This window comes from Guptibacillus spartinae (genome assembly GCF_028610625.1).
Taxonomy (GTDB): domain Bacteria; phylum Bacillota; class Bacilli; order Bacillales; family Guptibacillaceae; genus Guptibacillus; species Guptibacillus spartinae.
On record NZ_JAQQWU010000001.1, the window covers coordinates 342052 to 399722 of the forward strand.

Here is a 57671-nt window from a genome sequence, read left to right on the forward strand (position 1 = left end):
CGGTCTTATATCCTATGCTTCTTCAATTTACGATTGATGACGTTATCCTTAAGCAAGAATACAAATGGGTTCCGTATCTTGCGTTTGGTTTTATAGGAATCATGATTGTCAAAGGGATCGCTACATTTTTTCAACAATATTTAGGCGATCTGTTTGGTGTAACAGCGGTCTATAGACTGAGAGAAGAGCTATATAAAAAACTTCAATATTTACCTTTTCGTTACTATGATAACGCAAAAACGGGAGACTTAATGTCTCGCTTAACCGCTGATGTAGAAGGGTTTCGCTTTTTCTTATCATTTGGATTTGCGCAAGTGATCAATTTTGTTCTAATTGTAAGCTTTAGTTTAATCGTCATGTTTAGCTACTCTGTTCCACTTGCCTTCGTTACGTTAGGGATGCTTCCGTTTCTTGCCATTGTCGTCTATCAGTTTGATAAGCGGGTGCATCCTGCATTCCGTGGAATCCGAAAATCGATGGCTCGTTTAAATACGAAGGTACAAGAAAATATTAGCGGTATTAATACTGTTAAATCGTTATCAAGAGAAGACTTTGAAATAAATAAGTTTGTAGATAGCAACACAGACTACCGGGATAACTATTTAACTACTTCCTATATTTGGGCTAAATTTTTCCCGTTAATGGAGTTTATCGGGAATTTATGTGTGGTGTTCCTTCTCTCTTATGGGGGATACCTTGTGTTTCAAAATCAACTTCAGCCAGGTGAATTAGTCGCTTTCTTTAGCCTCGTTTGGTATATTATCTGGCCAATTATGAACCTTGGATTTGTGATCAACACTTTCTCTCAATCGAAAGCGTCAGGTGAAAGATTACTTGAAATTTTGGATGAACCGGAAGACATTTATAATCGCGAAGGTGCTATTGAAGTAGACCACCTTGAAGGTCATGTCGCTTTTCAAAATGTGACACACCAGTATGCTTCAGAAGACGATGAAGCATTAAAAAACATTACATTTGATGCGCCGAAAGGATCGACAGTTGGGTTATTAGGCGCTACTGGGGCTGGGAAAACGACCATTACTCAACTAATCGCTCGTTTTTATGAACCGAACGAGGGTGAAGTCATCATTGATGGTCGTAATATTAATGAGTATAGTTTGAAATCACTTAGAAAAAATATCGGGGTCGTGCTCCAAGAAACTTTTCTATTCTCATCCACTATTCGGGACAATATTGCTTATGGTGATCCAGATATCTCGTTTGAAGCGATTGAAGATGCAGCAAAGAGAGCCCAGGCCCATGACTTTATTATGGAAATGCCAAACGGATACGATACCGTTTTAGGAGAGCGGGGTATGGGACTTTCTGGTGGTCAAAAACAGAGAATTGCGATTGCGCGGGCAATCTTAACGGATCCGAGTATTTTGATCCTAGATGATGCGACAAGCGCAGTGGATATGCAGACGGAAGTGAAAATTCAGAAAGCATTTGAAGAAGTGATGAAAGGAAGAACCACCTTTATCATTGCCCATCGGATTTCTTCCCTTAAACACGCAGATGAAATCCTTGTGTTAAATGAAGGGGAGATTGTGGAACGCGGGAAACATCACGAACTGATTGAACAGAATGGCTATTACCGAAGTATTTATGATATTCAATACCAAGATCGTAAAGAGATTATGGCCAAACAGACTGGTTGAAATGGGGTGTAGGGTTGAAGCAAAATCGAAGAGAACGGTTCCATTATTCACAGGATACAGCGATCGAAAAGCAGTTTAATTGGAAGCAGATGTCACGTTTGCTTGGATATATGGATCCTTATAAGAAGAAATTATTACCAAAAGCCATTATTTCCATGTTACTCGCAACAGCAGTTCGATTAATTGTCCCAATTTTCATCGGGGTCCTCTTGTTTGATCATGCTATAAAAAACCAAAATCAAACGTTACTTATTCAATTGATTTTTGGGATAGCGGGTTTGTATTTGCTGTCATGGATTGCGAATACGTATCGGATCAAATGGACCAATCAGCTGGGGCAATACATTATTTATGACATAAGACAGGGGTTATTTAAACACATCCAGCGGCTTTCACACGGCTTTTTCGATAAACGATCTGCTGGTTCAATCCTGGTTCGGATTATCAATGATGTGAATTCCATGCAGGAGCTTTTTACAAATGGTGTTATTAACTTACTGATGGATATCATTTTATTACTCGGAATAGTTGTGATTATGTTTGTTTTAAGTCCTCAGCTAACACTGGCGATTATGATCATTTTGCCACTTATGTTTTTAATTTCAACGAGCTTAAGAAAACGAATCCGTCGATCCTGGCAAGATGTTCGGATTAAGCAGGCGAAAATAAATTCTCACTTAAATGAAAGCATCCAGGGAATTCGGGTAACTCAGTCCTATACGCAGGAAAAAGGGAACATGGAATTTTTCCAAGGTGTCAATCAGGAGAATTATGCAAGTTGGAAAGAAGCCACACAAAAAAGTGCCATTTTTAGACCGTTTGTTGAAATGTCTAACGCAATTGGAACGGCCATATTAATTTGGTTCGGTGTATACTTAATTCAAAACGGAATGGATTATGGGGTATTTGTCACATTTGCCTTTTACTTAGGAATGTTTTGGGAACCCATTTCTCGACTAGGTCAAGTCTACAACCAATTGCTCGTGGCGATGGCTTCTTCAGAAAGAATCTTTGAGTTTTTGGATGAACAGCCAAACGTTCCTGAAAAGAAAGATGCCATTAATCTCAACGATATTAAAGGGGAAATTACGTTTGAAAAAGTTGAATTTTCTTATGATGAAAGTCGAAAAGCACTCCATGAGCTAAGTCTTACGATGAAAGCAGGAGATACGGTTGCGCTTGTCGGACATACCGGTTCAGGAAAATCAACGATTGCAAACTTAATTAGTCGTTTCTATGATCCTACCAGCGGCACTGTGCGAATTGACGGGAAGGATTTAAAAGATGTCAAGCTCGATAGTTTACGTGAGCAGGTGAGTGTTGTTCTTCAAGATACGTTCATATTTTCTGGAACTATAATGGAAAACATTCGCTTTGGTCGGCCAGATGCAAGTGATGAAGAAGTGATGGAAGCAGCGAAAGCAGTAGGAGCTGACCACTTTATTCAGCGATTAAGCAACGGTTATGAAACAGAAGTAGAGGAGCGAGGGAATGTGCTATCCGTTGGTGAGCGCCAGCTGCTTTCATTTTCTAGAGCGTTACTCGCCGATCCACGCATTCTCATATTAGACGAAGCGACTGCAAGTATTGATACCGAAACAGAGCTGAAAATTCAAAAAGCGTTGAATGTTGTCCTAGAAGGACGAACGGCTATTATGATTGCGCACAGACTTTCCACTATTCGTGAAGCGGACAATATTATTGTTCTGGACCACGGACGAATCATTGAACAAGGTAATCACAGTGAGCTGATGCATAAAGGCGGTACCTACTATGAACTTGTAAAATCCCAGTTCAATATGATGGATGCCGTTTAGAAAAAGAAGCCCAGGAGGCTTCTTTTTTTGTGCGGAATAATGAAACAAGCTTTTGAAATGTGAACAGAATATTAACAAGGAGGCAATAAGTTTTGATAAAAAAGATTGTGATACTTGTCACAATCTCGGCGATGATTCATAATAAAGATGTAAACGAAAGGTTCACTGTTTTTATGTGCAATGATAAGGGAAGATGGGTAACAGATGATGAGAAATTGGTAAAAAGGGGTTGAACAATGTGGAACTAGATTCAGCGATGCTAAGTCGTCTTTTAACAAGTCTAACGTTAGGCTTTCATATTATTTTTGCGACGTTAGGTGTCGGTGTCCCGCTATTAATTAGTCTTGCTGAGTGGATTGGGATTAAACGAAACGATCCCTATTACACCTTACTTGCTCGAAGATGGGCTAGAGGGTTCGTTGTCACCGTAGCTGTGGGGGTTGTTACAGGGACAGCAATAGGATTACAACTTTCATTGTTATGGCCAAACTTCATGCAGTTGGCGGGTCAAGTGATTAGTTTACCGCTCTTCCTTGAAACATTTGCCTTCTTTTTTGAAGCAATCTTTCTAGGAATCTATCTTTATACGTGGGACCGGTTTAAAAAGCCCATCTATCACTGGTTAATATCAATTCCAGTTGTCATTGGATCAACTTTATCAGCTGTCTTTATCTCTACTGTGAATGCTTTTATGAACTCACCACAGGGATTTGATATGGTGGACGGCGTTTTAACGAATATTCAACCACTAGCAGCGATGTTTAATCCCGCAACCCCAACGAAGGTTGGACACGTGGTCATGTCTGCCTATTTAACTTCTGCTATCGTATTGGCAGCTATTACAGCTTTTCATATGTTAAAAGGTAAACGGAGTACGTATTATCGAAAAGCGCTAAAACTAACAATGACGGCCGGTTTTATTTTTGCAATCGGAACAGCTGTTATTGGCGATTTTTCAGGAAAATATTTAGCTGAATATCAACCGAGTAAGCTTGCTGCTGCAGAGTGGCACTTTGAAACTTCAGAAAATGCAGATCTTGTAGTCGGCGGTTTTCTAGATAACGAGACGAAAGAAGTAAACTATGGTCTGGTATTACCTAATTTCTTAAGTATTCTCGCGCATGGGGATCCGAATGCAGAGGTAATGGGGCTCGATCAAGTGCCGGAAGATGAAGTACCGCCTCTATACATTCACTATTTATTTGATGGAATGGTCGGTATCGGAATGTTTTTAGCTGCTTTAACCTTCTTTTATGTCATAGCTCTTCGATTAAAACGATTTAATCCTGAAAATAAATGGTTTTTACGACTGATTGTCCTCGCTGGTCCACTCTCTGTTCTTGCGATCGAATTTGGTTGGATTTTCTCTGAAGTAGGGAGGCAACCGTGGATTTTGTGGGACATAATGAGAACGGGTCATGCTGCTACGACTGCCAATAGTGTAGGCTGGATGTTTGTTCTCTTCCTTCTATTGTATGTTGTACTTGGAACGCTTTGTGTGACGGTACTTCGAAAAATGTTTAAAACCAATCCTGCTGAAAACGAGTTAGAAGAAATCGCTAGAACGAAATAAGGGGTTTGATTGAGAGGGGTGAAATAATGGATATTCAATTACTAGGAATAACTGTACTGTGGGTTTTCCTTTACGGTTATCTGATTACAGCTTCCATTGATTTTGGAGCCGGATTTTTTGCTTATTACGGAGAATTGACCGGACGAGATCACATTATTAACAAAATCATTAGCCGCTACTTATCACCTGTATGGGAAGTGACAAACGTCTTTTTTGTATTTTTCTTCGTAGGACTTGTTGGTTTCTTTCCTGACACGGCTTATTATTATGGAACGGCTTTACTCGTACCAGGCAGTATCGCGATTATTTTACTGGCGATTCGAGGTTCATTTTATGCTTTTGGTAACTATGGAGCGAAAAAAAGCCGAGTTTATACGTTTTTATATGGGGTTACCGGTTTGTTAATACCGGCCTCTCTTTCTACAGCTTTAACGCTATCAGAAGGTGGGTTTATTGAAGAAGTCAATGGAGAAGTGAAGTTCCTTGCAGGAGAATTATTTTCAAGCTTTTATTCATGGTCCGTTGTCCTACTTGCCATTGTCTCAGTGCTCTTTATTAGTGCAGCATTTCTCACATACTATGCTAGCCGGGCGAATGATGAGCCTGCGCTTGAGCTGCTTAGAAAGTATGCCTTGTTTTGGAGTGCTCCAACAATTCTATCGAGTATCCTAGTTTTCGTAGCACTTCAACAGCACAATCCTATTCATTTCGAACGAACGCTTGATTATGCCTGGTTCTTTATTGCTTCACTGTTTTGCTTTTTAATAGCAACCTATTTGATTTTTTACCGTAAACGATATGGAACGGCTTTTATTTTCGTCATGCTACAGTTCTTTTTCGCATTCTTCGGTTATGGCATTTCTCACTTACCATGGATTTTGTACGATCACATTACCATTTATTCAGGCTATACGAACGAAACAACTGGGGTGTATCTTGTTCTTGCTTTTATCGCAGGTCTTTGCTTACTCGTGCCTTCCCTCGTATTGTTAATGAGACTATTCTTATTTGATGCAGAATATGTAAAGGGAAATAAGTCCTGAAGAAGACATATTGACACTGATGATAAGAGTGGTAGGATAGATATGATAGTGCGTCAGCAATTTTGCTGACGCTCGTTTCTTTCTGAATGAGTAGGAGGAGTGTGCGTTGAAAAAGCAATTTGCCGTTATTGGACTCGGTCGTTTTGGAGGAAGCATATGTAAGTCATTAAGTCAGCAGGGCATGGAAGTCCTTGCAATTGATATGGATGAAGATAAAGTGAATGAGTTTTCATCTGTAGCAACACATGCGGTTATCGCTGATTCAACTGACGAAAGTGTTTTGAAAAACCTCGGTATTCGTAACTTTGACCACGTTATTGTTGCGATTGGTGATAACATTCAATCGAGTATCTTAACGACGCTAATTTTAAAAGAATTGGGTGTAAGTAAAATTACAGTGAAAGCCCAGAATGATTATCATGAAAAAGTATTAAATAAAATTGGTGCAGATAAAATTGTGCATCCAGAACGTGATATGGGCGTTCGAATTGCTCACAGTATGGTTTCGAACAGCGTATTAGACTATTTAGAACTGTCTGATGAGCACAGTATCGTGGAACTAATTGCAAACTCTAGAATGGACAATAAGACAATTATTGAACTTGATATTCGCGCAAAATACGGTGCCAATATTGTAGCCATTAAAAAGGGTGATGAGATCATCGTTTCTCCTCAAGCAGATCAAAAGATTTCTAAAGGCGATATTCTCATTGTGATTGGATCAGATCAGGACATTAATCGTCTGGAGAGACAAATTTTAAATCGTGATTAAAAGTCAATAAAAAAAGTAGCCTGTCGAATTTTCGACAGGCTGCTTTTTATTTTATTAGATTTCCATAATGATCGGAAGGATCATCGGGCGACGCTTCGTTTTTTCGTATAGGAAAGGTGCTAGCGTATCTGTAATTTCATTCTTAATTTCAGACCACTGGCTTGTACGCTTTTCCATCACGCCGTTAAGGTGTTTTGATAAGAGCTCTTGAGCATCATTGATTAAATCACCGGATTCTCTCATGTACACAAACCCACGAGAAATAATGTCCGGACCAGAAAGAATCTTAAACTCTTTCATGTTAATGGAAACAACCACAATAACAAGACCTTCTTCAGAAAGAATTTTACGGTCTCTTAGGACGATGTTTCCGATATCACCAATACCTTTACCATCTACATAAACAGATCCAGAAGGAATTTTGCCGCTAATCGAAGCTTCATTTTCACTTAGTGCCAGAACTTCACCGTTATCCATGATGAAAGAATGGTCTTGTGGAATGCCACAATCCTGTGCAAGTTTCGTATGCATCTTAAGCATGCGATACTCACCGTGAATCGGCATAAAGAATTTAGGCTTAATGAGACGAAGCATTAGCTTCTGCTCGTCTTGACCACCGTGACCAGAAGTATGGATGTCACTTAATTTATGGTGAATGACATCAGCACCTGCACGAGATAGTTGGTTAATGATTCGCGATACACTTACCTGGTTTCCAGGAATAGGTGAAGAAGAGAACACAACCGTATCTCCAGGAATGATTTGAATTTGACGATGAGTGGCATTGGCAATACGTGATAGAGCAGCCATCGGTTCGCCCTGGCTTCCTGTACAAAGAATAGTCACTTTGTTTTCCGGAAGACGATTGATTTGATTTGCATCAATAAACGTATCTTTAGGTGCATTAATGTACCCAAGTTCCTGACCAATTGTAATATTGGATTCCATACTGCGTCCGAAGACGGCCACTTTACGACCGTTTTCAACTGCTGCTTCTACAACTTGTTGAAGACGGTGAATATTCGATGCGAATGTTGCAAAAATAACACGTCCGTCCACTTTTCTAAAGATGTCTTGAATGGTTTCGCCTACGCGACGTTCTGACATGGTAAAGCCAGGAACTTCACTATTTGTACTATCAGAGAGAAGAGCAAGCACGCCTTCTTTCCCGATCTCAGCCATCTTTGTTAAGTTGGCTGGTTCGCCAACAGGAGTGAAATCGAACTTGAAGTCTCCTGTATGAACGATGTTACCAGGAGGTGTTTTCACCACAACACCAAAGGAGTCTGGAATACTGTGAGTCGTTCTAAAGAACATGACCGATGTTTTTCTGAATTTGATAATGTCTTCTTCTGTGATTTCATTTAGTGAAGCGCCACGAAGAAGGCCATGCTCTTCAAGTTTATTACGGATAAAACCTAATGCTAGCTTACCACCATAGATTGGTACATTAATTTCACGAAGTAAATAAGGGATGCCGCCTATATGGTCTTCGTGTCCGTGAGTGATAAATAACCCTTTGATTTTATCCTGGTTTTTAACGAGATAAGAATAATCAGGAATAACGTAGTCAATCCCTAATAATTCTTCTTCTGGAAATTTAATCCCAGCGTCAACAAGAATAATTTCATCCTGAAACTGAATACCGTACATGTTTTTACCGATTTCTCCGAGTCCACCCAAAGCGAACACGGCTGTTTGATGATTTTTAACAAATTTCATAGTCTATACATTCTCCAATTCAAAGTGCTCTGATTTTTGCTCAAACGCTAGGAAGTCATCTTCCACAGTTTGAATAAATTCAATATTAAGGTTGCGGTCCTTTAATTTGTAGCGAACTTCCCGTTCAGAAGTAGCCTCTACGTAAAGGCTCATTGTTCGCTCTCTTACAGGAACCTCCTTTTTTGTCTCTTGATAAAATACTTTATAAATCATTCTAAATCTCTCCTTAACTCAGACAATTTGTGTGCATCTTCGTTTATTATATAGGAAATTGGTTTCTTTTTCATGTTTCTAACCACATTTCCATAAGAAATAGGAGAATTTGCACGAATTTAAGGGTAGAAAAGGTTAATCAATGGAATATTTAGGCTGTGGAAAAAGCATGTTCCTCCACGTTTTTTTTAATTTGCGCTTCATTTTTCGATACATTGAGCTCATCCTTTCTTTTTTTATGCCTATCCCTATTATTGTTCACTGGGTAAAGAAATAGTTTGGAAAAAGATGGAGAGTTTTAAGGACAGGTTTTTCTATTTCATGTAACATAGTGAGGATAAGTTAGCTTGGAAGGAGAATGAGAATTGAAACTATATGGGGCGCTTATTTCATTAAGCTTAATATGGGGCATGTCTTTCATGTTCATTAAATTGATTGTTCCATATGTGGGACCGTGGGGCGTGGTGTTTTTTCGGTGTTTGCTTGGTGCCCTAGCGATTTTGATTTATTTAGTGGTAAAAGGAAGATTAAGAAAGTTAAAGGGAAAGCTAAAGTGGCGAAGTCTTATTTTAGTAGGTATTATGAATGCCCTCATTCCGTGGGGAATGATTGCACTGAGTGAGGAGCGCATTTCAAGTAGCCTCGCCTCAACCTTAAATGCTACGACGCCATTATTTACAAGTATTCTTGGAGCTGTTTTATTTGGCCGAATACTATCTTTTAAGCAATGGTCTGGTATTCTTGTTGGATTTATTGGGGTTCTTTTTTTAATTAATCTTGACTTCCAAGCTTTGTTACAAGGCGAGTGGAGAGGGATTTTACCAATGCTAATCGCCACGTGTTGTTATGGTTTCGCTTCACAATACACAAAAAAGTATTTAATAGGAGTACCCGTCGATGTATTATCATTCATTACTTTAACGAGTGGGGCAATTGGTGGGCTTTTGATAATGCTTGTTAGTGGAGAGGGGGCTATTCAGTTTACGATGCTGCTTCAACGTGATATTCTAATATCGCTAATTGGACTAGGTGTGTTTGGCTCAGGTCTTGCTTATTTGCTTTTCTACTATATGATTCAACATGGTAGTGCAGAGTTTGCGTCGTTAGTGACCTACCTTGTTCCTGTCACTGCCTTAATCTGGGGAGGCCTTTATTTAAATGAGACGATCACGCTACCAATGATTATAGGTTTGCTAGGCGTGTTTACTGGCGTTTATTTATCTGGTAAACAACAAAGAGTAGAAACGAAGAATATAAGCGAATCAGCCTGACGTTATCAGGTTTCTTTCGTTGAATAAAAGTGGAAACAGGTGAATGAAGATGCATAATGAAAAAATTGTTTTCTTTGATATTGATGGCACACTTCTAGATCATGATAAAAAAATTCCGCCTTCAGCGCGCGAATCCTTAAAAAAGCTCACAGACAACGGCGTGCATGTGGCGATAGCAACAGGCAGAGCACCGTTCATGTTTGCCGATTTAAGAGAGGAGCTTGGAATTGACACGTTTATTAGCTTTAACGGTCAATATGTAAAGCACCAGGACAAAGTCGTGGTAACAAACCCGTTAAGTCGGGATGAAATTACGGCTCTTGAAGAAGAAGCAAGAAAAAATGGGCATCCAATGGTTTTCCTTGATCATGAAGCGATGATGAGTAACCATCACGATCACCCACACATTATGAAAAGTATGGATGATCTTAAAATGCATTATCCTGGGTATGATCCTTCCTATTATCATGATAGAGAAATTTATCAGGCCCTTCTTTTTTGCCAAAGTAAAGAAGAGACTGGTTATCGTAATGCGTATGGGAATTTGGACTTTATTCGTTGGCATGACTATTCAATGGATGTCATTCCACCGGGAGGCTCAAAAGCACGAGGGATAGAAGCTATGATTGATCATCTTGGATTTAAACGAGAAAATACGTATGCATTTGGGGATGCATTAAATGACCTTGAAATGTTAAAGTTTGCAGGGACCGGAATAGCAATGGGAAACGGTTATGATGAAGTGAAAGAAGTAGCTGACATCATTACAGATCCAGTAGATGAAGATGGAATTAAAAAAGGATTAGAAAAAGTAGGCTTATTATAAAAAAAGGGGGGCGCCGTATAAAACGGTGCTCCCTTTTTTTCAAATTCAAGAACGTATCTTGTTTATCGGCCTAAAGGCGTTAATTCATTGGCTTCTTCGTTGTTAATACGATCATAAAACATAATACCATCCAAATGATCAATTTCATGTTGCACAACAATGGAAGGAAGGCCCTTCAATCTTAGCTTGAGCGGATTACCTTCAGCATCAACGCCCTTGACTGTAATTCGCGCATATCTTGGTACAGCCCCAGGCACTTCTCGATCAACTGATAAACAGCCTTCGCCGCCATCTAAATAAGTCTTCTCCACGGAATGGCTAATGATTTTGGGATTCATGATTCCATAACTATATTGTGTACCCCTTTGATCCGTGACATGTACTGCAATCATGCGTTTGCTAATACCGATTTGCGGGGCAGCAATCCCAATACCTGAACGCAACTCATACTTTAAAGCTGTTTCAGGATCCTGACTATTGATAAGAAATTGTAGCATTTCCTTTAACGTTTGTTTTTCATCTTCAGTTGCAGGAAGGGAAATCTCAGTTGCAACTTCAGTGAGAATCGGATCTCCTTCTCTACGGATATCTTTCATTGTTAGCACGATGATTCACTCCTATTCAAACGGTCTACCATAAGTATATTCAACTTTTTGTAAGGGTTAAAGCATTTGCTCTTCTCCTTACTAGCTGATTTTGAAATGTAAACAAGTGATTCCTTACTTAGCGTTAAGTGGAACCTTACAATAGTGATAGTTTAGCATAACACCCCTTAACAGGAAATCCTATTCCACGTTTTCATGAAAGAGAGCATGTAGCTGTTTCTTTGACGGTTGGAAAAAGCGATGTTAAAACTTCTTTAACTATCCTCTATAGATTGAAATGGAGTATTCTATTGAGTTCTGTATTATGGTATAGTAATCAGGGATGTAAATATTATGGAATGAATTGGATATGTGGGGGGACTTTTTTTGCTACGTAAATATCGTTTAGGAATACTTTCTCTATTTTTCTGTTTTCTAATGGTTGGATTAGTCGGTTGTCAATTTGGTGGAAGCCCAGGAGAAAAAATGTACGACCACCTTGAAGAAGCTGTAGCTCTTGAAGATCAATTTAGAGAACAGCAAAAACCTTTAGCGAAAGCAGAAAAGAAGGAACAAGACATTTATAATGAAATTGTTGCATTAAGTATGGAAGAATTTGATCAGATTGAAAAGCTTTCGAAAGAAGCAGAAGGCAACGCAGATCAGCGACTTGAGTACTTAAAAAAAGAAAAAGAAAGCATTGATGAAGCTTATGAAGAGTTTGAAGAGGTAAAGGATTTAACAGAAGACCTTGAAGCTGATGCAGCTAAGAAAGACGCCAAAAACTTGATCAACATTATGGATAAGCGTTATGAAGCTTATGGAAAGTTACATAAGGAATACAAAGCAGCTGTCGAACAAGACAAAAAGTTATATAGCTCATTACAAGATAAAGAACTTACTTTAGAGCAGTTGCAGGACCAAATCAAATCGGTTAATGAAAAATATGGTAAAGTTGCTGAGCATAAAGAAAACTTTAACAAATATACGTCAGAGTTCAACGAAGCGAAAAAAGCTTTTTATGAATCAGCTGAATTGAACGTAAATTACGGGGAATAAAAAAACCGCTCAAATGAGCGGTTTTTTTCTATAGATAAATGCCAAAAGCTGAAAAACTGGTATTTCCATTCGTAAAAGAAGTATTCTCCTCCTAATAATTGACACTGATACAGTATCTTCAAACAGAATGTAACAGTTTTTCTTTTCCTGCTTTACATGCGTTTAATAAATCAATTAATTGACTTGAAACTTACTGTATTGTAAACTTAAAAACGAACTTACTCATGAAGAGAAGCACTCCCTTAATCTTACTGATACAGACTATTATTCGCAGTAATACATAGCACTAGGGATTATTTCTCCAGAATTAAGGGTATGACATTGAGTGTTGTCTTAAGTAATGCAAATTAATGAATGGTATTTGTCATTTAATAACGTTGAAATGGACATGCTAGTGATGTCTGTAAACTGAACGACCCACTCACAATTGCAACATTTGCAATTCAATAATCTATCTCTTTATGAATGAAAGGATGAGGTGAAAGGTATGGGAACTAAAACCATCGAAAACATCGAAGGCCAATTCGAAATGTTCCAGATTCTAAATGAAAATGGCGAAATCGTTAATGAAGAAGCAATGCCTGAACTATCAGATGAGCAGCTTCAAGAATTAATGCGCCGCATGGTGTACACACGTATTCTTGATCAACGTTCAATTTCGTTGAACCGTCAAGGACGTCTTGGCTTCTACGCACCAACTGCAGGACAGGAAGCTTCACAGCTAGGAAGTCAATTTGCTCTTGATAAAGAGGACTGGATTCTTCCAGGTTACCGTGATGTACCACAGATTATCTGGCACGGTCTTCCATTATATAAAGCATTCTTATTCTCACGTGGTCACTATGTAGGAAACCAGGCTGACGGCCTGAATGTATTGAGCCCTCAAATCATCATCGGTGCTCAAATTACACAAACTGCTGGTGTTGCACTTGGACTTAAGAAAAAAGGTAAGAAAAACGTAGCAATCACTTACACTGGTGATGGTGGTGCGTCTCAAGGGGATTTCTATGAAGGAATGAACTTTGCAGGTGCTTACAGTGCTCCAGCAATCTTTGTTGTGCAAAACAACCGTTTCGCAATCTCTGTTCCAGTTGAAAAGCAATCTGCAGCGAAAACAATCGCTCAAAAAGCAGTTGCGGCTGGTATTCAGGGTGTTCAAGTAGACGGTATGGACGTTCTTGCAGTTTATAAAGCAGTTACTGACGCTCGTGAGCGCGCAATTAACGGCGAAGGTCCGACACTAATTGAAACAATGACTTACCGCTATGGACCACATACAATGGCTGGTGACGATCCAACTCGCTACCGTTCTGAAGATCAAGATAGCGAATGGGAAAAGAAAGATCCAATTGTTCGTTTCCGCAAGTATCTTGAGAGCAAAAACCTTTGGTCTGAAGAGAAAGAAAACGAAGTAGTCGATAAAGCGAAGGAAGAAATCAAAGCTGCAATCAAGAAAGCTGATAGTACTCCTAAGCAAAAAGTAACGGATCTTATTTCAAACATGTACGAAGAGCTTCCACAGAACCTTCGTGAACAATATGAAGAATATAGTGCAAAGGAGTCGAAGTAAGCTATGGCGCAAATGACAATGATTCAAGCAATCACTGATGCGATGCGTACGGAGTTGAAAAATGACGAGAACGTACTCGTGTTTGGTGAAGACGTAGGTCAAAACGGCGGCGTTTTCCGTGCGACAGAAGGACTTCAAAAGGAATTTGGCGAAGATCGCGTATTCGATACTCCGCTTGCTGAATCTGGTATCGGTGGTATGTCTATCGGACTTGCACTAACTGGATTCCGTCCAGTACCTGAAGTTCAGTTCTTTGGATTTGTATATGAAGTAATGGATGCTATTTCTGGTCAAATGGCACGCCTTCGTTACCGTTCTGGTGGCTCTTTCCATGCGCCAATCACAGTTCGTTCACCATTTGGTGGTGGCGTTAAAACACCTGAACTTCATGCGGATAGCCTTGAAGGTCTAATGGCTCAACAGCCAGGACTAAAAGTTGTAATTCCTTCAAACCCATATGATGCTAAAGGACTTCTTATTTCTGCGATCCGTGATAACGATCCAGTTATTTTCCTTGAGCACATGAAGCTTTATCGTTCTTTCCGTCAGGAAGTTCCTGAAGAAGAATACACAATTGAAATTGGTAAAGCTGAAGTGAAACGTGAAGGTACTGACATCACAATCGTAACTTACGGTGCGATGGTACAAGCTTCTCTTAAAGCTGCTGAAGAGCTTGAAAAAGATGGCATCAGTGCAGAGGTTATTGACCTTCGTACCGTTAGCCCACTTGATATCGATACAATTATTGGATCTGTTGAAAAAACAAATCGTGCAATTGTTGTTCAAGAAGCTCAGAAGCAAGCTGGTATTGCGGCTAACGTTGTTGCAGAAATTAACGACCGCGCAATTCTAAGCCTTGAAGCACCAGTTCTTCGCGTAGCTGCACCTGATACTGTATTTGCATTCTCAGCTGCTGAAGATGTATGGCTTCCTGATCACACTGATATCATCGAAAAAGCTACACAAGTTGTTAATTTCTAATTAACCTTTTATAAAAAAACATGAAGTGAAGCCGCATCCTGCGCTTCGCTTCAGATCTTATATCAGCAAAATTTTTCTACAATTAGGAGGCGAAATCCCGTGGCATTTCAATTTAAGATGCCGGATATCGGTGAAGGTATCCATGAAGGCGAAATCGTAAAATGGTTTGTTAAATCCGGAGATGAAGTAAAAGAAGACGATATTCTTGCAGAAGTGCAAAACGACAAAGCGGTTGTTGAAATTCCTTCTCCAGTAGATGGAACTGTTAAAGAAGTTCACGCTGAAGAAGGCGCAACTGTAATTGTTGGAGACGTAGTGATTACTTTTGATGCTGAAGGATATGAAGATGCTGAAGAAGAACCTGCAGCTGAACAACCTCAAGCAGAAGAAGAAGCTCCAAAAGCAGAAGCTAAATCAGAAGCGAAAGAAGATAGTGCTGGATCAAAACCTCTTCCTGAAGATGACGAAGAAACTGATCCTACAAAACGCGTAATCGCTATGCCTGCTGTACGTAAGTATGCTCGCGAAAATGGCGTAAGCATCTCTAAAGTATCTGGTTCAGGTAAAAATGGTCGTGTTGTAAAAGAAGACATCGACAAGCATATGAACGGTGGAGGCGAAGCAGCTTCTGAAGCGCCAGCAGCGTCAGAAGAAAAAGCTGAAGCGAAGCAAGAAGCGACTGCATCTGCACAACCACAAGCATCTGCTCAACCAGAAACTCGTGAGAAAATGAAAGGTATGCGTAAAGCTATTGCAAAAGCGATGGTTAACTCGAAGCATACTGCACCACACGTTACTCACATGGATGAAGTTGTTGTAACGGATCTTGTTGCTCACCGTAAGAAGTTCAAACAATATGCTGCAGACAAAGATGTGAAGCTAACTTATCTTCCATACGTTGTAAAAGCGCTTGTTTCTGCACTTCGCGAATTCCCAATGTTGAATGCGTCAATTGATGATTCTACTGAGGAAATCGTACACAAGCATTACTACAACATCGGTATCGCTGCTAACACTGACGCTGGACTCGTTGTTCCAGTTGTGAAAGAAGCAGACCGTAAGCCACTTCTTAATGTTTCATCTGAAATTAATGAGTTGGCTAAAAAAGCTCGCGATGGTAAACTATCAGGGGACGATATGAAAGGTAGCACATGTACAATTTCTAACCTGGGATCTGCTGGTGGTCAATGGTTCACACCAATCATCAACAACCCGGATGCTGCTATTCTTGGTATTGGTCGTATTGAAGAGAAGCCGGTTGTTATCGACGGAGAAATCGTTGCTGCACCTGTGCTTGCTCTATCAATCAGCTACGACCACAGACTTATTGATGGCGTAACAGCACAACTTGCTCTTAACCACATCAAACGTCTGTTGAACGATCCACAACTCTTAATGATGGAGGCGTAATAACATGGTAGTAGGAGATTTTCCAATCGAATTAGACACACTTGTAGTAGGAGCTGGACCAGGTGGATATGTTGCTGCAATTCGTGCAGCACAGCTTGGTCAGAAAGTTGCCATTGCTGATAAAGGAACTCTTGGCGGAGTATGCTTAAACGTTGGTTGTATTCCTTCTAAAGCAATGATCAATGCATCTCACAAATATGAGTCTGCAAAGCATTCCGATGATATCGGAATCACTGCTGAGAACGTAAGCGTGGACATGAAAAAAGTTCAGGAGTGGAAATCTTCTGTTGTTGACAAGCTTACTGGTGGCGTAGCAGGACTTATGAAATCAAATAAAGTTGAAGTAATTAGCGGTGAAGTTTATTTCGTCGATAAGAACACAGTTCGTATCATGGATGAAAAGAACTCTCAAACGTATACATTCAACAACTGCATCATCGCAACTGGTTCTCGTCCAATCGAACTTCCAAGCTTTAAATGGAGCAAGCGCGTTATTTCTTCAACAGGGGCACTTGCACTTGATGAAGTTCCTAAGAAAATGGTTGTGATCGGCGGCGGATACATTGGAATTGAACTTGGTACTGTATATGCAAACTTCGGTACTGAAGTAACAATCCTAGAAGGTACGAAGCAAATTCTACCTGGATTCGAAAAACAAATGAGTTCTCTTGTTTCTCGTCGCCTGAAGAAGAAAGGTAATGTAGAAATCATTACTGAAGCTCTTGCACAAGGCGTTGAAGAAACAGAAGAAGGCGTAACCGTAACAGCAGAAATCAAAGGTGAAACGAAATCGTTTGACGCTGATTATGTTCTTGTTACAGTTGGCCGTAAGCCAAACACAAATGAAATTGGTCTTGAAGAGCTTGGCGTTGAAATGACGGATAAAGGTCTTGTGAAGATCGACAAGCAGTGTCGTACAAACTTCGATAACATCTATGCAATTGGTGATATCGTAGAAGGTCCTGCACTTGCTCATAAAGCTTCCTACGAAGGTAAAGTAGCAGCAGAAGCGATTAGCGGTGAAAGCTCTGTGATTGATTATCTTGCAATCCCAGCGGTTGTTTTCTCTGATCCGGAACTCGCTTCAGTTGGCTACACTGAAAAAGAAGCAAAAGATCAAGGATTCGATGTGAAAGCATCTAAATTCCCATTCGGCGCTAATGGCCGTGCATTGTCTCTTAATGACAGTGAAGGATTTATGAAGCTTATCACTCGTAAAGAAGATGGCCTAGTGATCGGTGCTCAAATTGCTGGTCCTAACGCTTCTGATATGATTGCTGAGCTTGGTCTTGCAATTGAAGCTGGTATGACAGCTGAAGATATTGCACTTACAATCCATGCTCACCCAACTCTTGGAGAGATTACTATGGAAGCTGCTGAAGTAGCTCTAGGTACTCCAATCCATATTGGTTAATTAGCAAAAGCTCCGAAGACATGTGTCTTCGGAGCTTTTATATATTATTCAGGGTTACATAGGTAGGGTTCATTAGCAGTTCATCATGAACCTAAAGGTATAAGAGAGATGATTAGCAGTCATGAAAGTGAATTGGGAGAGGATTCGGACATACATATTAGGATAGACGCTTATTGGTGGGAGGGCTGTTCATGTATGGACGAGTTATTTTTACTCAGGTCTTGATTTGGTTCGCTTACTATATGATTATTCATTTTTCACCACATGACCATGTTGGTTATAAGATTGTATTATTTCTTGTTTTTTTATATCTCAATTGGACGGTTTCATTTCAGTTATTAAAAAGAGAAAAAGAACTTTTCATTCTTCTCATGATGACAACCTTTGGATCATTTGTTATAGAAGTTCTTTTCTTCGTAATCGCATAAAGAGTATGTAACTATTGCGAAACGGTCATAAAGCGCCAAAAAAACGCACTACCAATTGTGGTAGTGCGTTTTTTTATTACTTTGATTGATCTTTGTGAGGCGGTCTAGGCGGAATTTTTTCATCTTTAAAGGCCTTTACAAGAGAAATGATCATACCAATAATGATGATTGCAAATGGAAATGCAGCTATGATTGACGCCGTTTGCAGGGCTCCAAGACCACCAGACCAAAGCAATACTGCTGCTGCAGAAGATTGAATGACACCCCAAGTTAATTTCACTTTAGTGGATGGATTCATGCTCCCGTTTGTGGTTTGCATACCAAGTACAAACGTTGCAGAGTCAGCAGATGTAATGAAGAATGTACTGATAAGCAAAATGGCAATGATGGACATGATGGTTCCGAGTGGATATTGCTCAAGGACAGCAAATAGAGCAACTTCCATTCCTTGGTTATTAATAATGTCATAGATACCTGTGCCTGCCATATCGAGAGAAATAGCCGATCCTCCAAATACAGAGAACCATAGAGCACCGAAAATGGTTGGAACGAGAAGGACACCTAAAACAAATTCTCGAATTGTTCTTCCTTTCGATACGCGGGCAATAAACGTACCGACAAAGGGTGCCCAGGCAATCCACCATGCCCAGTAGAAGATCGTCCAACTCTGAATCCAAGACGACCCTTCAAATGGTCTCATACGTAGACTCATGCTAGGAAGGTTTTGAATGTAAGAACCAAGCGTAGATGTAAAGAGATCCATAATAAAGTTTGTTGGTCCTGCAAAGAGCAAAAAGAACATGAGTAAAATGGCAAGTACGATATTTGTATTACTTAAATATTTAATTCCTTTTGAAATGCCTGTTGAAGCAGAAATCATATAAAGTACTGTAACAATTAAAATAATGATCAATTGGGTAGTAAACGAATTTTCAATGCCTGTTAAATAAGAGATTCCTCCACCAATTTGGGAAGCTCCGAATCCAAGTGAAGTTGCTACACCAAATACAGTAGCAATAACAGCAATGACATCAATTAACGTACCAATTGGACCTTTTACTCGTTCACCTAAAATCGGGTAGAAAATCGCACTAATTAGGCCAGGAGCACCTTTTCTAAATTTAAAGAATGCTAATGCAAGGGCTACAACTGTATAGATTCCCCAAGGATGTAGACCCCAGTGGAAGAAACTATACTGAAACGCGAGTCGAGCAGCTTCATCAGACTGACCAGCTGCACCAGCTGGAGGATCATAATAATGGAACATTGGTTCTGCTACGCCCCAGAAGACAAGACCAATTCCCATACCAGCAGAGAAAAGCATGGCAAACCACGTAATCAGGTTATACTCAGGAACATCGGTTTCCTTTCCGAGTCGAAGTCTCCCGTATTTCGAAAAAATAAGGTAGATCGCAAAAATAAGAAAGCCTGACGCTGCTAATAAATAAAACCATCCGAACTTCACCTGAAGAAAGCTTTGAAGCGAGGATGTCGTTGTATCTAATGAATCTGGAGAAATGGTTCCCCAAGAAATAAAAATAAGAGACAATACGACAGAGATTATAAAGACTGCTGTAAGCTTATTCAAATTTCATCATCACCTTTCTAAATATTTTCATTACTATTCACCCGAGAAATTTCTTTATAAATAAGAAATAGAAGCTTGTGTATTCAATGTTACCTTGCGGTGTGAAAACTATGCAGAAAAGTGCTCTATTCCCTATTATTGACAGGCTTCATAACGGATCGCCAAAATTGCCACGTTTTCTAGTATATTTGTTGAAATTAACGTTGTAAAGGAAAATACCATGTCAGAACGTTAGTCAGAATTGTAGGATAATAAATAGGAATTTGTTGGTTAATTGTGACATTCTGCTCTTTCTCCTTCTACGTAATTGGTTTATGATGGAATGAGACTACATAAGGGGAGAGAGAAATGACAAATACTTTAAAATGGATGACGTTGGCACTTCTGCTTTTTGCAGCAGCTTGCTCAACAAATGCAGGATCAGAAACAAATAGCACAGCTAACAGTGCAAGCAATAATGAACAAGCTTCAAACGAAAAAGAGGCGAACGAGGGCACATCTAATGCAGAAACAGATTCAGAAGAAGCAAACGATGGCGAAGAACAAAAGAAACAAGAAGAGGCTACTGCCAAAGAGACAGAGCCTGAATATCGCTTAAATGAAGCATTTTGGGGATTTGAACCGATAAATGATGCTCCAGCTGAAGCCGTTCTCTTAACGATTGATGATGCACCAGACAAAAATGCAGTTGAAATGGCAAAAACATTAAAAGAACTTGATGCGCCCGCCATTTTCTTTGTTAATGGGCACTTCATTGATACTGAGGAAGAAAAGGCTAGATTAAAGGAAATTCACGACATGGGCTTTGAAATTGGAAATCACACGATGACCCATGCTGATTTGAAATCTTTATCTGAAGATGAGCAAAGAGAAGAGATTCTGAAGTTAAATGACATGATTGAAGAAGTAATCGGGGAAAAGCCGAAGTTCTTTAGAGCTCCTTTTGGTTCAAACACTGACTTCTCTAAATCACTTGCTGAAGAAGAAGGCATGCTCGTGATGAACTGGACTTATGGATATGACTGGGTAAAGGAATATCAGAATAAAGCAGCCATTACAGACATCATGGTGAATTCCCCACTTCTTCAAAACGGGGCTAACTTACTGATGCATGACCGCGATTGGACAGCTGCCGCTTTGAGTGACATTGTTAAAGGTCTTCGAGACAAAGATTATGCATTGATTAATCCGAAGGAAATAGAACCACTACAAAAATAAACAGCCTATTGGCTGTTTATTTTTTTGTGTATAACATTTTTCTTCCATTAAAAAGAATAAGATCAGCTTTCAATTTAGTAGCAAGAAATTTAGATAGTTCATTTGCTTTTGCTTTATCTCCGTGAGTCGAATAATCGGGTAAAACAATCTGTAGGGTATTGTTTATAATTCCTATGACAATTGTTCGAAAGTCATCGTTTTTTCCTTTTAAATAGAACCAATTGCCTGACTCCGCTTTTTCAACAAGGGAATAAGGGAAAGCGAAGTTGCCGTACGACCAGGATAGTTGTTCACCAGTTTTGGACGTAATATCCATGTAGTAAGTAAGAAGGCTTTTAACATGATCAAGAGAAAGAGCCTCATCTGTAGTCGGAGTGAGATAAGCGCTTTGTGGCATAAAAATCCTCCTTTCTTCATCTCTATAAGTGTACAATTAAAATAGTTTTCTGACAATTGCTATATAAGAACACATATTAACGCTAAAAGAATACAATGTGATATACAATATAGTGTTGACAAAACAATTGTGACACACTATTATGGAATTAAGCGAAACGGAAGCGTTTTCAAAACTAACTTAAGGGGTGTTGAGAATGGGTATTATCATTTGCCAAACTTGCGAAAAAACGATTGATCACGTTATGGAAGAGAAAGTAAGCACGCTTTACAGCAGATGCCCAGAATGTAATAAGAAAGATAAGAAATAATTCTTAATAAACAAAAGAGGCGGCCACTTGGGCGCCTCTTATTTAATAGCTTTGTATTCTTTAATAACTCGAATAAATTTTAATTCGTCATCTTCCGGTCCTTGAACGGGAAGTCCCGCTTCAATATTTTCCTCAATGTACTGCAAATTTTCTTCCGTGATAATTTCTCCAGGAATAAAGATTGGAATGCCTGGAGGATATACCATAACGAATTCGGCTATGACACGTCCAGCAGACTCACTAAATGGGATGATTTCCGTTTCGGAATAAAAAGCATCCCTTGGTGAAACGGCCAGCGTTGGGATATCAGGCGCATGAACATCAAATTTTTCAGCAACAGTACCATCCGACCCTTTGAACGCTTCTACCATATCCTTTAAAGCGTAGACGAGAGCATCGACAGATTCTCCATCATCACCAGGCGTTACAATACAAAGTAAGTTATACAAATCTGAAAGCTCTACTTCTAGATTCGCTTCCTTTCGCAGCCATACCTCCGCCTCATAGCCTGTAATTCCTAAATCATGGACAGAAATAATGAGTTTTGTTGGGTCATAATCATAGGTGGCATTAGTACCGAGAATTTCATTTCCAACACAGTAGAGTGGGGAGATTTCATTAATTTGTTTTCGTGCTTGCTCGGCTAGTTGGATAGCATTTTCTACTAATTCGTACCCTTCCATAAAGAGTCTCTTTCTTGCAACATCAAGAGAAGCGAGAAGAATATAAGAAGTAGAGGTCGTTGTTAACATACTAATAATGGTTTGCACGCGTTTAGCTGAAATAAGCCCTTCTTTTACATTGAGAACAGAGCTTTGCGTCATAGAACCGCCAAGTTTATGGACGCTGGTTGCTGCCATGTCCGCGCCTGCTTGCATGGCGGAAACTGGTAAGCGATCATGGAAGTGTATGTGCACTCCGTGTGCTTCATCTACTAAAACGGGTACGTCATATGCATGGGAAATGGAGACAATTTCTTCTAGGTTTGCTGAGATACCAAAATAAGTTGGGTTAATCACAAGTACCCCTTTTGCATCTGGATGTTGTTCAAGTGCTTTCTTAACGGCTACTGGGGTAATGCCATGCGAAATGCCGAGCTTAGGATCAATTTCAGGATGAATGAACACGGGCGTAGCCCCTGAAAAAATAATCGCAGACATAACCGATTTATGAACATTTCTTGGTACGATGATCTTATCGCCAGGAGAGCAAACGGTCATAACCATTGTCATGATCGCTCCACTCGTACCTTGAACGGAGAAAAATGTGGCATCGGCCCCAAAAGCTTCCGCTGCTAAATCTTGTGCTTGTTTAATCATGCCATTTGGATGATGAAGATCATCAAGTGGCTGAATGTTTATTAAATCAATTGATAGAGCATTATCACCGATGAATTCACGGAATTCAGGATCCATTCCATTTCCTTTTTTATGACCTGGAATATGAAATTGAATCGGATTTTTATTTGCGTGATTCACTAAACCAGTGAATAATGGTGTTTCGTTTTGTTGCAAATCAAGCACCTCTTTATTTATACTTTAGTATGCTAAGCTTCTTACGATCGATTGTAAAAAGCGAAATGGCTTTTCGATAGCCGTATTTGAATAAGTAGCTGTTCAAGGTCAACGAGAACATTTTCTTCCTTAAACAAACTGAGTATAATCACATGAGTGCTATTTTGCAAGTTTTATTTTATTGTTTGAACGTCTATTGTGCTTTTGGAAGAGGAGATTCTTTTTCCTTCTCGAAATGGATTATGAGAAGGAGAGGATAAGGGATGAAATGGAATACGCGCATAACTGAGTTGCTAGGTATTCAGAGACCGATTGTTCAGGGTGGACTTGCTTACCTTGCTTATCATGAGTTAGCTTCTGCTGTTAGTAACGCCGGTGGACTTGGTCAGCTCACAGCCATGTCTATGGAGTCGGCAACGCAGCTTAAAAAAGAAATCAATCTTACAAGAAGTCTTACCGATCAACCATTCGGAGTTAATTTTGCTATTGGCCAACACGGGAGACCTTTTGAACACATGCTCGAAGCCGCTATTCAAGAAGGCGTGGAAATCATCTCGGTAACGGGTGGAAATCCTAAACCCGTCTTTGAACTTGTAAAGGGAACGAACGTAAAAGTACTTGTGTTAACCGCTGGTAAGCGACAGGCCATTAAGGCAGAAGAGCTTGGCGCAGCTGCTGTTATGGTGGTTGGACAAGAAGGAGGGGGGCACCTTGGAAAGGAAGATACTGGTACGATGGTACTCGTGCCTCAAGTTGTTGATTCAGTTTCCATCCCCGTTATTGCATCCGGAGGAATAGGAGATGGACGGGGCTTGATGGCATCACTTGCACTTGGCGCTGAAGGAGTAGAAATGGGAACACGATTTATCGCTACAAAAGAGTGTACTCACGCTCATCAAGGTTACAAACAACGCTTGTTGCAGGGCACTGAGACCGATACAATGATTATAAAGCGAAGCCTAGGAGCGCCTGCGCGAGTTATCCGAAATGTGTTTGCTGAACAAATTACGAGGATGGAAGCAAGTGGTGGAGGATATGAACTACTAAAAGAATACATAAGTGGTGAAGCGAACAGAAAGTTTATATATGAAGGAAAAGAAGAAGAAGGGTTTGCATGGGCAGGTCAGGTGATGGGAAGAATTCATGATGTCCCTTCAGTAAATGAGTTATTTGAACGTATGGATCAAGAAGCAAATGAAATTCGAGTAAAATGGCAGCAGTAGAGAGGAGTGAGAAAATGGAAGTGCACTATCCCATTTCAATTGATTGGAGTAAAGAAGAAGTCATTAAGGTGGTACAATTTTTTGAATTAATTGAGCAAGCATATGATCGTGGTGTCCATAAGGGTGAATTAATTAGTAGCTATCACGCATTTAAAGATGTCGTCCCCTCTAAATCAGAGGAAAAGCAAATCTTTAAGCAATTTGATCATGAAACAGGATACTCTACTTATCATGTGGTGAAAGAAGCGAAACAAACCGAACGTGAAAAAGTAAAAATGGCAAAATAAAAACCAGGGGAGAACCCCTGGTTTTTATTTTGTGGCTTGGAGTGAAAGATGATAAAACGGCATAAGCGTCTCAAAAGTGTTTTTTACTTCATCAATATATTGTTCCCCATTTTGCAAGAGGGGATCATTGCTTGCAAAATGACGTCCAACAAGAAACTCCCCTTTTTTTACATCTCGAAAGCGTGTTAGGACTTTCTCAAGTTCTACCTCTATGATTGGCTGACTGGCCGTTTTCTTTGTATGATCAGTCGAAATCCAATAGGACTCAGGGATGTTTGTTTGAAGCTCATTCATATGCTCCAGAAGTAGTGATGCCATATGTGGTTTTCCAGGTAACTCGTAAATATAGGCAAGCCACACAAACACGTGATCATCGAATAAGCCAATTTGAAAGTGAGGATGCATTTTATACCCTCGCTTATTATGAGAAAATGCCATCCATGTATCAACTGGCGGGTTCTTTGTTCTTCTAGCATGCCTAGCAATGTGAAGGTACATTTCATTACCTGCAAGAATTTCAAGGTCACTTTTTAGATCTTCACTAATGGCAGCAAATTTTGGTTGGATTCGATCCTGAATGGCTTCCATTCTTGCATCAAGTCCTTCGATTTGAAAGGCGTTAAAATCGTGTTGAGTAAATCCCTTAAATGACATAATATCCTCCATTGCGACAATATTTTATACGTTTATAGTAACATAGAACTGCAATTTATATGAAAAGTGACGATTGATGTGTAACGATAGGTTTGAAAAAGAAGCAAAAGAGGAAAAATAGTAACAAATATAGAGGTTGCATAGTGAGCAAGTCAGGCATAGGATATAGTAATCAAAGCAGAAATATCAGAATATTCCGTCTTATAGGTTTCTCTGATAACCATGACTGCTTAATCGAAAAGAAGAGGGGTGTAGGTTACCATGAAACAGGTGATTCAGTCATTACAAAGAAACGAAGCAGAGAAGCGGATTCCGGTATTGAGAATGGAAATTGACTATGAGCTGGCAACGCTACACGATGCAATGACGGCTAGTGATCAAGATGAAATGACAAGATGTAAAGTGAAGCTTGAAGAGCTTCGTAAAGAAATGGTTAGATTAGAAGCTTAGTGAAGCGAACCTTGCAAAAAGGTTCGTTTTTTCTTCTTTTCCTGTCATAATAAGAAATAGAATGAAATTTAAGGTAAAAGGAGATCGAACCATGTCACAGCAGACGAACTGGAATCAAGTATATGATGATACTATCAGATGGATTAGAGAAGCAGGTAATGAGATTGTGTCTTCCTTTACGACATCCTTTAACATTGAGTCAAAAAGCAATCCAAATGATCTCGTTACAGATATTGATAAGCAAACTGAAAAATTTTTCATTGAGAAAATTAAAGGTACATATCCAACTCATCGTATCATGGGAGAAGAAGGATTTGGAGATGAAATAGAGGATTTAGATGGTGTTATTTGGTTTCTCGATCCAATCGATGGAACGATGAATTTTGTTCACCAACAAACCAATTTTGCAATATCGATCGGCATTTACGAAGACGGCATAGGAAAAATGGCCTTTATCTATGATGTAACAAAGGACGAGCTTTATCATTGTAAGAAAGGTTCTGGCGTTTACTTGAATGAAGAACGGATAAGACCATTAAAGCAAACAAATCTTTCGGAATCACTACTAGCGATAAATGCAACATGGGTAACGGAGAATCACCGTATCGATCCTCGTACTTTCTCGCCACTTCTCAAAAAAATTAGAGGAACACGATCCTACGGAAGTGCTGCGATTGAAATGGCCTACGTAGCAGCAGGTCGTCTCGACGGATATGTTTCTTTACGACTGGCCCCCTGGGATTTTGCTGCAGGTAAACTGTTGATTGAGGAAGCGGGTGGTGTTTGTACAACAGTTGATAACAAGGAAATCGATTTGTTAGACAAAAACACCATCTTTGTTGGTACTCAGTTATTTCACACACAAGTTCAAAAAGACTACATCCAACCCGCACTTGATCAAAACTTCTACTTAAGGGCGCCTTCTACAAAATGAGATATGTGACGAACCACCATTTGAATGAACGCTTCGCTGAACTTCTTTTTAAATGGACGACCGAAGATGAATCATGGTTGATGGAAGAATTCGGTCGAATTCCGGTTGTAGAAGACATGCTTTCCTATTTCCAAACCTATGAAGGAATAGGGTGTGAATTTAGACTTTGGTACAAAAATGATGCACCTGTAGCCATTACAGCTGTTCTAGAACGGGCTCCATCGAATCAAAAGACATGGTTAGGAATGATTGTTGTTGATCCGTCTCAGCGGTCAGCAGGGATAGGGCGCACTGTTATTCATTCCATATTATCTGAAACGAGAGAAGTGTTGTTTGCTGGTATTCCATATGATAGGAATGGGTGGAGTGTATTTTTGGGGAAATGTGGATTTGAACAATATAATGTTGAAGGGGAAGAAAAAAAGTATTTAATCTTCGTTCACCCTAATGAAATATAAATAAAAAAAAGGCGTTCAGCTTGAACGCCTTTTTTGCTGTTATTGTTCAGCTTTTCGTTTAATTCGAAAACCCATTCCCATAAAGAATCCTACTCCAATAAATGAAAGAAGTCCGCCGATCCAGCTTTGTTCAGCTATAGAAATCCCGATTGCACACATGCTTGCAACCGCCAGGATGGCCATTAAGAGTAAAAGGAATTGATGCTTATTCATGTGAAGCGCCCCCTTTATAATACTAGTGTACAATAACGTAGGGGATGGTGAAAGAAGAGAAATTTCGCCTAAAGCGATATCTGTGTTATAATGGTCTAGTTATTGAGTTTATCGTCAGAAATAAGACGAGAATACGAGGAGAGAATAATTAATGGCAATAAGAGAAGATATTCGTAACATCGCAATCATTGCCCACGTTGACCACGGTAAAACGACGCTGGTAGACCAAATGCTTCATCAGTCTGGTACGTTTCGTGACAATGAGCAAGTAAGCGAACGTGCGATGGATTCGAATGACCTTGAAAGAGAACGCGGGATTACGATCCTAGCTAAAAATACGGCAATTAACTATGAAGACAAACGAATCAACATCATGGATACACCTGGTCACGCCGACTTTGGTGGTGAAGTTGAACGTATCATGAAAATGGTAGATGGTGTTCTTCTTGTCGTTGACGCTTATGAAGGCTGTATGCCACAAACGCGTTTCGTATTAAAGAAAGCACTTGAACAAAAATTAACACCGATTGTTGTTCTTAACAAAATTGACCGTCCAGCTGCACGTCCTGCAGAAGTAGTTGATGAAGTAATTGATTTATTTATTGATCTTGGAGCAGATGAGGATCAGCTAGACTTCCCTGTTGTTTATGCTTCAGCAATCAATGGTACAGCTAGTCTTGATCCTGAAGTACAGGATGACGATATGAAAGTTCTTATGAACACAATCATTGATAACATTCCTGCACCTCTAGATAATAGTGACGAGCCTCTTCAATTCCAGATTACACTTCTTGATTACAACGACTATCTTGGAAGAATTGGAATCGGTCGTGTGTTCAGAGGAACGATGAAAGTTGGCCAACAGGTAGCCCTAATGAAGGTCGATGGAACAGTGAAGCAATTCAGAGTTACTAAGCTCTTTGGTTTCATTGGATTGAAGCGTACCGAGATCGAAGAAGCGAAAGCTGGCGACCTTGTAGCGGTTTCTGGTATGGAAGAAATCAACGTTGGAGAAACAGTTTGTCCTTACGATCATCAGGAAGCACTGCCTATTCTTCGTATTGATGAGCCAACCCTTCAGATGACGTTCCTTGTAAACAATAGTCCTTTTGCTGGTAAAGAAGGTAAATACATTACAAGTCGTAAAATTGAAGAACGTCTTAGAGCTCAGCTTGAAACAGACGTTTCACTTCGTGTTGAAAACACAGAATCACCAGATGCGTGGGTTGTCTCAGGACGCGGTGAGCTTCACCTTTCCATCTTAATTGAAAACATGCGTCGTGAAGGGTACGAGCTTCAAGTATCTAAACCTGAAGTTATCGTTCGTGAAATCGATGGTGTGGCAAGTGAGCCTGTTGAGCGCGTTCAAATTGACGTACCTGAAGACTACACTGGTTCTGTAATGGAATCACTTGGTGAGCGTAAAGGTGAAATGGTCAACATGGTGAACAACGGTTCAGGTCAAGTTCGTCTTGAGTTTATGGTTCCTGCTCGTGGTTTGATTGGTTACTCTACTGAGTTCCTTACACAAACACGTGGATACGGAATTATTAACCATACATTCGAATCATACATGCCTCTTATTAGCGGTCGTGTAGGTGGACGTCGTGCTGGTGTGCTTGTTTCTATGGAAAAAGGAAAAGCATCAGAATACGGAATTATGGGTGTTGAAGACCGTGGTACAATCTTCGTAGCTCCAGGTACTGAAGTATATGAAGGCATGATTGTTGGAGAGCATACGCGTGAAAATGACATTACTGTTAACATCGTTAAGGTGAAGCAGATGACTAACATGCGTTCTGCTAACAAAGATCAAACGGTATCTATGAAGAAACCTCGCGTCCTTACGCTTGAAGAAGCGCTTGAGTACTTGAACGATGATGAGTACTGCGAAGTAACTCCAGAATCAATTCGTCTTCGTAAGAAAATCCTTGATAAAAACGAACGTGAAAAGCACGCTAAAAAGAAAAAAACAGCCCAATAAGGGTGTCTGAGGCGATTCAAAAGGGGCATCCCTTTTGAATCGCTTTTTATATATACTTACGAAATTTTCCTCTATGTAGGATTTTTTTCGAATTGTAAAGAAATCGTTTACTTTTATTTATGACTTCATTTATTATGCTTTTATACTGGGGGTGGAAAAATGAATACAGAACCTACTATTGCACCTGAAGATTTATCTTTTTTCGCGAAGCTAGTTGGCATCGAAGATAATATGACGTTGGGATTTTATTTGCTTTATGCAATTATTGTTTTCCTTTGTATTATCGTCTATCGTCTTGGATTTGCTAAAAAACTTCCGCTCCTTAAGAATGTCATTGTTTATGCTGTTTTAGTGATTGGCTGTTTTCCATTAACCTTTTTTGGGATAGGATTGCCTGTTGCTGAAGGATTAGTGGCTTCCGCTGTCGTATTAATTATTTATAAGGTGCGACTCAATCAGTCGAAGAAAAAAGAAGCCTAACGTGTTAAAGGAGGGAAGCTTTGAATCTTCAGGATACATTGTACAATTGGCTCAGTATTAAAGTCGTGGCCAACGAAAGGAAAGGCGATCAGGCGGCTCAAGATACGTACGAATTCTTTCATGAAATATTAAAGGAAGATCATCAGTTGTCGAATTTGAATGTGGAAGTGTCACAAGGCTATTACGTTGTACGCTATCGTCAAAATGGAGAAGAAGATTCAAAGAAATTTCCTGTAGAGCTGATCGAAGCGTTGTTAGCTTCGATTGAAAATGAACCGAAATATAATCATCAGTAAAAGAAAGACGTGCTCGCGGCACGTCTTTCTTAATCAAAGTTATGTTTACCCTTATAGGCACCAAACAATATCGCTGCATAAATCAAATGTCCGAGCGTCCAGTAGGATATGGCTGTAAAATCCCATAAGCCCGGAGTTGGCTTGATTGCTAGGTACGTGAGAGGAAAGTATAGAAAAACGGTGGGTAGCGTTAAGACGAAAGCAAAAATCGCCTGTGCTTTTCGTTGATGAAAAAAGTATCGTGAGCTGCCAATACTGTATACAACACCGATGATCAAAGAAATGAAAAGGTGAAAACCGAATTCAATCCATTCTGGCCAGTTAATCTGCCCGATAACTGGTACGAAGTCAATGTTGAGTAGAAGCGTATATACAAGCTTTCCTGTTACAGCTTCGATTCCTTTTAGGAGGAATCCAAGAGCAATTCCTGAAATCGCACCAGCAAAAAGACCAGACTTGATTTTACCACTCATCGTTTGTTTCATCCTGATGAAACAGCTTGAAATTCCCCGTATCTTTACGTTCTTTCGTGCGCGTTTCGATTCGCTCATCACAGGTGTCGCACATATAAGTGTGAATCGGCCTGTTGCGTAGTTTTTTAGCTAGTGGACTACCGCTTTCAATTTTTTCTATTTTATCACATAGGACACATTTGACACGCATTGTTAACACCTCTCATTCCATGTTGTTAGTATAGCACGAATAAACGGATCCTTTGCAGTATAATGCGTTAGATTAAAGGAATTAATTGGAGGGAAAAGATATGCCAAATAAAGTAGACGGTTCGCTATCAAATGATCTTCTAACACTTCTTAAAAGGGAGCAATATGTTCTTCTTTCAACAATTGATCACGAAACAAAAGGGCCAAATGTAAGTGCTATTTCCTGGTTGTATGCGGTGGATGATCAATCGATTGTGTTTGCAGTCGATCAAAAATCGAGGATTGTATCCAACATCAAGGGGAATGATCAAATTTCTATAACGCTAATTGGAAATGAAAGCACGTATGCGATCAATGGAAAAGCTTCTTTGATAGAAGAAAAGATGGAAAACGTCCCACTTAAGCTGACGAAGTATAAACTTTCCATTCAAGAAGTCCGGGATGTCATGTTTTATGGTGCGAAAATGTCGGTTGAGCCTGCCTATGAAAAGATTTATGATCCAGAAGCAGCCGCTAAGTTAGACCGTTCGGTTATGGCGGAACTAAAAAAAGACTTGAGCCGTTAAGCTCAAGTTTTTTTAGTTAGCGTCGATTTACCTATCCAAATCTTGCTTTTCCTGCTGCTGTTTTAATTCTTTCTCTTTTGTTCCAGGTAGCTGCTTGTCATTTGAGCGTACCGGCTCTGGTTCAGACTTATTTGGGGTGGAAGGTACTTCAGGCATTAATCGACCGACGATATCTGCGAGCTCTTCCATAATCCCCCCTATAGGATGTCCTCGTTTAATTTCAGTGGCCATCTGTTTTAACCGGTAAGTCGTGTCCGCATCGGCTGTTATCACGGCATTTGCCCCGTAAGGATCTTTTTGAAGCGCTTCTGCGACCGTGTATTTGATTGAGCTAACACGAGAGCGATCGAGCTTTTGATTGACATCAATGCCAACCACTGCATATTTCCCAGTAACAATCGCAGTGGCATCATTTACATCAGGAACCTGCTTTGCAACTGTAACGAGATGTTCTGAGATCTCTGTAGCTGATAATTTTTCATTTTTAGGCGTGCGCACAGACTGCTTTACATATTGTACTCGCTCTGTTTGCTCCTTTTTTTCAGCAACAGGTTCATCATTTGCCTGACATGCTACAAGAAGAAAAAGGGCGATACTCCATCGCATTATTTTCAAATCGATTACCTCCGTATTGAGCGATTAGAAACAAATCACTGCAGTTTGTTAATTATTTTCTGAATAACCGTCTAACTTTATACACCCGTTCATAGATTATAGAAAACGTAGATAGTCCCAACTGTTTTTCGTACCTGTTATAGCAATTTAAATTTGGTCAGGAGGCGAAGTGTTGGATAAGGTTTACGTCCTAGATACTAACGTGTTACTCCAGGATCCAAATGCGATTTATTCGTTTGATACGAATGAAATTGTCATTCCGGCAGTCGTATTAGAGGAAGTGGATTCAAAGAAAAGGTATATGGATGAAATTGGGAGAAATGCAAGGCAAGTTTCTCGTATGATTGATGGTTTCCGTGAAAGAGGGAAGCTTCATGAGTCGATCCCTTTAGAAAATGGAGGGACGCTTCGAATCGAACTCAACCATCGATCATTTCAATATTTACAAGATAAATTTGTTGAAAAAACCAATGACAATCGTATTCTAGCTGTAGCGTTAAATTTATTTTTAGAAGAGGGAAAATTAAAATCAGGACGGACCGTCATTCTCGTTAGCAAGGATGCGTTAGTTCGAGTTAAAGCAGATGCGATGGGAATACAGGCGGAGGATTTTTTAACCGACCGAGTTGTTGAGTTTAATCAAATATACACAGGATATGAAGAAAGGTATGTTGATTCAGAACTATTGAATCAATTTTTTGAGCAACATTTTATTGATGTTAAGAAATTAAAGGGGAGACCTTTATATCCGAATCAGTATGTGATTCTTAAAGATCCTGTACAGGCATCCTCTTCTGGCATCGGGAAAGTGGATAAAAACGGAAAAAGAATTGAAAAAACAGCGATGGAAACAGAGTATATGTGGGGGATCGGTCCAAGGAACGTCCAGCAAAGAATGGCATTAGATCTGCTTATCCGAAATGATATCCCTCTCGTTACTTTAGTAGGGAAGGCGGGGACAGGGAAGACGCTTCTTGCAATGGCGGCGGGTTTAATGCAAACAGAAGATATGAATCGATATAAGAAGCTTTTTATTGCAAGGCCTATTGTCCCTGTTGGGAAAGATATTGGTTTTTTACCGGGTGAAAAAGAAGAGAAGTTACGGCCCTGGATGCAGCCTATTTATGATAATTTGGAGTATCTGTTTAATGTTAAAAAAACAGGTGAACTTGAAAAGATCTTATCGGGAATCGGTTCCATTCAAGTAGAAGCACTGACGTATATTCGAGGTAGAAGTTTACCTGATCAATATATTATTATCGATGAGGCGCAGAACTTAACGAAGCATGAAGTGAAAACCATTTTAACAAGAGTGGGAGAGGGAAGTAAGATCGTTCTTCTCGGAGATCCACAGCAAATCGATCACCCTTATTTAGATGAATACACAAATGGACTTACTTATGTAGTAGAAAAATTTAAAGATCAGCCGCTCAGCGGACATGTTAAGCTCGAAAAAGGTGAGCGATCTTTACTTGCCCGAATTGCAGCTGATCTCCTTTAAATGACTGTGATGGCTGAAACGTTTTTAACAGGTTCAGAAGCGTTAGAACCGTCTCCAAAATAGAAATGGGTCGGCCCATCCTCTCTGAGCGGCTTTCCGTCTTTAGAAAAGCGAAGAAAGCCGTTCATCGCTTCTTCTAACGATAAAACATGCTGCTGACCATCCTTCGATTCAAGTTGAACCCTGTCACTTTCGGGTTCAGCATTTGAGAGAAACGGTTGTAACGGAATAACAAAGCTCCCAGTTAGTACGCGTTCTTTCTCGAAACGTTTAATGCTTTTGTTAACGGGAGGTTTAATCCCAGTGCGTTCTCTTTCCCACCGCTCTGCCTGAGTGCGGATGTAATCGTTCTCATTCTTTTTGTTCGAATCGTCAAATTTCAAAAATTCATCCAGTTCAATCTTGCGATCATCAAAAATCCATACGCTTGCATCTAAGGTAATGGCGTAATTGACTTTCCCCTTTATGGGTAGAATCGTTTCCATCTAATACACCCCGCTATCAAAATCTTTTGCAAACCAAGTATACCGGTTATGCTTGCATTTGTCACATTTGGGGAACAGTAGGGTGAGAGTCAATTTGTTACGAGCGGGAGGATTTTATATGAGATGTCGTACAGAAGAAGAATTAGTAGAACTAGTTAGGCGAAGCAAACCTTATACGAAGGATGGGAAAGTAGCGGACTACATTCCAGCTCTAGCAAAGGCTGAGCCTGATAAACTCGCCATAGCCATTTACTCTAAAGAAGAAGGGTGCTTGTCTGCGGGTGATGTGGCGGAAACCTTCACGCTACAGAGCATCTCTAAAGTTCTGACGTTAGCTCTTGCCATTATGGACGCAGGAGAGGATCACGTTTTTTCGAGAGTCGGAATGGAACCGACGGGAGATCCATTTAATTCAATTGCGAAGCTTGAGACAATGGTGCCATCAAAACCTCTTAATCCGATGATTAATGCTGGGGCATTGGTGGTGACTAATATGATTCACGGAAGTTCTGTTGAAGAAAAAGTTGGACGTATTTTGCAGCTGATTCATGACATGACCAATAACTCAAGCATCGGAATTAATATGGAAGTAGCAGACTCAGAATATGAGTCTGCAAACCTTAACCGAGCCTTAAGCTATTTCATGAAGCAACATGGAATCATTGATGACGATGTAGAAATGCTTCTTGAAGCCTACACAAAGCAGTGCGCAATAGAAGTGAATTGTAAAGATTTAGCAAGGATTGGAATGGTTTTAGCGAATGAAGGCAGGGATCCTGAAACAGAGCGACGCATTATTCCTAGATACATTGCGAGAATTGTCAAAACCTTTATGGTGACGTGTGGTATGTACAACGCTTCAGGTGAATTTGCTATTAATGTGGCCATACCTGCAAAAAGTGGCGTTTCAGGTGGGATTTTAAGTCTAGTACCTAATGAAATGGGGATAGGCGTGTACAGTCCACCTCTTGACGCAAAAGGAAATAGTATTGCAGGAAATAAGCTTCTTGAAAATTTATCTTCACAATACGGACTTAGTATTTTCTAAACATGGTTGCGTTTACTCTGCTTTTTCTTGCAATTTTTTTATATTCCTTTTATGATAAGAGAAGGAATGGGAAAGGGAACGGAGGGATCAGATTTGTCAACTGGTATGGCAACAGGACATCGTGAAAAAGCATATGAGCTGTTAAAGGCTGATGCTCATAAGATCCTAAAACTTATCGAAGTTCAAATGGAGAATTTAACGATGCCTCAGTGTCCTCTGTATGAAGAGGTTCTAGATACGCAAATGTTTGGTTTATCTCGCGAAATTGACTTCGCGGTTCGTCTTGGATTGGTAAACGAAGAGGATGGAAAAGAATTGCTTGAGTCACTTGAGCGTCAGCTTTCAGCTCTTCATGAAGCTAGTATGAGGAAATAATGAAAGCTCAAACTATCGTGGATAGTTTGAGCTTTTTGTTTTTTCGTAAAAGCTTTCCGTTTAATTGAAGAGGTATTCAGTGATGCTGGTCTATGCCCTATATAAACGACACATAAATTTCCGATAATAAAAAGAAAATATGATAGAATACGAGTAGGTTATGAAAGAATTCAGAAGATTGTAGGAGTAGATACGTATGAATGATTTGCTCATGGTGCTCCTGATCATTGCTCCCATCAGCTTGTTATTGCACGAAGCAGGTCATACGCTGGCAGCAAACATCTTTACTTCCGCCAGTGTGAAACTCCATCTTGGATTCGGGCCAAGGATCTTAACATGGAAACATTCAAGAGGAGAAGTAGTCGTTAACGCCTTCTATTTTGTAGGAGGAATGACTATCAGTTCACCACCTGAAAAAGTCTATGGAAAAATAGCCATTGCCATAGCTGGGCCGCTCGTTAACTTAATCATAGCTGCCCTCACATTTCTCTTTCCGTACCAGCCATCGATCACAATTTGGATACTATATTTTAACCTATGGCTTGGATTAACGAATCTCATTCCTTTCAAACTGTTAGGAAAAGAATCAGACGGTTGGACCATCCTCAGAGCCATCATCAAAAAAACTTAATTTTTATTGGACAGGCAGGTTTCAAACAAAAACCATCGAAACCTATACATACTTCGAAAAGCGGAGACGAGCGTTTAAATCCGCAGGATGTTGGAGCCCTTTAATCAGGAAACAATCATTTAAAGCTAACTTTGAGCGGATACAAACTTCTTAAGAGAAAATAAACAGGTAGGATGACGTCTATGATTAAAAAATTATTTAAGCATTATGATTACTCGTTAATCATTAGTGTATTACTTTTGTGTGGATTTGGACTTGTGATGGTGTATAGTGCAAGCATGGTATGGGCGGTTATGAGGCATGAGACAAATAGTGCTTATTTCTTTAATAGGCAAATGATTTGGCTAGCTGCTTCCCTTATTATGTTTGTTCTTGCAATGATCTTCCCATATAAAGCTTATCGGAAGTTTATTGTACCCATCCTTGGATTGTCCGTTATTTCTCTATTACTTGTAAAAGTAATTGGTTCTACAACGAATAATGCTCAGAGTTGGATTGAAATCGGCTCCTTTAGCTTCCAGCCATCGGAGTTTGTTAAACTCGGATTAATTATTTATCTGGCTGCCATTTACTCAAAAAAGCAGGCTTATATTTCTAATTTTGTAAGAGGAGCTATGCCGCCACTTCTCGTAATTGGCTTGATTTTTGCATTAGTTGCATCACAGCCTGACCTTGGTACAGCGATGATTATTGCCTTAACTTCTGGCATTGTGATTTTTTGCTCTGGTATGAAGTGGAGCCATATTTTTGGCCTCATCATTATAGGTGGCATCGTATTCGGCCTTGCATGGATGTCCCTTTCACCTGAACAAGCCTCTAGATTCACAGGAGCGTATGATCCATTTTCAGATCCAGAGGATAGCGGTTTCCATCTGATTAACTCTTATATTGCGATAGCATCTGGTGGGGTTACAGGGCAAGGATTTGGTCAAAGTATACAGAAATACGGTTTTCTTCCTGAGCCTCACACAGATTTTATTATGGCGATCGTCGCTGAAGAGCTAGGGCTATTAGGGGTCGTATTTGTCATAGGCTTGTTAGGCTATATCGTCTTTAAAGGCTTCGTTATTGGAATCAGATGTAAGGATACTTTTGGCAGTCTGTTAGCGATTGGAATTTCTGGAATGATTGGTGTTCAAACAGCTGTAAACCTCGGGGCTATTACTGGCTGGTTACCGGTTACAGGCGTTCCTCTTCCGTTTATTAGTTATGGAGGCTCATCATTAATTTTACTTATGATATCAGTAGGGATATTAATAAACGTTTCTGCGTTTGTAAATATAAGAAAAGAGCAAAAAACTGGCTATATCAACAAAGAAAGTAGCGTTCAAATGGAGCTTTAGCTTAAGGAGGAATTAGGATGACAGCTATTTCAAAAATTCTTGTTGCTAACCGCGGGGAAATCGCTATTCGTATTTTTCGCGCCTGTACAGAGTTAAACATTCGAACCGTCGCGATTTACTCCAAAGAAGACAGTGGTTCCTATCATCGCTATAAAGCAGATGAAGCGTATCTTGTAGGTGAAGATAAAAAGCCTATTGATGCATATTTGGATATTGAAGGTATTATTGAAATTGCCAAAACAAACAATATTGATGCCATCCATCCAGGTTACGGCTTTCTTTCTGAAAATCTTCAGTTTGCCAAACGCTGTCAAGAAGAAGGCATGATCTTTATTGGTCCAGAGCTTGAACACTTGAGAATGTTTGGAGATAAGGTGGAGGCGAGAAAGCAAGCCATTTTAGCAGGTCTTCCGGTTATTCCCGGAACTGATGGTCCTGTCCATGATCTAGATGAAGTGAAAGTGTTTGCTGAAGAAAATGGCTACCCTCTCATGATAAAAGCCGCACTCGGCGGCGGGGGAAGAGGGATGCGAATTGTGCGAAGTCAGGAAGCACTTGCGGACGCGTATGATCGTGCTAAATCAGAAGCGAAGGCAGCTTTTGGAGCAGATGACATTTATGTTGAGAAATTTGTGGAAAATCCTAAGCATATTGAAGTGCAAATCCTTGGAGATAAGCATGGAAACACGATTCACCTTTATGAAAGAGACTGCTCTGTTCAGCGTCGCCATCAAAAAGTCGTTGAGGTTGCACCAAGCGTTTCGTTAAGTGAAGATTCCAGGAAAGAAATTTGTGAAGCGGCCGTGAAACTGATGGAAAATGTCCAATATGTGAACGCTGGAACAGTTGAATTCCTTGTAAATCAAACGGGAGAGTTTTATTTTATTGAAGTGAATCCTCGTGTGCAGGTTGAGCATACCATTACAGAAATGATTACGGGAATTGATATTGTGCAATCACAAATTATGATTGCAGAAGGCGAACATATACATAGTGAGCGTCTTGGTATTCCTGTGCAGGAAGCGATTGACTGTCATGGCTATGCTATTCAATGTCGTGTTACAACAGAAGATCCAGAAAACAATTTTATGCCAGACACTGGAAAGCTTATGGCTTATCGATCAGGTGGTGGCTTTGGTGTACGTCTTGATGCAGGGAATGCTTATCAGGGCGCGGTTATCACACCCTATTATGATTCATTGCTTGTTAAGCTATCAACGTGGGCATTAAGTTTTGACCATGCTTCTTCTAAAATGGTCAGAAACTTAAAAGAATTCCGGATTAGAGGAATTAAAACGAATATTGCCTTTCTTGAAAATGTGATGAAACACGAGAACTTTCGAACTGGCGTTTATGATACGTCATTTATTGATTCATCTCCAGAGTTGTTTGTTTTTCCGAAACGAAAGGACCGCGGAACGAAAATGCTGTCTTATATTGGGAATATTACAGTTAATGGATTTCCAGGTCTTGATAAAAAGAAAAAACCAGCATTTTCAAAACGAAGGGTGCCACATTTAAAATATAGTGAAGAAATCACTCGAGGAACTAAGCAAATTTTAGATGAAGAAGGCGCAGAGGGCCTTGTACAATGGGTGAAAGATCAGAAGAAGACGCTTCTAACTGATACGACGTTCCGAGACGGACATCAATCACTTTTAGCCACAAGAATGCGTACAACAGATTTACTTCATATTGCTGGCCCAACAGCTCGAATGACGCCAAATTTATTTTCAATGGAAATGTGGGGCGGAGCAACGTTTGACGTTTCGTTACGCTATCTTAAAGAAGATCCGTGGGATCGCTTAATAAAACTGAGAAAGCAAGTACCGAACGTTATGTTCCAAATGTTACTACGCGCATCCAATGCTGTTGGATATAAAAACTATCCAGATAACTTAATTCGTGAATTTGTTCAAAAGTCTGCAGATGCTGGTATTGACGTCTTCCGGATATTTGACAGTTTGAACTGGGTAGAAGGAATGACTAAAGCCATTGAAGCGGTTCGTGAAACAGGAAAGATAGCTGAGGCATCGATTTGTTACACGGGCGATATTTCTAATCCATCTAAATCAAAGTATAATCTAAGCTATTATCAAGAGCTTGCTAAAGAGCTAGAACAAGCTGGAGCCCATATTCTTGGCATAAAAGACATGGCTGGGCTCCTTAAACCACACGCTGCTTATGAACTTATATCAACGTTGAAAGAGACCGTTTCGATTCCGATCCATCTTCATACACACGATACGAGCGGTAATGGAATCTATACTTATGCAAAGGCCATCGAGGCAGGCGTGGATATTGTAGATGTAGCTGTAAGCTCAATGGCAGGGTTAACGTCTCAACCGAGTGCCAATTCCTTATATTATGCACTCGATGGTTCAGAAAGGCAGCCTGACATTGATATTCAAGCGTTAGAGCAATTGTCTCATTACTGGGAGGATACGCGTAAATACTATAGCGGCTTTGAAAGCGGCATGACAGCTCCGCACACCGAAGTGTATGAGCATGAAATGCCAGGCGGACAATATAGTAATCTTCAGCAACAGGCAAAGGGCGTTGGTTTAGGAGAACGTTGGGATGAAGTTAAGCGGATGTACCGAAGAGTGAATGAAATGTTTGGTGATATTGTTAAGGTCACACCATCTTCAAAAGTTGTTGGTGATATGGCACTTTACATGGTTCAAAATAGTTTAACTGAGGATGACATTTATGAACGTGGTGAAACGCTTGATTTTCCTGATTCCGTTGTTGAGCTATTTCAGGGCTTCCTAGGACAACCGTATCAAGGTTTTCCAAAAGAGCTTCAACAAATCATCTTAAAAGGGAGAGAGCCCATTACGACGCGGCCAGGTGAACTGCTCGAACCTGTTCATTTTACAGATCTGAAAGAAACGCTTTACCATAAATTAAATCGTCAAGTCACAAGTCATGATCTTATCTCCTATGCGCTTTATCCGAAGGTTTATTTAGAATATGAAGAAGTTCAGGAAATGTTTGGAGATGTTTCTGTTCTTGATACACCAACCTTCCTATATGGTATGCGTCTTGGGGAAGAGATCGAGGTGGAGATTGAACAGGGGAAAACACTAATTGTGAAGTTAGTATCCATTGGAGAGCCAAACATAGAAGGGAAGCGTACGCTTTACTTTGAATTGAATGGCCAACCACGTGAAGTTGTGATTAAAGATGAAAACATTAAGACAGCGATAGCTGCTAAGCCAAAAGCAGATCGCACCAATGCGAACCATATTGGAGCAACAATGCCAGGAACAGTCATAAAGGTACTTGTTGAAAAAGGTGAGAGAGTAAATAAAGGCGATCATCTCATGATTACAGAAGCCATGAAAATGGAAACAACAGTTCAGGCTCCTCGAAGTGGAATTGTCGAACATATTCATGTAGCAAATGGTGAGGGTATTGAATCAGGAGATTTATTGTTGGAAATGAACGAATAGAAAAAGCTGCGCATTTTTGCGCAGCTTTTTTTCTATTGTCTGCCACTGCGAAGAGAAAGCATGACAAGGTAGAGTAGTACGGTAAAGAGCCCGGAAATAAAAAGTCCATGGAAAAGGGCAAGGAATAAATTTAAATTTGAAACGACAACAAGCATACCGCTCAAAGCTTGTAAACAAATAAAGATAAAAGCAACAATAAGGCCGGTACGCATTGTGCCTTTAGATTTAAATTCTTTTAATCCAATGATTAGGATGTAAAGCAACCATACAAAAATGAAAACAGCCGCCGACCGGTGTAACATTTGAATTCCTTGTGGTCCAGAAAAAGCGAGCAGTTGACCATCCGTACAAAAAGGGACATTGTCACATGCCATGCTAGCACCTGTATGGCGGACTAGTGCGCCAGTATATACCACAATATAAGAATAAATGGTGATCGCATATAAATGAATGCGAATTCGTTTAGGTACAAAAGGCGTCTTTTTTTCACCAGAAGCTTCAAATACGAGAATGGTTAAGAGAACGACACTTGCAAAACTAGCTAGTGAAAAACCAAAGTGGGAAGCAAGGATAATATCTGACTGCCCCCAAACAACAGCAGCAGCGCCGAGCAATCCCTGAAAGACAATTAAAAATACGGAAGCAATCGCTAGAAATTTTGTTTCTCGCAGATCTCCAATTTTTCTCCATGTCCAAATCGCCAGAATAATCACTAGGAGACCAAGAGCTGCTGAAACCATCCTGTGACTTACTTCAATAATCGTTTCAATCTGTGGTGCCTCAGGTAGAACCTTTCCATAGCAGAGTGGCCAGGAGTTACCACAACCGTCACCTGAACCTGTTTTCGTCACAACTGCTCCCATTAAAAGAACAAGTAGCATGCCGAACGAGGTTAGAATCCCGAACAATTTCAACAATTTATTCACAAATAACACCTTCTTATCTAATTGTGTGGAAACCATAGTACAATGAAAGTGTGAAAGGATACGACATCATTGTACGAATGAAAGGATGAACCATTACGAAACGACGTATACAAAACAATTAGATTCGTTTATAATGGATAAGGATTGCGGATACTGCTTCCTTTCACAAAACCAACATTATCTTACCATAGCTGTTAGCAAGATATAATAGTAAGATGTGAAGATTGATTTACATTTTCCTTAACAGTATGGAAGAAACCTGGAGGGGTAATCGTGATAGCATATAACAAACAGGGCTTACACAGTCTTCTAATAAGATTGTCTACCAAGATTGACAGAGAAACTGATGTACTTCAGTTGATTGTAAAAGGAGGTGTGTAGATTGAGTAAAGCGAGAACGGCTTATGAAGCTTCAAATCGGGTTATGGAACCAGGTCCACTATCAGAGGCAAATCCTACTGGTACATGGAAAGACTTCTTAACCCTTACGAAATTAGGAATTGTATTTGACAACTTAATTACGGCATTTACTGGTTTATGGGTTGCGTCAGTTGCGGCAGGATTTGATTTATTCGGGAATCCAATGGTTCTTATTCTCACGATGTTGGGAACAGCTTTTGTTGTTGCCGGGGGAACATCGTTAAATAACTACATTGACCGGGATATTGATCAGGTGATGGCCAGAACGAATACTCGTCCCTCTGTAACTGGTAAAATACCTGCAAACCAGGTATTATTCGTAGGTCTCGGGCTAGCCATAGTGGGTACCATTATGTTGCTCATCGTTGAACCGATGGCCGCACTGTTAGGTCTACTGGGGCTTGTGATTTACGTTGTGCTTTATACAATGTGGACAAAGCGGACAACTTCATTAAATACGGTGGTTGGTTCGTTTTCAGGTGCACTTCCACCACTTATTGGTTGGGCAGCCATCGATCCGAACTTAAGCCCAGTTGCTTGGGGCATGTTCTTAATTATGTTTATCTGGCAGCCGCCTCATTTCCTTGCACTCGCTATGAAGCGGGTTGATGATTACCGAGATGCAGGCATTCCAATGTTACCTGTTGTAGCAGGATTTCCAATGACCAAGCGCCAAATTGTATTGTATACGGCTGCGCTAGTGCCAGTTTCACTTTTGCTTTACAGCTTTGGTCCTGTATACATTACCGTTGCCTCCATTCTTGGCTTCGGTTGGCTTGCAATAGGAATAGCAGGATTTTTTATGAAGGATGATATAAAATGGGCGCGAATTATGTTTGTATACTCGCTCAATTATATTACAATCCTATTTATTGTCATGATTGCAGTAAATATTAACCCTTAAAAGGTTCATTATGTATGGTCAGACAAGGTGGGTAGGGATGCCCTCCTTGTCTTCCTATAACTCAATTTTGAGTAAAAGCTATTATGAAAGTGAGGTTTAAGGTGCAAATGAAACGTTGGAGAAATGTTTGGCGTTTTTTACCACTGCTATCGGTAATTGCGTTAGCGCTTACGGGTTGCGGGAACGAACAGCTAACAGCTATGCTCCCTAAGGGAGAAGGGGCTGAAATGCAATTTAATCTCATGATGTTAAGCCTTTACATCATGATCGGGGTTTTCGTTGTAGTAGCACTCATTTATACAGTTGTGCTTGTTCGTTTTAGACGACGTGGTGAAAGCGACAATGAAATTCCAGAGCAAACGGAAGGAAACGTAGTTCTTGAGATTCTGTGGACAGTTGTCCCGATTATTCTTCTTTTGATCCTTGCTGTACCTACCGTTATGACGACGTTCGCATTGGATGAAGGGACTGAAAAAGTACCTAAAGATGCAACCGTTATCAAGGTAACCGCACACCAATACTGGTGGGAATTTGAATATCCAGATCTTGAAGTGAAAACTTCTCAAGATTTACATATTCCAACCGGGGAGAGAGTTTATTTTGAACTCGTTTCAAAAGACGTGACGCATTCATTTTGGGTACCAACTCTAGGTGGGAAAATGGATACGAACACAGCTACAGAGAACAAAATGTGGCTAAATGCTCAGGAACCTGGTACATATTATGGTAAATGTGCTGAGCTATGTGGGCCATCACACGCATTGATGGACTTTAAAGTAATCGCTCAAGAAAAAGAAGACTTTGAAGCATGGGCAAAAAGCATGAAAGAAGCTGGATCACAAGCAGCTTCTGACCAAGCAGCTCAAGGGGAAGAAATCTTCGCAAACAGCTGTATTGGATGTCACGCTGTAGGTAGTGAAGGCGGTAACACTGGTCCAAACTTAACGAACTTTGGAGATCGCGAAAGAGTTGCTGGTGTTCTGGATCACACAGACAAGAACATTAAAAACTGGATCAGCAATCCATCAGAATTCAAACCAGGTAATAACATGCCTGCATTTGGTGACCAGTTAAATGATGAAGAGCTTGATGCTTTAGTAGTTTATTTACAAGGACTAAAAGTTGAAGAATAGTCATCGGAAATAAGGAGGTTTCATTCGTGTCAGCACATGCTTATAAAAAGAAAAATCCTGTATGGGATTGGCTTACTACCGTTGACCATAAGAAGATCGGGATTCTCTATCTCGCTTCCGGTGCTTTCTTCTTTCTAATCGGTGGTTTAGAAGCAATCTTACTGCGGGTGCAGTTGCTTTACCCGGAATTTGATTTCGTCGGAGCTGAAACATTTAATCAGCTACTTACGATGCACGGGACGACAATGATTTTCTTGGCAGCCATGCCGCTTATATTTGGGTTTATGAATGCCATTGTTCCGCTCCAAATTGGGGCACGAGATGTAGCATTCCCATTTGTGAATTCACTAGGTTTTTGGTTATTTACAGCAGGCGGGATTCTACTCAATCTTGGTTGGTTCCTCGGTGGCGCTCCGGATGCAGGTTGGACCGGATATGCTCCACTATCAACAACTAGTCCAGGGAACGGGGTTGACTTTTATGTTCTTGGACTACAGATTTCAGGTATTGGAACGTTAATTGGGGGAATTAACTTCCTAGTTACGATCATTAACATGCGAGCACCAGGTATGACATTTATGCGGATGCCTCTGTTCACATGGTCAAGTTTTATTACATCTGGTCTTATTCTTTTCGCTTTCCCTGCACTAACAATTGGTCTTGCGCTTCTTATGTTTGATCGTTTGTTTGGTTCTCAGTTCTTTGCAGCTGAAGCCGGTGGGAATCCAATTATCTATGAACATCTTTTCTGGATCTTCGGGCACCCGGAAGTTTACATTCTTGTACTTCCCGCTTTCGGAATGTTCTCAGAAATCATTGCAACGTTTGCACGAAAGCGCCTATTCGGTTATTCTGCAATGGTTTTCGCAACAGCGCTCATTGGTTTCTTAGGTTTCATGGTATGGGTTCACCATATGTTTACGGTTGGACTTGGACCAATTGCAAACTCCATCTTTGCGGTGGCAACGATGTTAATTGCTGTGCCTACTGGGGTAAAGATCTTTAACTGGCTTTTCACTATGTGGGGAGGAAAGGTAAGTTTCCCAACAGCTAACCTTTTCGCTGTAGGATTTATTCCTTCATTCGTACTTGGTGGGATGACAGGGGTCATGCTAAGTGTGCCACCTGCTGACTATCAATACCATGACAGTTATTTCGTAGTTGCTCACTTCCACTACGTTATCGTTGGCGGGGTTGTGTTTGGTCTCTTTGCTGGTATGTATTACTGGTGGCCAAAAATTTTCGGAACGGTTCTAAACGAATTTCTTGGAAAGCTTCATTTCTGGTTATTCTTTATTGGCTTCCACCTTACATTCTTCCCGATGCACTTCTTAGGTCTTATGGGAATGCCGCGTCGAGTGTATACGTATCTTTCTGGTCAAAGTCTTGACGAGGCAAACTTTGCAGCAACAATGGGAGCCTTTCTAATGGGTCTTGCAACAATCATAATGGTTTGGAACATCATCCAAACTTCCGTTAAAGGGAAAAAAGCTGGAAACGATCCGTGGGATGGTCGTACGCTTGAATGGGCGATTTCATCTCCTGCTCCAGAATATAACTTTGCTCAAACGCCACTTGTTCGTGGACTTGATGCATGGTGGTTAGAAAAACGTGCAGGTAATACACAAATGGTTGCAGCTGAACCTTTGGATGATATTCATATGCCTGACTCATCTATTTTACCTGTCCTATTATCACTAGGATTATTTACTGCAGCACTTTCTGCCATTTATTCAAATTGGGTGCTTGCAATTGGAGGGCTCGCTCTTGCAGCTCTATCAATGATTTTACGTTCAGTTATTGATTACCATGGATATCATATCCATAAAGAAGACCTGCCTGCTGAAGGGAGGGAAGACAAATGAAATCGAACGAAGCAATGACTAAGTTGCCTGCCAATCCGGAACGGGCTACGCTAGAAGGTAAAAATAAATTTCTAGGTTTCTGGTTCTTCCTTGGAGGCGAAACCGTGCTTTTCGCCTCGCTATTTGGGGTATACTTAGGATTAAGAAATGCAACAAACGGTGGAGTTACAGCAAATGAACTATTTGAACTTCCACTTGTCTTTATTGCTACAATGTTGCTTTTAACAAGTAGTTTAACATCCGTATTTGCAACAATGGCTCTTAAAACAAATCATTTTAAGCGTATGATTGGTTGGTTTGTGGTGACTGGACTTCTAGGACTTGGGTTTCTTGGACTAGAGATTTATGAGTTTAACCACTATGTACATGAATATGGTCATACCATTAAAAGTAGCGCATGGGGATCTGCTTTCTACACGCTAGTAGGAACTCACGGAGCTCACGTATTTATGGGGATTTCCTGGATTACGCTTTTGATTATTCGTAATTTAAGAAGAGGAATGGATCTCTATACGGCACCTAAATTTTATCTCTTTGCGCTTTACTGGCACTTTATCGATGTTGTATGGATTTTCATCTTTACAGTCGTTTACCTAATGGGAAAGGTGGGTTAATTAAATGGCACATCATGAAGGTCACGATACACTGTCAGAGCACGACCAAAGTCATCTCGACATTCATCACAAGATTGCTCATGAAAAGGAATTTAAGCAACAAATTGTTTCCTTTGCCATGATGATTTTCCTAACGATGATTGCGTTCGTTGCGGTAGCTAGCGATGCGATCTCAGATGCTTTCACCGTTGTTTTCATCATGATTCTGGCTGGTATCCAACTGGTATTCCAACTTTATATGTTCATGCACTTAAGTCACAAAGGGCATCAGTATCCTGCTTGGGGAATATTCTTCGGAGTATTCGTCGCTGGGACTTGTGTCGTCGCGTTAATGGGCATGATTTGGTAATTTACTTAGAAGCTGTTCACATTGAACAGCTTCTTTTTTGAACAAGAAAAAGCGCAGCAAACGCTGCGCTTTTGATTAAACTTTGAAATTAATTTTTATTAGCCCCGCTTCTCTTGCTGAATTAAAGGCAATGAGAAGAATCGGTCCAATAATAAAGCCCATAATACCAAGAAGTTTTAAGCCAATATACATTGAAATTAGCGTAGACAAAGGAGAAAGTCCAATGTGTCGACCCATTACTTTTGGTTCAACTGTTCTACGAATAACAAGCAGTACGACGGCTAGGATCGCCATTTGACTTCCTGTTGCAATGTCGCCTGTTAGGAGATAATAAATGGCCCAGGGACCAAGAATAACAATAGAACCGATGATTGGTATGAAGTCGATAACCCATATAATAAAAGCCATTAAAAGGGCCACTTTTGGTGTAATGAATAACAAGCCAATTAAACTAACAACAAAAATAATGATACTTACAAGAAACTGGGCTTTAAAAAAACCAAAAATCACGTAAGACAAACGACTCGTCATAAATTGTACTTTCTCTGCCGTTTGTTCAGATAAATAAGAATAAGATTTCTTCTTAAGTCTTGGTAAGTCCATTAAAAATAAGAAGAGGGCAATTAAGTAAACGAGAATACTGACTAAGTAATTTGGGATACCTGTCACAATGATGGTAATGATTTTCAGATAATCAATGCTGCTGATTGTATTCTTCGTATTTTCGAGGAATCGATCAACTTGATTGGTGAATTCCTGAACAAATTCAGGTGGGAAACTTTTTGATACGGCTTCCATATTCGATTCCATGCTATCCCACATCTGAGTAATATTTTGTATGTACAGTGGGGAGTTTTCGACTAACGCTATTCCTTCGGTAATAACCTTTGTTATGAGAAAATAGCCTAATAATGCAATGAGGATAACAAATAAGGTGAACACAATAATAACTGGAAAATACCGCTTCAGCTTCGTATTCTTTTGAATCAGTTTAACAGCTGGATCTAGGGCAAGAGCACTGAGAAACGCGAGAATAAGAGGTATAGAGACGGGTAAGATCCAGAAAGCAAGCACTGCTAAAAGCGCAATGACCAATAAAATAAGTAAGAATCGTTTTGTGAGGAACTTCGGCAATCTTGTTCTCCTTTCTAAGTCAAACCATCTTTCTCTATTATAGTACGGACTTATACGCTTTACCAGTAGAGAGAAATGAATTATTTGACGAATAATTCATTTTCTCTCACTCATATAGTAGTAAAAGAGAAGGCTAGAGGGGGGAAGGAACATCATGAGAAAGTCACTACATCAAGGAAGCCTGACCATCTCAGAAAGCGTGATCGATTTCATTTTAGAAGTTGCGATCAAGGAAACAGAAGGCGTGCATTTAGTAAAAAAAACGCTGAGAAAGATGGTTGGAAAAGGAAAGCGTTCCTCTTTTCAGTATGATAATATTCATGAAGATGGCGGATTAGCGTTAAAGGTAGAAATAGCGATTGACTTTGGCGAGATTATCCCATATACCTGTTTTGTCCTACAGGAGAGAATCAAAAATGATGTTGAAAAAATGACTGGATTACAAGTCGACGAGGTTAACGTAGTTGTTTCAAGCTTATCTATACAAGCAGATGAAGAATAGAAAACTCCCTCCATAGGTGGAGGGAGTTTTCTATTCCTTACTTTGAAATGAACATTTGTGTCCAATAATGTCCGTATGAACCACCATTGACGTATCCTACGCCAATCTGAGTATACCCGGGATTTAAAATGTTTTTTCGATGCCCTTCACTATTCATCCACGCCTTTACCACTTCTTCAGGAGTAGCTTGTCCGGCAGCGATGTTTTCGCCAGCGCTTCTATAGGACACGCCAAAATCTTTAAGCATGGAAAATGGAGAACCGTAAGTTGGAGATTGATGAGAGAAATAATTTTTATCTCTCATATCAGCTGACTTATATCTGGCTACTCTGGCAACTTGCCAATTCCAGGTTAAAGGCGAGAGACCATTTTTCGCACGTTCTTTATTCGTTAAATCCATTACTTGTTTTCCGACATCTTTTGATTTTTCGATTGAGGGATTAGCCGTCGGCACGTTTACTTGATCTCCAGGATAAATCAGGTCTGGATTTTCAAATTGTGGATTTGCACTAATTATTTCGGTAAGACCAATTTTATAGCGTTTTGAAATTTTCCATAAAGTATCTCCAGATCTCACGGTATATGTAGTTTGACCATGTGCTACATCTGGAATAAATAGCGTCGTTACGAGCAGAAATACGAGTAAAAATGGGATTGTTTTTTTCAAATGATCATCTCCTTTCAATCGTAGTTTGACCAGAAGAAAAAATAATAATCGTCCTTGAAATAACTTCGTTTGACATCGCTTCCTTTGGACATGCTAAAAAAGGAGTAATAAAGGGTATTAAACCAAGTAAACATTGCAACTACAGTGCACGTTATACTATTATTAAAGAGTGAACATGTTGTGAATTACAAAGGAGGCAAACGAATTATGAAATTTGATAAAACTGGTCTTGAATCGACGATCGTTCAATTTTCGATTCTTGATCACATCATGCATGAAAACGGTTTAGTTCTTGCTGGACAGTGGGATTATGAACGTGTTACATACGATTATAAATTTGAGGATATGACGAATGGAGATGTCTACTACCTTCGAGTACCTGGTGTAGCAATTGAAGGCATGGTTGAATCTTCGTATGCCGTTATCAAACTAGGCAAGCCTTATCTTGGAAAGCACTACTACCCTCATGGCGTAGAGTATGATGAAGAGTTCCCAGAAACAATTCTAAACACGTGCTATAAGAAATTGGAAATCCTTCGTGACCAACTAGGTTCAGCGCTCCAAAGAAGCATGGTTTCAGTTGGAGATTTGGCACAACATGTGACTCCTGCAAAACCTTCAGATAGTGTAGCAGAAGCAGCTGCTATTATGAAGAAGGAAAATGTTACAATCGTTCCCGTCTGTGACGGTGAAAACCTTGTAGGAATTGTAACGGATCGTGCCATAGCTGTTGGCGGATTTGCAGATAATCAGGCAGGAATGACAAAAGTAGAAGAACTCGTAGAAAAACCATCAATGACCCTTTCACCCGATATGAAACCAGAACAAGCTGCCGATCTCATGAATGAGTCGCGCCTGACTGAAGTAATTGTATTAGATGGAGAGCGCTTTGTCGGCATTGTTTCTTACTTCCAATTAAAAGAAAAAATGAACGCATAAAAAGAAGAGCCGGGGAGCTCTTCTTTTTTTGTTGTTAGCAAGAAATACGCCAGATCACGTCTTGACTGAGACTTGAATCAGTGAAATCATTGCAGTTTTTACAAGGGATAAGGCATAATAGATACAACGAAATGGAGGCGACTGGAATATGAAAAATCTCATTCGGTTCGCTTTGTTGATTGTCGTAATCGTTATAGGAATAAACGTTTACGAGAAAATCGAATGGAGTCAAATTGGCTCAGAAGCAGAACGAATCATTAATGAAGAGAAATTCGTGTTAGAAGACACAATAAAAAGTTCAGAGAAGCAAGCCATTAAAAAAGATGAACCGTTGCCTGAATTAACAGGTGTTGAAAAGTGGGTTGGGCAAGGGGTTGAGACGATAGAATCCAATCTTGGTGAGCCTGACCGTATTGACCCAAGCTCATACGGTTATGATTGGTGGATTTATGAACAGTCCAATTCTGCCTATCTCCAAGTTGGAGTGGAAGACAATCGAGTGGTTACGATCTTTTTTATGGGAGATGTAGATGCCGGTGAACGATATCCAATGGGGGAACAGGCAGCAGCTGTTTTTACTGAAGAGAAACCACTTGAGCAAGTTCCAGTAAAAGTAGACACCTACGATTATCGTTTTCAGCTTACAAAAGAAGAACAGCAGCTCAAACCTTTAGTTTCCATCCATGACAACTTATATGCTCAGTATTATTTCGATAAATTTAATGGAAGTTTACGGGCAGTTCGAATTGCAGAGCCAGGTGTGCTGGTCAAACAAAGACCCTATGCTGTATCTTATCGTGGTGAATTGCTAGAGCCGGAGAAATTGTCAGGAGAAGAATGGCAGGACGTCCAGGCGGGAATGGAAAAGCAAATCTATGCCATGACAAATGTCCTTCGTAACCTTTCAGACAAGAAACCACTTGGTTATAACGATGAAGTGGCAAACGTGGCGTTAGGTCATAGTAAAGATATGGAAGAGAACAGTTATTTTTCGCATACATCTCCATCTGAAGGAGAGCTTTCTGACCGATTAAAACAAGGGGACGTGCTGTATAGTTATGCTGGAGAAAACATCGCAGCTAGATATCCTGATGCAGGGGCTGCGATGATTGGATGGTTAAACAGTAAAGGGCATCGTGAAGCGCTTCTCAACGAAGAATTCACTGAAATTGGAGTTGGCGTTTTCCGAGACTATTATACACAAAATTTTATTAAACCTTTCTAGGAATAACCATGAAATTACCGGTGGCTGTGGCAACAATGGTTTCATCATCACGATAAACGTTTGCTTTTACGACCCACCTAGTATCGCTTTTAAAAACGATATGAGAGCGGCATCTTAATTCATTCCCTTCGCCTTTAGATAAAAAGTGGATGTTCATCTCTGAAGTTACTGCTGCTTGATTAGATGGGAGCGATTGGTGAACGAGCGAGCCCATCGCAATATCGATTAAGGATGCCGTGATGCCACCATGTACCATTTTTAATGGATTATGAACGAGCTGCCTAACAGGAATGATGCTTTCGTATGTATCCTCATCGAGAAGTTTGCTCTTTATTCCCATAAATCCTGCCAAATAGGTTTTATAGTCATCTGTCTGCTTCTTTTTCACTCCTTCTAATAAGAATAGAAGAGATTGTTTTTCTTGTTCGCTTGCTTCTTCTAAAATATTGGAGAAAAGCTGATGTAGTTGAGTGTCCATAATAAGAATCAATCCTTTTCAAGAATTACCTGCCATTCCAGTTTACCAGTAATGGTCGCATTCCCCAATAAATAGGCGCACAATTGTTAAAAGTCTAATTATGATGTAGTAAGACCATTAAGTTTTGATTGAAATGGAGGTGGCGAATTTGCCTGAAGCAAAGGAAAAAGGAAGTCAAAAAGTTCAGGAATTTAAAACATTCGTCAAAGCTCATCCTCACGTGTTGAAAAAAGTGAAGCAGAAGGAAAAAACGCTTCAAGAGTTGTTTGAGGAGTGGATGCTTTTTGGTGAAGAAGATTCAAGTTGGTATGAGGAAGATGATCAGGAAGAAGAACGTGAAGTTCCAAGTGAAAAAGGTATTGGGAGTATGCTCGGTGCCATTAAACAAATGAACTTTGAAGAGGTTCAAAAAGGCATTGAGCAATTTAGCGGCGCTGTTTATTCCATTCAAGAAGTGTTATCACAATTTCGTTCTAAACCAAAGCCTCCTCCATACAACCAGTCTCATTCACCTTTTCCGTTTCGACATGACTAGGAGGGCTTGCGATGCGTGAGGAAGTACAGGAGTTTTTAGCCAATCGTCAAGATCTTGTGATATTTCTAAGGAATCAGCCTGTTTGGTATCGAAGGTTAAGTAGAGAACCGTATGCCTTAAAAGAGTTTGAAGAAGCGTCAAAAACGTTTTACGGCCAAACTTTTCCTCAGAAAGTAGACCGTTTTCAGAACCAACTCAATATGGTGAATATGATGCTTGCTTTAATGACCCAATTAAAAAATTAGGGTCTTTTTTTATTATTCTTTTCTCTCATGGGCACACTTAAGAAAGAAGGAGTGTGGATGAGTATGTTTGTAAAACGCGGAGGAAAGCACTTAATTGTTTTGCTCGTAATGATTAGCTGCTGTGTTCCAGTAGTTGGGTTCAGTCAAGCGCTGCAAGAGAATGTCTCAGCAAAAGAAAGCACAGAGCCGGTCGTTTTAAACCATCGTGTAAAAGGCGCTAATGTTTTTATAGAGTGCTTGATTCCAAATTTTTCATTTGATGAAAGCAATCAAACCAAAGAGTATCATGGATACTTAGATGTTTATCTAGATGGTGAGAAGTATCAAACGGTTGAACGGGCTGCATTTGTTTTACGAAATTTACCTGAAGGAAAGCACTCCATACGTCTTGATATTATGAGAGAAGATGGAGGAAGGTATCTGTCACTAAAGGAAATGAATGTGGAAATAAAATAAGCCTCTTTTGGAGGCTATCGGTTAGGATATTTGTTTAAATGGCGTTGGCGGAACGAGTGGTGGAAATTGTTCTTGAATATAGGTGTAAATCAATTTCTCCACTTGAATTCCTTGCTGAATGAGAGCCTGGTTTCTAAATAGACAATTAAATTCAAGAAAGTAATATTTGCCGTTTGAGTAAACAACGTCAAAACCAGCATGATTAATGCCAAGCGCTTTGGCAGTCTGATCCACTAACTGAAGCGCTTCTTCAGGTATGTTATGAAAAGAAAGTTTCCCACCCTGTGCGACATTATTTAGAAACGACTCGCCTCCAACACGCCAGTAGGCGGACACGACTTTATTACCTACATAGACCACGCGAAGATCTTTCTCAATCGGTAAGTATTCTTGCACATAGAGAACCTCATTGCGCTCCGCATAAGAGCGGAAATCTTCCTCAGTCCGGATTAGAAAAACCCCATTCCCCATTGAGCTTCTCACTTCTTTAGCTACAAAAGGAAAAGGGAACGTGTTTAGAATGCGTTCAATGGACTCGTTGGATCTTCCAGCTATTTCGGTATAAGGCATAAGATCTGGCGAAAGCGACCAAAATGCTCTCGTCATTTCCACTTTATCAAAGCCGAGTTGAATGGATTGGATTGAAGGGAAAATCTTTTTATTTAACCCATAGACTAGAGAATTCACTTGCCACTTTTCGGGGAATAGAAGCATATCTGCTTCTCTAATCAGATGGATATCCTTAAACATATGATCGGGTTTAACATAAGACACGCCAGTCATACCAAGAGTTCGAAATGGATTGAACGTAATAAGTTTCACAGTTTTCTTTGTCTTCCTTTCTTAGATGAAAACATATAAATCTAGAAAATTATAGAGCTGATTACATAAAAAGTCAATAACCAAATCGTGGGTATTCACTTTACTACTATAGTAGAGGACTGGTCAGGGGGTTCCTAAAAGTGGTAAGATAAGGGTGGAGGTGTAAGTATGATTGCTACTCTAGATAGTGTAATGATTTTAGATCAGGCTGAAGAGCTTGGATTTTTGATAAAAGATTCAGAAGTCGCTCATGAATATCATGAGGCAAAGAAGCAGTTATCGAAAAATCGGGAGGCGCAGCGTTTAATTAAACGCTTTACGGAAATGAAAGAACTTTATGATGAAGTTCAACGTTTCGGCCGTTATCATCCGGACTTTATGACGATTACTGTGAAAGTACGTGAAGCGAAGCGGGATATGGACCTTCACGAAGCCGTAGCAGCATTTAAGAAAGCAGAAACGGAGCTCGAGGGGCTACTTGTAGAGGTTAGTTCCCTTTTAGCTGGTGAAGTTTCTCCTTCTATTAAAGTTCCATCAGGCAATCCTTTCTTTGATAACCAATCTTGCGGAGGTGGCTGCGGCTCAGGCGGCAGCTGCGGATGTGGATAACCAGAGCACTTGCTCTGGTTTTTCAATTTCGAAAGCGAATGCAATCGGGACAAAGGTTCCCGCAACAAAACATTTTTTCTTGAGGAACTAAAAAGCGGACGCGGTAGACGAGGAGCTGCTCTTCTTCACGAACGAAGGAATATTCCATTCGTAGTTGTTTCCCTCTCATGCTTCTAGCAGCTTCCAATTTAATTAACATTTCAATCTCAGCTTTTCTGATATTCGAATTTACTGTAAGATAGAGAAAGGGAATACCAGTGATCGTTTTTTTTGAAACAGTATTCACATAAGTTGAAGTGGCCAGTCGATTTAGAAATGGATTCCATATCTCATCAAGGTTCATTTTTAGAGCATCCTTTCTTAAAGACGGTCTACTCATATCGTAACGGAAACATTAGTAAATGACCATCACTCTGTTTAAGAGCCGATGGAGTTTATAGTAAAGGGGAAACGCACCATGTTTGTAGAACGAGTTGGCCTGGCAGTTTATATTCAGTCACTTAAGCACGCCAAACAGCTAAGAAGGTTTGGGAATGTTCACTACGTTTCCTCAAAACAAAAATATGTCGTGATTTATATTAATCTCGATCAATTAGAAACCACGAAAGAGCGTCTGAATTCTCTTCACTTTGTAAAGCGAGTAGAGCCTTCAAAGCGTCCAGAGGTGCAGACTGAATATCAAAATGCTAAGCCTGATAAAGCCAAACAGTATGATTACAAAATGGGTCTCTAAAAAGCCAATCCTTAAAGGAGGCTTTTTTTTATGTTTATGTTACATAAGTAGAGCCAAAATGGTTGATTATTTCGGTAACCGAAGTATATAATGGTCGAATTAAAGGAAGTGACATAATGGAAAATTGGAAACGAAATGTTTGGATTTTGTTTGGTAGTCAATTTTTAGTCCTTGGTGCCATGACCATGATTATGCCCTTTCTGCCTTTATATGTGCAAGAACTAGGTGTAGAAGGAGAAAGTCAAATTAGCCTCTGGTCAGGCGTTATTTTCGGTGCGAACTTTTTAACCGCTTTTTTATTTTCACCATTCTGGGGACGTATGGCAGATCGACATGGACGAAAGCTGATGCTCCTTCGTTCTGGCTTCGGTATGGCAATCGTAATTATTTTAACCGGATTTGCCACAGGTCCCTGGTCTTTACTTGGTTTACGTTTGCTTAATGGAGTAGTATCAGGATTCATTCCTGCTGCGATTGCTCTCGTAGCAACGAATACACCAAAAGAGCATGTTGGTTACGCCCTAGGAACGCTCAATTCAGGGGCGGTTGCTGGTGCAATTTGTGGTCCTTTATTCGGAGGATTAATGGCAGAAACGTTAGGGTTTCGCATGATATTCAATATCACTGGAGTTGTCATTTTACTTGCAGGTTTTGTTGTCTTATTTTTAGTGAAAGAAGAGACAAAACCAGAACCATCTGCGAAAAAAGAGAAAAGCAATGCTGTAAAAGATTTTAAAAAAGTAACGGTTCACTCTCCGATGGTATCTTTAATGCTCGTTGGTTTTCTTGTCCAGTTTGCGCTTTTAGGTATGAATCCACTCATTCCACTTTTTGTGCAACAGCTGACAACTGGTTCGAATGTGGCTTTATTTGCAGGGATTGCTGCTTCTGTTATGGGGGTTGCTAATATGCTGGCTTCTCCTAAACTAGGAAAAGTGGGAGATCGAAAAGGGTCTCATCACGTTCTCTATTATTCGTTAATAGGCGCTGCGATTTTTTCAATACCACAGGCGTTTGTTCAAGAACTCTGGCAACTCATCGCCCTTCGCTTTTTGTTAGGGTTATGTATCGGCGGTTTACTGCCTTCAGTTAATTCGTTAGTTAAGACGCTATCGCCTGCTGGGATGGAAAGTAGAACATATAGTTTCTCAAATAGCGCCGTTTACTTAGGAAACCTACTTGGTCCCGTAACGGGAGGCGCAATTGTTGCAATGGTAGGGACAAGGGGGCTCTTCTTATTTGCTGGGATCATTTTGTTGATTAGCGTAGCTTATGTAAAAAGAAAAGTCCTCCCCATTCTTGATCGAAAACGTGCGGTTTACGAAGCGAAAGAAATCCCATCATAAAAAGCAGGAGCCGTTGGCTCCTGCTTTTTTCATAGTATTAACCTATTGGAGTGGTGGAATCAAATGATTTAACCGGAGTATCCCAATAATATAATTGAAGTAAAGATCTCCTTCATTAAATTCACTTGAAGGTTTTACCTCAATAGGGATAATCGGTGACTCGACCTCCTTACTTAAATCTTCAAAAAGTTGTAAGCGTTGTACGGAGGGCTCCTTTACAGGAATGCCTTCTCGACATATGTAGAGAGGTTGAAGATTTCCTTCCCCAGCTGGTTTTAAAACGACCACTGGTGACACAACTTCCCGATCATTTTTGACTGTCTTAAGTACAAGCAAACGATGGAGCCGATGAGAATTCGTTCTCGCGAGTTCGACTAATTCATATATATCAGAATAGCCTTCACCAAGCTCAATAAAGCGTTGAATCATAAGGTTGTTCTCCTTTCATTTAAAACAGAAATCCTATCATAATGTAGCATGAATTCTTTCTAATGGAAAGGATGAAGCGTTTGCATTAAAATGAAAAGAAAGGAGGTTCTTCGATGGTCTCGATTCTTCTTCTGGTAGGTTTAGTAGGCGGGTTGCTTTTTCTATACTGGAAAGGAAGACATGCTAAAGAGGAAACCATGGATAAAAAGCTAATACAGGGCTTGATAATTGCTGATATTTTAGCAGCGCTTGTGCTACATGGTATCATCACGGCAGCAGAGGCTGAAATGCTTTCTGGGCAATCAC

65 protein-coding genes (2 of these 65 only partly in view) are annotated in these 57671 nt (G+C 40.0%); 46 read left to right on the forward strand and 19 right to left on the reverse strand.

The features are described 5' to 3' along the window. The 6 genes from PQ511_RS01840 to PQ511_RS01865 all read left to right on the forward strand — a co-directional run. A protein-coding gene (locus tag PQ511_RS01840; protein WP_273850250.1) for an ABC transporter ATP-binding protein crosses the window boundary here: on the forward strand, positions 1–1661 show its 3' portion. 94 nt of this gene lie to the left of the window's left edge; only the last 1661 of its 1755 coding nucleotides appear in the window; the start codon falls outside the window, past its left edge; the stop codon is at positions 1659–1661. A gap of 14 nt (positions 1662–1675) precedes the next feature. Further along, complete coding sequence (locus PQ511_RS01845) at positions 1676–3478, forward strand: ABC transporter ATP-binding protein (RefSeq protein ID WP_273850251.1); 1803 nt, start codon at positions 1676–1678, stop codon at positions 3476–3478. Between the two features lie 92 nt (positions 3479–3570). Beyond that, positions 3571–3711 (forward strand): hypothetical protein, encoded by a 141-nt coding sequence (locus PQ511_RS01850; protein WP_273850252.1) that lies wholly within the window; start codon positions 3571–3573, stop codon positions 3709–3711. A gap of 5 nt (positions 3712–3716) precedes the next feature. After that, entirely contained in the window at positions 3717–5051 is a 1335-nt protein-coding gene (locus PQ511_RS01855; protein ID WP_273850253.1) for a cytochrome ubiquinol oxidase subunit I, read from the forward strand. Positions 5052–5077: 26 nt separating this feature from the next. Continuing rightward, the gene (locus tag PQ511_RS01860) at positions 5078–6094 is read left to right on the forward strand and encodes a cytochrome d ubiquinol oxidase subunit II (protein ID WP_273850254.1); all 1017 of its coding nucleotides are present in this window, start codon (positions 5078–5080) and stop codon (positions 6092–6094) included. Between the two features lie 106 nt (positions 6095–6200). Beyond that, positions 6201–6866: a potassium channel family protein gene (locus PQ511_RS01865; protein ID WP_194221263.1), complete on the forward strand. Its 666-nt coding sequence runs from the start codon at positions 6201–6203 to the stop codon at positions 6864–6866. Between the two features lie 54 nt (positions 6867–6920). Here PQ511_RS01865 and rnjA read toward each other — a convergent pair whose 3' ends face one another. Further along, positions 6921–8588, reverse strand: coding sequence for a ribonuclease J1 (gene rnjA, locus PQ511_RS01870; RefSeq protein ID WP_194221264.1), 1668 nt, complete (start codon positions 8586–8588; stop codon positions 6921–6923). Between the two features lie 3 nt (positions 8589–8591). After that, complete coding sequence (locus PQ511_RS01875) at positions 8592–8801, reverse strand: DNA-dependent RNA polymerase subunit epsilon (protein WP_273850255.1); 210 nt, start codon at positions 8799–8801, stop codon at positions 8592–8594. A 365-nt stretch (positions 8802–9166) separates the two neighbouring features. Here PQ511_RS01875 and PQ511_RS01880 point away from each other — a divergent pair, with 365 nt between their 5' ends. Then, positions 9167–10072 carry a DMT family transporter gene (locus tag PQ511_RS01880; RefSeq protein ID WP_273850256.1) on the forward strand — a complete coding sequence of 302 codons (906 nt, stop codon included), beginning with the start codon at positions 9167–9169 and terminating at the stop codon, positions 10070–10072. A gap of 49 nt (positions 10073–10121) precedes the next feature. Next, positions 10122–10898: a Cof-type HAD-IIB family hydrolase gene (locus tag PQ511_RS01885; protein WP_273850257.1), complete on the forward strand. Its 777-nt coding sequence runs from the start codon at positions 10122–10124 to the stop codon at positions 10896–10898. 62 nt (positions 10899–10960) lie between these two features. Here PQ511_RS01885 and def read toward each other — a convergent pair whose 3' ends face one another. Continuing rightward, a complete protein-coding gene (gene def, locus PQ511_RS01890) occupies positions 10961–11503 on the reverse strand; it encodes a peptide deformylase (protein WP_273850258.1) in 543 nt (180 codons plus the stop codon). 366 nt (positions 11504–11869) lie between these two features. Between def and PQ511_RS01895 the strand changes: the two genes are divergently transcribed. From PQ511_RS01895 to PQ511_RS01920, 6 genes are all read left to right on the forward strand, one after another. Then, the gene (locus tag PQ511_RS01895; RefSeq protein ID WP_273850259.1) at positions 11870–12541 is read left to right on the forward strand and encodes a YkyA family protein; all 672 of its coding nucleotides are present in this window, start codon (positions 11870–11872) and stop codon (positions 12539–12541) included. 487 nt (positions 12542–13028) lie between these two features. Further along, on the forward strand, positions 13029–14111 hold the full coding sequence (gene pdhA / locus PQ511_RS01900) for a pyruvate dehydrogenase (acetyl-transferring) E1 component subunit alpha (protein WP_273850260.1): 1083 nt from the start codon (positions 13029–13031) through the stop codon (positions 14109–14111). A gap of 3 nt (positions 14112–14114) precedes the next feature. Further along, on the forward strand, positions 14115–15092 hold the full coding sequence (locus PQ511_RS01905) for an alpha-ketoacid dehydrogenase subunit beta (RefSeq protein ID WP_165995096.1): 978 nt from the start codon (positions 14115–14117) through the stop codon (positions 15090–15092). Between the two features lie 99 nt (positions 15093–15191). Further along, positions 15192–16502, forward strand: coding sequence for a dihydrolipoamide acetyltransferase family protein (locus tag PQ511_RS01910; protein ID WP_273850261.1), 1311 nt, complete (start codon positions 15192–15194; stop codon positions 16500–16502). A gap of 4 nt (positions 16503–16506) precedes the next feature. Beyond that, positions 16507–17916, forward strand: coding sequence for a dihydrolipoyl dehydrogenase (gene lpdA / locus PQ511_RS01915; RefSeq protein WP_273850262.1), 1410 nt, complete (start codon positions 16507–16509; stop codon positions 17914–17916). A gap of 191 nt (positions 17917–18107) precedes the next feature. Continuing rightward, a complete protein-coding gene (locus tag PQ511_RS01920; RefSeq protein ID WP_273850263.1) occupies positions 18108–18344 on the forward strand; it encodes a hypothetical protein in 237 nt (78 codons plus the stop codon). A 76-nt stretch (positions 18345–18420) separates the two neighbouring features. Here the strand turns inward: PQ511_RS01920 and PQ511_RS01925 are convergent, their stop codons facing one another. Further along, complete coding sequence (locus tag PQ511_RS01925) at positions 18421–19932, reverse strand: glycine betaine uptake BCCT transporter (RefSeq protein ID WP_273850264.1); 1512 nt, start codon at positions 19930–19932, stop codon at positions 18421–18423. Between the two features lie 348 nt (positions 19933–20280). Between PQ511_RS01925 and PQ511_RS01930 the strand changes: the two genes are divergently transcribed. Beyond that, entirely contained in the window at positions 20281–21150 is an 870-nt protein-coding gene (locus PQ511_RS01930; protein WP_273850265.1) for a polysaccharide deacetylase family protein, read from the forward strand. Between the two features lie 16 nt (positions 21151–21166). Here PQ511_RS01930 and PQ511_RS01935 read toward each other — a convergent pair whose 3' ends face one another. Beyond that, a complete protein-coding gene (locus tag PQ511_RS01935; RefSeq protein ID WP_273850266.1) occupies positions 21167–21547 on the reverse strand; it encodes a DUF1885 family protein in 381 nt (126 codons plus the stop codon). 196 nt (positions 21548–21743) lie between these two features. Between PQ511_RS01935 and PQ511_RS01940 the strand changes: the two genes are divergently transcribed. After that, complete coding sequence (locus PQ511_RS01940) at positions 21744–21857, forward strand: GapA-binding peptide SR1P (RefSeq protein WP_224600258.1); 114 nt, start codon at positions 21744–21746, stop codon at positions 21855–21857. Between the two features lie 38 nt (positions 21858–21895). Here the strand turns inward: PQ511_RS01940 and PQ511_RS01945 are convergent, their stop codons facing one another. Beyond that, positions 21896–23371, reverse strand: coding sequence for an aminotransferase class I/II-fold pyridoxal phosphate-dependent enzyme (locus tag PQ511_RS01945; RefSeq protein ID WP_273850267.1), 1476 nt, complete (start codon positions 23369–23371; stop codon positions 21896–21898). A gap of 263 nt (positions 23372–23634) precedes the next feature. Here PQ511_RS01945 and PQ511_RS01950 point away from each other — a divergent pair, with 263 nt between their 5' ends. Further along, positions 23635–24594 (forward strand): NAD(P)H-dependent flavin oxidoreductase, encoded by a 960-nt coding sequence (locus PQ511_RS01950; protein ID WP_273850268.1) that lies wholly within the window; start codon positions 23635–23637, stop codon positions 24592–24594. A gap of 14 nt (positions 24595–24608) precedes the next feature. Then, positions 24609–24881: a UPF0223 family protein gene (locus PQ511_RS01955; RefSeq protein WP_273850269.1), complete on the forward strand. Its 273-nt coding sequence runs from the start codon at positions 24609–24611 to the stop codon at positions 24879–24881. A 24-nt stretch (positions 24882–24905) separates the two neighbouring features. On the opposite strand, the gene PQ511_RS01960 is transcribed toward PQ511_RS01955, so the two are convergent. Next, complete coding sequence (locus PQ511_RS01960) at positions 24906–25535, reverse strand: YktB family protein (protein WP_273850270.1); 630 nt, start codon at positions 25533–25535, stop codon at positions 24906–24908. 261 nt (positions 25536–25796) lie between these two features. On the opposite strand from PQ511_RS01960, the gene PQ511_RS01965 reads away from it, so the two are divergent. From PQ511_RS01965 to PQ511_RS01975, 3 genes are all read left to right on the forward strand, one after another. Next, entirely contained in the window at positions 25797–25985 is a 189-nt protein-coding gene (locus PQ511_RS01965; RefSeq protein WP_226658479.1) for a hypothetical protein, read from the forward strand. A 91-nt stretch (positions 25986–26076) separates the two neighbouring features. Next, positions 26077–26919: an inositol monophosphatase family protein gene (locus PQ511_RS01970; protein ID WP_273850271.1), complete on the forward strand. Its 843-nt coding sequence runs from the start codon at positions 26077–26079 to the stop codon at positions 26917–26919. After that, on the forward strand, positions 26916–27377 hold the full coding sequence (locus tag PQ511_RS01975) for a GNAT family N-acetyltransferase (protein WP_273850272.1): 462 nt from the start codon (positions 26916–26918) through the stop codon (positions 27375–27377). The genes PQ511_RS01970 and PQ511_RS01975 overlap by 4 nt, the downstream gene beginning before the upstream one ends. Positions 27378–27416: 39 nt before the next feature. On the opposite strand, the gene PQ511_RS01980 is transcribed toward PQ511_RS01975, so the two are convergent. Beyond that, complete coding sequence (locus tag PQ511_RS01980; protein WP_098443243.1) at positions 27417–27590, reverse strand: DUF5325 family protein; 174 nt, start codon at positions 27588–27590, stop codon at positions 27417–27419. Positions 27591–27741: 151 nt separating this feature from the next. On the opposite strand from PQ511_RS01980, the gene typA reads away from it, so the two are divergent. The 3 genes from typA to PQ511_RS01995 all read left to right on the forward strand — a co-directional run bounded on the left by typA (position 27742) and on the right by PQ511_RS01995 (position 30350). Then, on the forward strand, positions 27742–29574 hold the full coding sequence (typA, locus tag PQ511_RS01985) for a translational GTPase TypA (RefSeq protein WP_273850273.1): 1833 nt from the start codon (positions 27742–27744) through the stop codon (positions 29572–29574). Between the two features lie 159 nt (positions 29575–29733). Continuing rightward, a complete protein-coding gene (locus PQ511_RS01990; protein ID WP_273850274.1) occupies positions 29734–30054 on the forward strand; it encodes a YlaH-like family protein in 321 nt (106 codons plus the stop codon). 20 nt (positions 30055–30074) lie between these two features. Next, positions 30075–30350: a hypothetical protein gene (locus PQ511_RS01995; protein ID WP_273850275.1), complete on the forward strand. Its 276-nt coding sequence runs from the start codon at positions 30075–30077 to the stop codon at positions 30348–30350. A gap of 29 nt (positions 30351–30379) precedes the next feature. On the opposite strand, the gene PQ511_RS02000 is transcribed toward PQ511_RS01995, so the two are convergent. Both PQ511_RS02000 and PQ511_RS02005 read right to left on the reverse strand, forming a co-directional pair. Then, complete coding sequence (locus PQ511_RS02000) at positions 30380–30823, reverse strand: hypothetical protein (RefSeq protein ID WP_273850276.1); 444 nt, start codon at positions 30821–30823, stop codon at positions 30380–30382. After that, positions 30813–31013, reverse strand: coding sequence for a YlaI family protein (locus PQ511_RS02005; RefSeq protein ID WP_224600246.1), 201 nt, complete (start codon positions 31011–31013; stop codon positions 30813–30815). Before PQ511_RS02005 ends, PQ511_RS02000 begins: the two co-directional genes overlap by 11 nt. A 100-nt stretch (positions 31014–31113) precedes the next feature. On the opposite strand from PQ511_RS02005, the gene PQ511_RS02010 reads away from it, so the two are divergent. Continuing rightward, on the forward strand, positions 31114–31578 hold the full coding sequence (locus PQ511_RS02010; RefSeq protein WP_273850277.1) for a pyridoxamine 5'-phosphate oxidase family protein: 465 nt from the start codon (positions 31114–31116) through the stop codon (positions 31576–31578). Positions 31579–31605: 27 nt separating this feature from the next. Here the strand turns inward: PQ511_RS02010 and PQ511_RS02015 are convergent, their stop codons facing one another. After that, positions 31606–32184, reverse strand: coding sequence for a YhcN/YlaJ family sporulation lipoprotein (locus PQ511_RS02015; protein ID WP_273850615.1), 579 nt, complete (start codon positions 32182–32184; stop codon positions 31606–31608). Positions 32185–32365: 181 nt separating this feature from the next. On the opposite strand from PQ511_RS02015, the gene PQ511_RS02020 reads away from it, so the two are divergent. Further along, positions 32366–33694, forward strand: a complete 1329-nt coding sequence (locus PQ511_RS02020; RefSeq protein ID WP_273850278.1) for a PhoH family protein — start codon at positions 32366–32368, stop codon at positions 33692–33694. On the opposite strand, the gene PQ511_RS02025 is transcribed toward PQ511_RS02020, so the two are convergent. Continuing rightward, a complete protein-coding gene (locus PQ511_RS02025; RefSeq protein WP_273850279.1) occupies positions 33691–34179 on the reverse strand; it encodes a peptidyl-prolyl cis-trans isomerase in 489 nt (162 codons plus the stop codon). The genes PQ511_RS02020 and PQ511_RS02025 overlap by 4 nt on opposite strands. 118 nt (positions 34180–34297) lie before the next feature. Between PQ511_RS02025 and glsA the strand changes: the two genes are divergently transcribed. The 5 genes from glsA to pyc all read left to right on the forward strand — a co-directional run bounded on the left by glsA (position 34298) and on the right by pyc (position 41034). Continuing rightward, complete coding sequence (glsA, locus tag PQ511_RS02030) at positions 34298–35227, forward strand: glutaminase A (protein WP_273850280.1); 930 nt, start codon at positions 34298–34300, stop codon at positions 35225–35227. Between the two features lie 105 nt (positions 35228–35332). Next, a complete protein-coding gene (locus PQ511_RS02035; protein ID WP_098445722.1) occupies positions 35333–35602 on the forward strand; it encodes an Fpa/YlaN family protein in 270 nt (89 codons plus the stop codon). Positions 35603–35798: 196 nt separating this feature from the next. Continuing rightward, positions 35799–36233, forward strand: a complete 435-nt coding sequence (locus PQ511_RS02040; RefSeq protein WP_273850281.1) for a site-2 protease family protein — start codon at positions 35799–35801, stop codon at positions 36231–36233. A gap of 182 nt (positions 36234–36415) precedes the next feature. Beyond that, positions 36416–37576 (forward strand): putative lipid II flippase FtsW, encoded by a 1161-nt coding sequence (ftsW, locus tag PQ511_RS02045; RefSeq protein WP_273850282.1) that lies wholly within the window; start codon positions 36416–36418, stop codon positions 37574–37576. A gap of 17 nt (positions 37577–37593) precedes the next feature. Continuing rightward, positions 37594–41034: a pyruvate carboxylase gene (gene pyc, locus PQ511_RS02050; RefSeq protein WP_273850283.1), complete on the forward strand. Its 3441-nt coding sequence runs from the start codon at positions 37594–37596 to the stop codon at positions 41032–41034. Positions 41035–41066: 32 nt separating this feature from the next. Here the strand turns inward: pyc and PQ511_RS02055 are convergent, their stop codons facing one another. Next, positions 41067–41960, reverse strand: coding sequence for a COX15/CtaA family protein (locus PQ511_RS02055; protein WP_273850284.1), 894 nt, complete (start codon positions 41958–41960; stop codon positions 41067–41069). Positions 41961–42342: 382 nt separating this feature from the next. Between PQ511_RS02055 and cyoE the strand changes: the two genes are divergently transcribed. From cyoE to PQ511_RS02080, 5 genes are all read left to right on the forward strand, one after another. After that, positions 42343–43284: a heme o synthase gene (gene cyoE, locus PQ511_RS02060; RefSeq protein WP_226658402.1), complete on the forward strand. Its 942-nt coding sequence runs from the start codon at positions 42343–42345 to the stop codon at positions 43282–43284. Positions 43285–43391: 107 nt separating this feature from the next. Further along, positions 43392–44417, forward strand: a complete 1026-nt coding sequence (gene coxB, locus PQ511_RS02065) for a cytochrome c oxidase subunit II (RefSeq protein ID WP_273850616.1) — start codon at positions 43392–43394, stop codon at positions 44415–44417. A 26-nt stretch (positions 44418–44443) separates the two neighbouring features. Beyond that, a complete protein-coding gene (gene ctaD, locus PQ511_RS02070) occupies positions 44444–46282 on the forward strand; it encodes a cytochrome c oxidase subunit I (RefSeq protein WP_273850285.1) in 1839 nt (612 codons plus the stop codon). After that, positions 46279–46896: a cytochrome c oxidase subunit 3 gene (locus PQ511_RS02075; protein ID WP_273850286.1), complete on the forward strand. Its 618-nt coding sequence runs from the start codon at positions 46279–46281 to the stop codon at positions 46894–46896. The genes ctaD and PQ511_RS02075 overlap by 4 nt, the downstream gene beginning before the upstream one ends. Positions 46897–46900: 4 nt before the next feature. After that, entirely contained in the window at positions 46901–47245 is a 345-nt protein-coding gene (locus PQ511_RS02080) for a cytochrome C oxidase subunit IV family protein (protein WP_273850287.1), read from the forward strand. 75 nt (positions 47246–47320) lie between these two features. On the opposite strand, the gene ytvI is transcribed toward PQ511_RS02080, so the two are convergent. Next, complete coding sequence (gene ytvI / locus PQ511_RS02085; RefSeq protein WP_273850288.1) at positions 47321–48379, reverse strand: sporulation integral membrane protein YtvI; 1059 nt, start codon at positions 48377–48379, stop codon at positions 47321–47323. A gap of 154 nt (positions 48380–48533) precedes the next feature. On the opposite strand from ytvI, the gene PQ511_RS02090 reads away from it, so the two are divergent. Beyond that, positions 48534–48881: an Asp23/Gls24 family envelope stress response protein gene (locus PQ511_RS02090; RefSeq protein ID WP_273850289.1), complete on the forward strand. Its 348-nt coding sequence runs from the start codon at positions 48534–48536 to the stop codon at positions 48879–48881. Positions 48882–48918: 37 nt separating this feature from the next. On the opposite strand, the gene safA is transcribed toward PQ511_RS02090, so the two are convergent. Continuing rightward, positions 48919–49548, reverse strand: coding sequence for a SafA/ExsA family spore coat assembly protein (gene safA, locus PQ511_RS02095; RefSeq protein WP_273850290.1), 630 nt, complete (start codon positions 49546–49548; stop codon positions 48919–48921). Positions 49549–49755: 207 nt separating this feature from the next. On the opposite strand from safA, the gene PQ511_RS23690 reads away from it, so the two are divergent. After that, a complete protein-coding gene (locus tag PQ511_RS23690; protein WP_411909160.1) occupies positions 49756–50487 on the forward strand; it encodes a YugN family protein in 732 nt (243 codons plus the stop codon). A 148-nt stretch (positions 50488–50635) separates the two neighbouring features. Continuing rightward, a complete protein-coding gene (locus PQ511_RS02110) occupies positions 50636–51712 on the forward strand; it encodes a CAP domain-containing protein (protein ID WP_273850291.1) in 1077 nt (358 codons plus the stop codon). On the opposite strand, the gene PQ511_RS02115 is transcribed toward PQ511_RS02110, so the two are convergent. After that, the gene (locus tag PQ511_RS02115) at positions 51699–52190 is read right to left on the reverse strand and encodes a PaaI family thioesterase (RefSeq protein ID WP_273850292.1); all 492 of its coding nucleotides are present in this window, start codon (positions 52188–52190) and stop codon (positions 51699–51701) included. The genes PQ511_RS02110 and PQ511_RS02115 overlap by 14 nt on opposite strands. Before the next feature lie 148 nt (positions 52191–52338). Between PQ511_RS02115 and ylbD the strand changes: the two genes are divergently transcribed. The 3 genes from ylbD to PQ511_RS02130 are packed head-to-tail and all read left to right on the forward strand — an operon-like array spanning position 52339 to position 53426. Continuing rightward, entirely contained in the window at positions 52339–52725 is a 387-nt protein-coding gene (ylbD, locus tag PQ511_RS02120; RefSeq protein WP_273850293.1) for a spore coat protein YlbD, read from the forward strand. Between the two features lie 11 nt (positions 52726–52736). Next, on the forward strand, positions 52737–52970 hold the full coding sequence (locus PQ511_RS02125; protein WP_273850295.1) for a YlbE-like family protein: 234 nt from the start codon (positions 52737–52739) through the stop codon (positions 52968–52970). Positions 52971–53027: 57 nt separating this feature from the next. After that, a complete protein-coding gene (locus tag PQ511_RS02130; RefSeq protein ID WP_273850296.1) occupies positions 53028–53426 on the forward strand; it encodes a hypothetical protein in 399 nt (132 codons plus the stop codon). A gap of 21 nt (positions 53427–53447) precedes the next feature. Here the strand turns inward: PQ511_RS02130 and PQ511_RS02135 are convergent, their stop codons facing one another. Then, positions 53448–54248, reverse strand: a complete 801-nt coding sequence (locus PQ511_RS02135) for an ATP-grasp domain-containing protein (RefSeq protein ID WP_273850297.1) — start codon at positions 54246–54248, stop codon at positions 53448–53450. A gap of 168 nt (positions 54249–54416) precedes the next feature. Between PQ511_RS02135 and PQ511_RS02140 the strand changes: the two genes are divergently transcribed. After that, positions 54417–54857, forward strand: coding sequence for a YlbF/YmcA family competence regulator (locus tag PQ511_RS02140; RefSeq protein WP_273850298.1), 441 nt, complete (start codon positions 54417–54419; stop codon positions 54855–54857). 22 nt (positions 54858–54879) lie between these two features. Here the strand turns inward: PQ511_RS02140 and PQ511_RS02145 are convergent, their stop codons facing one another. After that, positions 54880–55200, reverse strand: a complete 321-nt coding sequence (locus PQ511_RS02145) for a hypothetical protein (protein WP_273850299.1) — start codon at positions 55198–55200, stop codon at positions 54880–54882. Between the two features lie 114 nt (positions 55201–55314). Between PQ511_RS02145 and PQ511_RS02150 the strand changes: the two genes are divergently transcribed. Together PQ511_RS02150 and PQ511_RS02155 are read left to right on the forward strand one after the other, a co-directional pair. Beyond that, positions 55315–55590, forward strand: coding sequence for a YlbG family protein (locus tag PQ511_RS02150; RefSeq protein ID WP_098443273.1), 276 nt, complete (start codon positions 55315–55317; stop codon positions 55588–55590). 116 nt (positions 55591–55706) lie between these two features. Next, on the forward strand, positions 55707–56936 hold the full coding sequence (locus tag PQ511_RS02155) for an MFS transporter (protein ID WP_273850301.1): 1230 nt from the start codon (positions 55707–55709) through the stop codon (positions 56934–56936). 42 nt (positions 56937–56978) lie between these two features. Here the strand turns inward: PQ511_RS02155 and PQ511_RS02160 are convergent, their stop codons facing one another. Next, entirely contained in the window at positions 56979–57365 is a 387-nt protein-coding gene (locus tag PQ511_RS02160) for a DUF7147 family protein (RefSeq protein ID WP_273850302.1), read from the reverse strand. A gap of 113 nt (positions 57366–57478) precedes the next feature. On the opposite strand from PQ511_RS02160, the gene PQ511_RS02165 reads away from it, so the two are divergent. Beyond that, a protein-coding gene (locus tag PQ511_RS02165) for a hypothetical protein (RefSeq protein WP_273850303.1) crosses the window boundary here: on the forward strand, positions 57479–57671 show its 5' portion. 125 nt of this gene lie beyond the right edge of the window; 193 of the gene's 318 nt are visible here — the first part of the coding sequence; it begins with the start codon at positions 57479–57481; its stop codon lies off the right edge, out of view.

Bases quoted from the DNA above. Each gene is read 5' to 3' on its own strand.
- PQ511_RS01860 (WP_273850254.1), top strand. From the start codon at position 5,078: ATGGATATTCAATTACTAGGAATAACTGTACTGTGGGTTTTCCTTTAC.
- rnjA (WP_194221264.1), bottom strand. From the start codon at position 8,588: ATGAAATTTGTTAAAAATCATCAAACAGCCGTGTTCGCTTTGGGTGGA.
- PQ511_RS01875 (WP_273850255.1), bottom strand. From the start codon at position 8,801: ATGATTTATAAAGTATTTTATCAAGAGACAAAAAAGGAGGTTCCTGTA.
- PQ511_RS01885 (WP_273850257.1), top strand. From the start codon at position 10,122: ATGCATAATGAAAAAATTGTTTTCTTTGATATTGATGGCACACTTCTA.
- pdhA (WP_273850260.1), top strand. From the start codon at position 13,029: ATGGGAACTAAAACCATCGAAAACATCGAAGGCCAATTCGAAATGTTC.
- PQ511_RS01905 (WP_165995096.1), top strand. From the start codon at position 14,115: ATGGCGCAAATGACAATGATTCAAGCAATCACTGATGCGATGCGTACG.
- lpdA (WP_273850262.1), top strand. From the start codon at position 16,507: ATGGTAGTAGGAGATTTTCCAATCGAATTAGACACACTTGTAGTAGGA.
- PQ511_RS01920 (WP_273850263.1), top strand. From the start codon at position 18,108: ATGTATGGACGAGTTATTTTTACTCAGGTCTTGATTTGGTTCGCTTAC.
- PQ511_RS01930 (WP_273850265.1), top strand. From the start codon at position 20,281: ATGACAAATACTTTAAAATGGATGACGTTGGCACTTCTGCTTTTTGCA.
- PQ511_RS01935 (WP_273850266.1), bottom strand. From the start codon at position 21,547: ATGCCACAAAGCGCTTATCTCACTCCGACTACAGATGAGGCTCTTTCT.
- PQ511_RS01940 (WP_224600258.1), top strand. From the start codon at position 21,744: ATGGGTATTATCATTTGCCAAACTTGCGAAAAAACGATTGATCACGTT.
- PQ511_RS01950 (WP_273850268.1), top strand. From the start codon at position 23,635: ATGAAATGGAATACGCGCATAACTGAGTTGCTAGGTATTCAGAGACCG.
- PQ511_RS01955 (WP_273850269.1), top strand. From the start codon at position 24,609: ATGGAAGTGCACTATCCCATTTCAATTGATTGGAGTAAAGAAGAAGTC.
- PQ511_RS01960 (WP_273850270.1), bottom strand. From the start codon at position 25,535: ATGTCATTTAAGGGATTTACTCAACACGATTTTAACGCCTTTCAAATC.
- PQ511_RS01965 (WP_226658479.1), top strand. From the start codon at position 25,797: ATGAAACAGGTGATTCAGTCATTACAAAGAAACGAAGCAGAGAAGCGG.
- PQ511_RS01970 (WP_273850271.1), top strand. From the start codon at position 26,077: ATGTCACAGCAGACGAACTGGAATCAAGTATATGATGATACTATCAGA.
- PQ511_RS01975 (WP_273850272.1), top strand. From the start codon at position 26,916: ATGAGATATGTGACGAACCACCATTTGAATGAACGCTTCGCTGAACTT.
- PQ511_RS01980 (WP_098443243.1), bottom strand. From the start codon at position 27,590: ATGAATAAGCATCAATTCCTTTTACTCTTAATGGCCATCCTGGCGGTT.
- typA (WP_273850273.1), top strand. From the start codon at position 27,742: ATGGCAATAAGAGAAGATATTCGTAACATCGCAATCATTGCCCACGTT.
- PQ511_RS01990 (WP_273850274.1), top strand. From the start codon at position 29,734: ATGAATACAGAACCTACTATTGCACCTGAAGATTTATCTTTTTTCGCG.
- PQ511_RS02000 (WP_273850276.1), bottom strand. From the start codon at position 30,823: ATGAGTGGTAAAATCAAGTCTGGTCTTTTTGCTGGTGCGATTTCAGGA.
- PQ511_RS02005 (WP_224600246.1), bottom strand. From the start codon at position 31,013: ATGCGTGTCAAATGTGTCCTATGTGATAAAATAGAAAAAATTGAAAGC.
- PQ511_RS02010 (WP_273850277.1), top strand. From the start codon at position 31,114: ATGCCAAATAAAGTAGACGGTTCGCTATCAAATGATCTTCTAACACTT.
- PQ511_RS02015 (WP_273850615.1), bottom strand. From the start codon at position 32,184: ATGCGATGGAGTATCGCCCTTTTTCTTCTTGTAGCATGTCAGGCAAAT.
- PQ511_RS02025 (WP_273850279.1), bottom strand. From the start codon at position 34,179: ATGGAAACGATTCTACCCATAAAGGGGAAAGTCAATTACGCCATTACC.
- glsA (WP_273850280.1), top strand. From the start codon at position 34,298: ATGAGATGTCGTACAGAAGAAGAATTAGTAGAACTAGTTAGGCGAAGC.
- PQ511_RS02035 (WP_098445722.1), top strand. From the start codon at position 35,333: ATGGCAACAGGACATCGTGAAAAAGCATATGAGCTGTTAAAGGCTGAT.
- PQ511_RS02040 (WP_273850281.1), top strand. From the start codon at position 35,799: ATGAATGATTTGCTCATGGTGCTCCTGATCATTGCTCCCATCAGCTTG.
- ftsW (WP_273850282.1), top strand. From the start codon at position 36,416: ATGATTAAAAAATTATTTAAGCATTATGATTACTCGTTAATCATTAGT.
- pyc (WP_273850283.1), top strand. From the start codon at position 37,594: ATGACAGCTATTTCAAAAATTCTTGTTGCTAACCGCGGGGAAATCGCT.
- coxB (WP_273850616.1), top strand. From the start codon at position 43,392: ATGAAACGTTGGAGAAATGTTTGGCGTTTTTTACCACTGCTATCGGTA.
- PQ511_RS02075 (WP_273850286.1), top strand. From the start codon at position 46,279: ATGAAATCGAACGAAGCAATGACTAAGTTGCCTGCCAATCCGGAACGG.
- PQ511_RS02080 (WP_273850287.1), top strand. From the start codon at position 46,901: ATGGCACATCATGAAGGTCACGATACACTGTCAGAGCACGACCAAAGT.
- PQ511_RS02090 (WP_273850289.1), top strand. From the start codon at position 48,534: ATGAGAAAGTCACTACATCAAGGAAGCCTGACCATCTCAGAAAGCGTG.
- PQ511_RS23690 (WP_411909160.1), top strand. From the start codon at position 49,756: ATGAAATTTGATAAAACTGGTCTTGAATCGACGATCGTTCAATTTTCG.
- PQ511_RS02110 (WP_273850291.1), top strand. From the start codon at position 50,636: ATGAAAAATCTCATTCGGTTCGCTTTGTTGATTGTCGTAATCGTTATA.
- PQ511_RS02115 (WP_273850292.1), bottom strand. From the start codon at position 52,190: ATGGACACTCAACTACATCAGCTTTTCTCCAATATTTTAGAAGAAGCA.
- PQ511_RS02125 (WP_273850295.1), top strand. From the start codon at position 52,737: ATGCGTGAGGAAGTACAGGAGTTTTTAGCCAATCGTCAAGATCTTGTG.
- PQ511_RS02130 (WP_273850296.1), top strand. From the start codon at position 53,028: ATGAGTATGTTTGTAAAACGCGGAGGAAAGCACTTAATTGTTTTGCTC.
- PQ511_RS02140 (WP_273850298.1), top strand. From the start codon at position 54,417: ATGATTGCTACTCTAGATAGTGTAATGATTTTAGATCAGGCTGAAGAG.
- PQ511_RS02145 (WP_273850299.1), bottom strand. From the start codon at position 55,200: ATGAACCTTGATGAGATATGGAATCCATTTCTAAATCGACTGGCCACT.
- PQ511_RS02150 (WP_098443273.1), top strand. From the start codon at position 55,315: ATGTTTGTAGAACGAGTTGGCCTGGCAGTTTATATTCAGTCACTTAAG.
- PQ511_RS02155 (WP_273850301.1), top strand. From the start codon at position 55,707: ATGGAAAATTGGAAACGAAATGTTTGGATTTTGTTTGGTAGTCAATTT.
- PQ511_RS02160 (WP_273850302.1), bottom strand. From the start codon at position 57,365: ATGATTCAACGCTTTATTGAGCTTGGTGAAGGCTATTCTGATATATAT.